The sequence below is a fragment of the Burkholderia sp. IT-111MI5 genome, from assembly GCF_949752865.1.
Classification (GTDB): Bacteria; Pseudomonadota; Gammaproteobacteria; order Burkholderiales; family Burkholderiaceae; genus Burkholderia; species Burkholderia pyrrocinia_C.
Genome location: NZ_CATKIF010000003.1, coordinates 113,352 through 168,812, shown reverse-complemented (window position 1 = coordinate 168,812; position 55,461 = coordinate 113,352). Strand labels below are relative to the sequence as shown.

Here is a 55,461-nt window from a genome sequence, read left to right as displayed (position 1 = left end):
GCCCGTCGGGTTGCCCGGCGAGCACACGTACAGCAGCTGCGTGCGCGCCCAGACGTCGTCGGGCACGGCCGCGTAGTCGCACGCGAAGTTGCGGGCCGGGTCGCTGTTCGCGAAATAGGGTTCGGCACCGGCCAGCAGCGCCGCGCCTTCGTAAATTTGATAGAAGGGATTCGGACAGAGTACGATCGCCTTCTCGCCGTGCCCGGACGGGCGCGCGTCGATCACGGTCTGCGCGAGCGAGAACAGCGCCTCGCGCGACCCCGACACGGGCAGCACCTGCGTGGCCGGATCGATCGCCGGCAGCCCGTAGCGGCGCTCGAGCCAGTGCGCGATCGACGTGCGCAGCGCGTCCGAGCCGGCCGTGGCCGGGTACGACGCGAGGCCGTCGAGCGCGGCCACCACGGCGTCGCGGATCAGCGCCGGGGTCGGGTGCTTGGGCTCGCCGATGCCGAAGCTGATCGGTTTGAGGGCGCCGGAGGGCGTCACGTCCTTGAACAGGGCGCGCAGCTTTTCGAAGGGATAGGGCTGGAGCGAGTCGAGTCGAGGGTTCACGGGCGAAGCGGCCATCGCGGCCGGTTGGAGCGAAAGAAGCGGCGGGCGTGCCGCGCGGCTGCGAACGGGCGCCGACGGCGCGCGGGTCGCAACGGACGATTATAGCGTGACGGAATGCGGTCACGGCCCGCCGGAACGGCGGCCGGGCCGGTCGAATAAAGGGTATCGAACCAAATGAATAACGCGGTACGCGGCAGCCTGCCGACGCTGGCCATCCTGATCGGCGCGTCGGTATGGGGCCTGATCTGGTATCCGTTGCGGATCCTCGCATCGCTCGGCGTGACGGGCACGCTGGCGAGCGCGCTGACGAGCGTCGTCGCGTTCCTGTTCGTGATCGTCACGCGGCACCGTACGATCGCGACACTGCGCTGGCACTGGGTGCTGCCGGGCATCGCGGTCACGGCCGGCGTGACGAACCTCGGTTTCGTGTGGGGCACGATCCACGGCGAGGTGCTCCGCGTGATGCTGCTCTTCTACCTGACCCCCGCATGGACCGCGATTTACGCGCACTTCCTGCTGCGCGAGCGGCTGACCTGGGCAGGAGCGGGGCTGGCGGCGCTGTCGATCGGCGGCGCGATGCTGATGCTGTGGTCGCCGAAGCTCGGCTTGCCGCTGCCGGCGAACCCGGCCGAATGGGCCGGTCTCGCGGCCGGGCTGAGTTTCGCGATGAGCAACGTGCTCGTGATCAAGGCGAGCCGCGAGCTGCCCGGGATGCGCGCGGAGATGCGCACCGCGACGCTGTTCGGCGGCGCGGCGGTATTCGGCGCGATCGCGTCGCTGTTCGAAGGGTTGCCGGCCGTGCCGGCGGGCGGCCAGCTCGGCGTCGCCGCGCTGATCGTCGCCGCGATCGGCGTGACGATGGCGGCGAACAACCTGCTCGTGCAATACGGCCTCGCGCGCGTGCCGGCGAACCGTGCGTCGATCATCATGCTGTTCGAGATCGTGATCACCGCGCTGTCGGCGTGGGTGTTCGCGAACGAGCTGCCGAGCGCGCGCGAGTGGGCGGGCGGCGTGTGCATCGTGCTGGCGACGCTGCTGTCGAGCAGGGTCCATCGTGCCGCGCCGGCACCGGGCAAACCCGGCGACGGTCGGGACGGCGCACGCGCGATGGTATGATGGAAGCCGTTTGCGGGGCCCAACGCTGTATGCGCGCGGCCCCGCTTTTGAATTCCGGGGCGCGTCGCGCGCATGGGCCGTCCGGCCCCGCGCAGCACGGCCCCGTCCGTTTCACACCTTCTTCACATCCGATACCGCCGTGCGTCTGAGCTCGATCAAACTCGCTGGCTTCAAATCCTTCGTCGATCCCACGCATTTCCAGGTTCCGGGCCAGCTTGTCGGCGTGGTGGGCCCGAACGGGTGCGGCAAGTCCAACATCATCGACGCCGTGCGCTGGGTGCTCGGCGAGTCGCGCGCCTCCGAGCTGCGCGGCGAATCGATGCAGGACGTGATCTTCAACGGCTCGACCGCCCGCAAGCCCGGCAGCCGGGCCAGCGTCGAGCTGATCTTCGACAACTCCGACGGCCGCGCGGCCGGGCAGTGGGGCCAGTACGGCGAAATCGCCGTGAAGCGCGTGCTGACGCGCGACGGCACGTCGAGCTACTACATCAACAACCTGCCGGCCCGCCGCCGCGACATCCAGGACATCTTCCTCGGCACCGGCCTCGGGCCGCGTGCGTACGCGATCATCGGGCAGGGCATGATCGCGCGGATCATCGAGGCGAAGCCGGAAGAGCTGCGCGTGTTCCTCGAGGAAGCCGCGGGCGTGTCGAAGTACAAGGAACGCCGCCGCGAAACCGAGAACCGCCTGCACGACACGCGCGAGAACCTGACGCGCGTCGAGGACATCGTCCGCGAACTCGGCGCGAACCTCGAGAAGCTCGAGGCGCAGGCGGTCGTCGCGACCAAGTACAAGGAACTCGTCGCCGACGGCGAGGAGAAGCAGCGCCTGTTGTGGCTGCTGCGCAAGAACGAGGCCGCCGGCGAGCAGCAGAAGCAGCAGCGTGCGATCGAACAGGCGCAGATCGACCTCGAGGCGCAGACGGCCAGGTTGCGCGAGGTCGAGTCGCAGCTCGAGACGCTGCGCGTCGCGCATTACTCGGCGAGCGATGCGATGCAGGGCGCGCAGGGCGCGCTTTACGAAGCGAATGCCGAGGTGAGCCGCCTCGAAGCCGAGATCAAGTTCATCGTCGAATCGCGCAATCGCGTGCAGGCGCAGATCGCCGCGCTGAACGCGCAGCGCGAGCAATGGCGCGCGCAGGCCGAGAAGTCGCAGGACGATCTCGAGGAAGCCGAAGAGGCGCGTGCGATGGCCGACGAGAAGGCCGCGCTCGCCGAGGACAACGCAGCCGCGAAGCACGACGCGCTGCCGGCGCTCGAGGCGAAGTGGCGCGACGCGCAGGCGCAGCTCAACGACGAGCGCGCGCGGATCGCGCAGACCGAACAGTCGCTGAAGCTCGAAGCCGCGCACCAGCGCAACGCCGACCAGCAGCTCCAGCAGCTTCAGCAGCGTCATGAGCGCCTGAAGAGCGAAGCGGGCGGGCTCGATGCGCCGGACGAGGCGCAGCTCGAAGAGCTGCGCATGCAGCTCGCCGAGCAGGAGGAAATCCTCGCCGAAGCGCAGGCGCGTCTCGCCGACGCGCAGGAAACGGTGCCGCGCCTCGACGGCGAACGCCGTGCCGCGCAGGAGCGCGTGCAGGCCGAAGGCGCGCAGATCCACCAGCTCGAGGCACGCCTCGCCGCGCTGAAGCAGCTTCAGGAAAACGTGCAGACCGAAGGCAAGGTGCAGCCGTGGCTCGACAAGCACGAGCTCGGCGCGCTGCCGCGCCTGTGGAAGAAGCTGCACGTCGAGGCTGGCTGGGAAGCGGCGCTCGAAGCCGTGCTGCGCGAGCGCCTCGCCGCGCTCGAAGTGTCGAATCTCGACTGGGTGAAGGCGTTCGCGACCGATGCACCGCCCGCGAAGCTCGCGTTCTACGCGCCGCCCGCGGCCGGCGAACCGCCCGCGGCGGTGGCCGGGCTGCGTCCGGTGCTGTCGCTCGTGCGCATCGACGACGCGGGCATTCGCGCGGTGCTGAACGACTGGCTCGGCAACGTCTATGTCGCCGACGATGTCGCGCAGGCGCTGGCGACGCGCACGCAGCTGCCGGCAGGCGGTGCATTCGTCGTCAAGGCCGGCCATATCGTCACGCGCGTCGGCGTGCAGTTGTACGCGGCCGATTCGGAGCAGGCCGGGATGCTGGCCCGCCAGCAGGAAATCGAGAACCTGACGCGCCAGGTGCGTGCGCAGGCACTGCTCGCCGACGAGGCGCGCACGGCCGCCGTGCGCGCGGAAGCCGCGCATACGCAGGCCACGCAGGCGCTCGGCGACGTGCGCGCGCAGGCCGAGCGTGCGACGCAGCGTGTGCATGCGCTGCAGATGGACGTACTGAAGCTCGCGCAGGCACACGAGCGCTATACGCAGCGCAGCACGCAGATCCGCGAGGAACTCGAGGAAATCGGTGCGCAGATCGAAGAACAGCGCGCGCTGCGCGCGGAGTCGGAAGCGAATTTCGAACGCTTCGACGGCGAACTCGCGGAGCTGCAGGCACGCTTCGAAGATAACCAGCTCGCGTTCGAATCGCTCGACGAATCGCTGACGCAGGCGCGTCAGGAAGCGCGTGACCTGGAGCGAGGCGCGAACGATGCGCGCTTCGCCGCACGCAACGCGGTGACCCGGATCGACGAGCTCAAGCGCAGCATCCAGGTTGCGCACGAGCAGAGCGAGCGCGTCGCCGCATCGCTGGAAGACGCGCGCGCCGAGCTCGAGACGATCAACGAGCAGACCGCGCACACGGGCCTGCAGGACGCACTCGAGATTCGTGCGGTGAAGGAGGAAGCGCTGCAGGCCGCGCGGATCGAGCTCGACGACCTGACCGCGAAGCTGCGCGCGTCGGACGAGCAGCGCCTCGTCGCCGAGCGTTCGCTGCAGCCGCTGCGCGACCGCATCACCGAGCTGCAGCTGAAGGAGCAGGCCGCGCGCCTGTCCGTCGAGCAGTTCGCCGAGCAGCTCGCGACGGCCGAGGTCGACGAGGCCGCGCTGAGCGAGAAGCTGACGCCGGATCTGAAACCGTCGTACCTGCAGGGCGAGGTCACCCGGCTCAACAATGCGATCAACGCGCTCGGCCCGGTGAACATGGCCGCGCTCGACGAGCTGAAGGCCGCGAGCGAGCGCAAGGTGTTCCTCGACGCGCAGTCGGCCGACCTGATCGACGCGATCACGACGCTCGAGGACGCGATCCACAAGATCGACCAGGAAACCCGCACGCTGCTGCAGGGTACCTTCGACGAGGTCAACCGCCACTTCAGCGACCTGTTCCCGCGCCTGTTCGGCGGCGGCCAGGCGAAGCTGATCATGACGGGCGACGAGATCCTCGATGCCGGCGTGCAGGTGATGGCGCAGCCGCCCGGCAAGAAGAACGCGACGATTCACCTGCTGTCGGGCGGCGAGAAAGCGCTGACCGCGACCGCGCTGGTGTTCGCGATGTTCCAGTTGAACCCGGCGCCGTTCTGTCTGCTCGACGAGGTCGACGCGCCGCTCGACGACGCGAACACCGAACGTTTCGCGAATCTCGTGCGCGCGATGTCCGACAAGACGCAGTTCCTGTTCATCTCGCACAACAAGATCGCGATGGAGATGGCGCAGCAGCTGATCGGCGTGACGATGCAGGAGCAGGGCGTGTCGCGGATCGTGGCGGTGGACATGGAAACCGCAGCGGGTTTTGCCCAGAATTGACGTTTGACGAAACCGGATCGCGTTCGCGCGGCGCATGGGCGCCCGTTCGCGATCCCGACGAAAAAGAATTGCTGATGGAGCGTGCATGGACGAGTTGACACTCGGTTTGATCGGCGCGGGCGCCGTCGTGGTGGGCGGCGTCGTGGTCTACAACGCATGGCAGGGCGCGAAGGTGCGGCGCAGGATGCCGCGCCCGATGCCGGAGGAAGCGGCCGAGGCGATGAACCGCCCCGAGCGCGACGAAGAGTTGCCGTTCATCGAGCCGGTGCGTCAGCCGGTGCGCCGCGAGCCTGCGGCACCGGTCGCGGCGGCCGCCGCGCCGGCCGAAGCCGCGCGCGTCGAGCCGACGTTCGGAGGCGCGGCGCCTGCGGACATGCCGGCCGATCTGCAGGCCGAGGCGACCGGCGCCGACCTGCCGTCCGAGTCGGCCGAACCGGCCGCCGGTGAAGCAGCGGTGCCTGCCGTCGTGCAGGAAGGGGCCGCCGAGCCGGCCGAGTCGTCCGAACCCGTGCTGCCGGCCGCGACGACGATCTCGTCGGCGCCGCCCGCGATCGTCGACCGCCGGATCGACTGCATCGTGCCGATCCGCCTCGCCGGGCCGCTGCCGGGCGACAAGATCCTGCCGGCCGCGCAGCGGCTGCGCCGCGCGGGCAGCAAGCCCGTGCACATCGAAGGCAAGCCGGAAGGCGGCCAGTGGGAGCTGCTGCAGAACGGCGTGCGCTACGAAGAGTTGCGCGCGGCCGCGCAACTCGCGAACCGCAGCGGCGCGCTGAACGAGCTCGAATTCTCCGAATTCGTGACGGGCGTCCAGCAGTTCGCCGACACGATCGACGGCGCACCGGAATTCCCGGACATGATGGAGACGGTGGCGATGGCGCGCGAACTCGACGCGTTTGCCGCGCAGTGCGACGCGCAACTGTCGATCAACGTGATGTCGGACGGCGCGCCGTGGTCGGCGAACTACGTGCAGGCGGTCGCATCGCAGGACGGGTTGCTGCTGTCGCGCGACGGCACGCGTTTCGTGAAGCTCGACGCGAAGCAGAACCCCGTGTTCATGCTGCAGTTCGGCGACACGAACTTCCTGCGCGACGACCTCACGTACAAGGGCGGCAACATGATCACGCTGGTGCTCGACGTGCCGGTCGCCGAAGAGGACATCCTGCCGTTCCGGCTGATGTGCGATTACGCGAAATCGCTGTCCGAGCGGATCGGCGCGCGGGTCGTCGACGATTCGCGCCGGCCGCTGCCGGAGTCGACGCTGCTCGCGATCGAGCAGCAGTTGATGAAGCTGTACGCGAAGCTCGAGGAAGCCGGCATCCCGGCCGGTTCGCCGGTCACGCGCCGACTCTTCAGCCAGTAACGCGATGGCGCGGACGGCGGGCCTCGGCACCGTCGTTCGCCGTTGCGGCGCACGCCTTTTCGTGTGCGCTGCAGCACGCTGATCCGGCGCGCATTGCACGCCCCGCCGCGGCGTCAAACTGAGATAATCGGGCATCCGATTTTCTCAGAACGAATCTGCCGCCAGCATGGCCCGAACCCAAGCCGAACCGCCAGCCAGCCAGCCCGACGCGCGCGCCGCGTGGCTGCGCGACCAACTCGAGCGGGCGAACTACGCCTATTACGTACTCGACCAGCCGGATCTGCCCGACGCCGAATACGATCGGCTGTTCCGCGAGCTGCAGCAGCTCGAAACCGACCATCCCGAACTCGTGACGCCCGATTCGCCGACGCAGCGCGTCGGCGGCGAAGCGGCCGGCGGCTTCACGCCGGTCGTCCACGACGCGCCGATGCTGTCGCTGAACAACGGCTTCGCCGACGAGGACATCGTCGCGTTCGACAAGCGCGTCGCCGACGCGCTCGACAAGACGACCGATCTCGCCGGCTCGGTGACGGAGCCCGTCGAATACGCGTGCGAACTGAAGTTCGACGGCCTCGCGATCTCGCTGCGCTACGAGCGCGGCGTGTTCGTGCAGGCGTCGACGCGCGGCGACGGCACGACGGGCGAGGACGTGACCGAAAACGTGCGCACGATCCGCTCGATCCCGCTGAAGCTGAAGGGCAAGAACGTGCCGGCCGTGCTCGACGTGCGCGGCGAGGTGCTGATGTTCAAGCGCGATTTCGCACGCCTGAACGAACGCCAGCGCGCGGCCGAGCAGCGCGAATTCGCGAACCCGCGCAATGCGGCGGCCGGCAGCCTGCGCCAGCTCGACTCGAAGATCACCGCGCAGCGTCCGCTGTCGTTCTTCTCGTACGGAATCGGCGTGCTCGACGGGATGCCGATGCCCGACACGCACAGCGCGCTGCTCGACTGGTACGAAACGCTCGGCCTGCCGGTGAACCGCGAGCGCGCGGTCGTGCACGGCGCCGACGGATTGCTCGGCTTCTTCCGCAAGGTCGGCGAGAAGCGCGAGTCGCTGCCGTACGACATCGACGGCGTCGTCTACAAGGTCAACCGGCGCGACGAGCAGGAGCGCCTCGGCTTCGTGTCGCGCGCGCCGCGCTTCGCGCTCGCGCACAAGTTTCCCGCACAGGAAGCGCTGACGAAGCTCGTCGCGATCGACGTGCAGGTCGGCCGCACGGGCGCGATCACGCCGGTCGCGCGCCTGGAGCCCGTGTTCGTCGGCGGTGCGACCGTGACCAACGCGACGCTGCACAACGAGGACGAGGTGCGCCGCAAGGACATCCGGATCGGCGATACCGTGATCGTGCGACGCGCGGGCGACGTGATCCCCGAAGTGGTCGGCGCGCTGCTCGACCGGCGTCCGGACGATGCGGCCGAATTCGTGATGCCGACCGAATGCCCGGTGTGCGGCTCGAAGATCGAGCGCCTGCCGGACGAAGCGATCGCGCGCTGCACGGGCGGCCTGTTCTGCCCGGCGCAGCGCAAGCAGGCGCTGTGGCACTTCGCGCAGCGCCGCGCGCTCGACATCGACGGGCTCGGCGAGAAGATCATCGACCAGCTCGTCGAGCTGAATCTCGTGCGCACGCCGGCCGACCTGTTCAATCTCGGTTTCGCGACACTCGCCGAGCTCGACCGGTTCGCCGAGAAGTCTGCACAGAATCTGCTCGACTCGCTCGAGAAGGCGAAGCACACGACGCTCGCGCGCTTCATCTACGGGCTCGGCATCCGCCATGTCGGCGAATCGACCGCGAAGGATCTCGCGAAGCATTTCGGCTCGCTGACGCCGATCATGGATGCATCGATCGACGAACTGCTCGAAGTCAACGACGTCGGGCCGATCGTCGCCGAGTCGCTCCACCAGTTCTTCGCAGAAGAGCACAACCGGACCGTGATCGAGCAGTTGCGCGCGCCGGGCAAGGTCACGTGGCCCGAAGGGCCGCCCGCGCCGAAGGCGCCGCAGGGCGTGCTGGCCGGCAAGACCGTCGTGCTGACGGGCACGCTGCCGACGCTCACGCGCGATGCCGCGAAGGAGATGCTCGAAGCGGCTGGCGCGAAAGTTGCGGGCTCGGTATCGAAGAAGACGGATTACGTGGTCGCGGGCGCCGAAGCCGGCAGCAAGCTCGCGAAAGCCGAGGAACTCGGCATCCCCGTGCTGGACGAAGACGGACTGCACCAACTCCTGGAGGGCAATACGCCATGATTCGCGAGATCCTGAAGATGGGCGATCCGCGCCTGCTCGAAATCGCCAAACCGGTCGAGCGGTTCGATACACCCGAGCTGCACGAGATCGTCGCGGACATGTTCGAGACGATGCACCATGCGAACGGCGCCGGGCTGGCTGCGCCGCAGATCGGCATCGGGCTGCAGATCATCATCTTCGGCTTCGGCAACAACAACCGCTACCCGGATGCGCCGCCGGTGCCCGAGACCGTGCTGATCAACCCGAAGATCGAATACATGCCGCCGGACATGGAAGAGGGCTGGGAAGGCTGCCTGTCGGTGCCGGGCATGCGCGGCGTCGTCAGCCGCTACGCGAAGGTGCGCTACAGCGGCTTCGACCAGTTCGGCGCGAAGATCGATCGCGTTGCCGACGGTTTTCACGCGCGCGTGGTCCAGCATGAATACGACCACCTGATCGGCAAGCTGTATCCGATGCGGATCACCGACTTCACGCGCTTCGGCTTCACCGAGGTGCTGTTCCCGGGGCTCGATCCGGCGGAAGACGACTGAGCGGCACGCGTCCCGTTTCGCGTCGTCCGCCGGAAACAAAAAAGCCCGCGCAAGCGGGCTTTTGCATTGCGTGGCGCACGTCGCGTGCCCGCGGTCAGAACGTCTCGTCGGCCGACAGATAGCGCCATTGCCCCTGCGGCAGCGCGCCGAGCATCACGCGGCCCATCCGCACGCGCTTGAGGCCGACTACGTCGAGACCGACCAGTTCGCACATGCGGCGGATCTGGCGCTTCTTGCCTTCGCGCAGCACGAAGCGCAGTTGCTCGCCGTTCTGCCAGCTCACCATCGCGGGCTTCAGCGCGACGCCGTCGAGCTCGAGGCCGTGGCGCAGCTTCGCGAGCGATTCCGCGGGGAAGTGCTGGTCGATGTCGATGAGCCGTTCGCCGAAGCGCACGCGCACCAGGTACTCCTTGTCGATGTCCGACTGCTCGCCGATCAGTTGCTTCGCGATCCGGCCGTTTTGCGTCAGCACGAGAAGGCCAGTGGAATCGATGTCGAGCCGGCCGGCCGGCGCGAGTGCGTGCAGGTGCTGCGGCGAGAAGCGCAGCGGCGAATGGTCGCCGCTCCAGTGGTTCCCGCGCGTGATCAGCACGGCCGCAGGCTCGTAGCCGTCTTCCGCCTGACCCGATACATAGCCGACCGGCTTGTGCAGCAGGATCGTCACCTGCGCGGCCTGCGCGGCACTTGCGCGCTCGTCGATCTCGATTTTCTGGTCGGCGCGCACCTTGGTGCCGAGCGTGTCGATGCGTTCGCCGTCGACGAGCACCCAGCCCTTTTCGATCCATTCGTCGGCTTCGCGGCGCGAGCACATGCCGAGCTCGGACATCCGCTTCGACAGGCGCATCAGGCCCGTTTCGTCACCGTAATCGGTGTCGGTAGCCTGGCGCTTGACGGGTTGCGCGGTCTTCAGGCCCGCGCCGGACGTGCGGCGCTCGCCGTCGCGTGCGGGGCGAGCCGGGCGGTCGCCGAAGCTGCGCTTCGCGCCTTCGCCGGCTGCCTTGTCGCGATAGGGCGTGCGCTTGGCGTCGTCGGCGCCTGCGCGGCGCGGACGTGCATCGTCGTCGCTGCGGCGGGCCGGGCGATCGGATGACGTACGGCGGTCGCCGAAGCTGCGCTTCGCGCCTTCGCCGGCTGCCTTGTCGCGATAGGGCGTGCGCTTGGCGTCGTCGGCGCCTGCGCGGCGCGGCCGTGCATCGTCGTCGCTGCGACGGGGCGGGCGGTCGGACGACGTACGGCGGTCGCCGAAGCTGCGCTTCGCGCCTTCGCCGGCCGCCTTGTCGCGATAAGGTGCACGCGCGCCACCTTCGGCACCTGCGCGGCGCGGTCGTGCATCGTCGTCGCTGCGACGGGGCGGGCGGTCGGACGACGTACGGCGGTCATCGAAGCTGCGCTTCGCGCCTTCGCCGGCCGCCTTGTCGCGATAAGGTGCACGCGCGCCACCTTCGGCACCTGCGCGGCGCGGTCGTGCATCGTCGTCGCTGCGACGGGCCGGGCGGTCCGAAGGCGGACGGCGGTCGCCGAAGCTGCGCTTCGCGCCTTCGCCAGCCGCCTTGTCGCGATAGGGCGTGCGCTTGGCGTCGTCAGCGCCTGCGCGGCGCGGCCGTGCATCATCGTCGCTGCGACGGGGCGGGCGATCGGACGACGAGCGACGGTCGTCGAAACTGCGCTTCGCGCCTGCGCCGGTTGCGTTGTCACGATAGGGCGCGCGCGCGCCGCCTTCGGCACCCGCGCGGCGAGGCCGCGCATCGGCGTCGCTGCGCCGGGGCGGGCGCGAGTCGGGCTTGCCGTCAGCGCTGCGATAGCCGCGTTCGGCGCCGCCGTCGCGCGGCGCACGCTTGGCCGTTGCGCGATCCGCGCCCGGGCGCTCGGCGCCCGCGGCACCGCGCGGCTTGAACGTGCGTTCGCCGGCGGCTGCCGGGCCCGACGCCTTCTTCGGGCGGGCCGGCTTGTCTGCCGCGGGCGGCGCAGCGGGACGCACCGCCTTGCGGGCGACGAGGCTGCCGGAGCGGACAGGTGCGCGGGTCGGCGACGCCGGCCGCGGATTCTTGACGGTCAATTTGGTGCGCATAAACGCTGGGATTCATTCAGACTGCGATCGCACGCAGCAATTCGGTTTCGAGCTGGATCTGCAGGCGGTTGTCGGACAAGCCGGCGCCCGCGAGCAGGAAGATGTCCTCGACGCGTTCGCCGAGCGTATTGATCCGCGCCGCATGGACGCCGATCCGATGCTCGGCGAGTACGCGCGCGATCGAATAGAGAAGGCCCGGCCGGTCGTTGGCGGACACGGACAGGATGTAGTACTGACCGCGCTCGTCGGCCCGCAGGTCGACGCGCGGCGTGATCGGAAAGGTTCGGGACAGCCTCGACAGGCGGCCCTTGGACGGTTCCGGCAGCGGTGCGGTTTCGGTGAGCCGCGCCGCGAGCTGCTGTTCGACGAGATTCGCGATGTCGCGGTACCGCACGTCGCGTTCGGTCTGCGTGACGATGAAGTTGTCGAGCGCGTAGCCGTGCCGCGTCGTGCTGACGCGCGCGTCGAGCACCGACAGCCCGTTGCGGTCGAAATACGCGCAGATGCCCGCGAACAGGTCGGGGCGGTCCTTCACGTACACGAGCACCTGCAGCGCGTCGCCGATCGGCGACGGCCGCGCGCGGACGATCGCGGTTTCGGCGTTCACGTGCCGGTACAGCACACGCGTCTGCCATGCGATGTCGGCCGCATCGTGACGCAGGAAGAAGCCGACGTCGAGCTGATCCCACAGCGCGCGGTGCGCGTCGTCGGGCACGGTCTCGAGGCGCAGCAGCGCGAGCGCCTGTTCCTGCCGCGACTTCAGCTCCGAGTGTGCATCGGGGTTCGCGCCGCCGAGCACCGCGAGCGTGACGCGGTACAGATCCTCGAGCAGCTTGCCCTTCCACGTGTTCCACACCTTCGGGCTCGTGCCGCGGATATCGGCGACGGTCAGCAGGTAGAGCGCGGTGAGGCGCCGTTCGTTGCCGACGAGTTCGGCGAAGCGCTTGATGACTTCGGGGTCGCTCGTGTCCTGCTTCTGCGCGACCTGGCTCATCGTCAGGTGATGCTGGACGAGCCACACGATCAGCGCTGCGTCGTCGCCGGCGATCCCGTGTTCGCGGCAGAAGCGCCGCGCATCGGCCATCCCGAGCGTCGAGTGGTCGCCGCCGCGGCCCTTCGCGATGTCGTGGAACAGCGCCGCGACATACAGCACCCACGGACGGTCGAAGTTGCCGATCAGCTGGCTGCAGAACGGGTATTCGTGCGCATGCTCGGCGACCGCGAAGCGGCGGATGTTGCGCAACACCATCAGGATGTGCTGGTCGACCGTGTACACGTGGTACAGGTCGTGCTGCATCTGGCCGACGATGCGGCGGAAGTTCAGCAGATAGCGGCCGAGCACGCTCGTCTGGTTCATCAGCCGGAACGCGTGCGTGATTCCTTCGGGCTGCTGCAGGATTCGCATGAACGTGTCGCGGTTCTGCGGATCGCGGCGCCACGCGTTGTTCATGATTTCGCGCGAGTTGTACAGCGCGCGCAGCGTGCGCGCGGACAGGCCCTTCACGCCGCGGGTCGTTTCGTACAGCAGGAACGCTTCGAGGATCGCATCGGGATGGCGTTCGAACACGCCGTCGTCGACGATCTCGAGCATCCCCTGCTTCTCGACGAAGTGGTCGGGCGACAGCACGCGCGTGATGCCGCTCGTCGCGGGGAAGAGCTGCGCCTCGATGTTCTGGATCAGGATCGTCGCGAGCTGCGTGACGGCTTTCGCGGCCCAGTAATAGCGGCGCATCAGCTGCTCGCTCGCGCGCTTGGCCTGCGTCGGCTGGTAGCCGAAGCTCTCGGCGGCCTGCGTCTGCAGGTCGAACACGAGCATGTCCTGGCGGCGGCCGGCGATCACGTGCAGCCGTGCGCGCAGCGTCTTCAGGAAACCCTCGTTGCGGCGCAGCTCGCGCGCTTCGCGATCGGTGATGAGGCCGCGCGTGTCGAGCTCGCGCCAGCTGCTGCCGAAACCCGCCGCGCGCGCGATCCACAGGATCGTCTGCAGGTCGCGCAGCCCGCCGGGGCTTTCCTTCACGTTCGGTTCGAGGCTGTACGGCGTGTCCTGGAACTTCGCGTGGCGCTGGCGCATCTCGAGCACCTTCGCGGTGAAGAACGCGCGGGCGTCGAGCGCCTCGTGGTAGCGCACCGTGAAGCGCTCGAACAGCGCGGTGCTGCCGACGATGCGGCGCGCTTCCAGCAGCGAGGTTTGCACCGTGACGTCCTGCGATGCCTCCTCGATGCATTGCGCGACCGTGCGCACGCTGCTGCCGATCTCGAGGCCGAGATCCCATGCCATCCCGATGAAACGCTCGATGCGCGGGTCGAGCGCCGGGTCGTGCGCATCGGGCAGCAGCACGAGGATGTCGACGTCGGAATAAGGGGCGAGCTCGCCGCGCCCGTAGCCGCCGACGGCGACGAGCGCGAGCGTCGCCGGCAGCCCGCAATCGTCCCACACGCGCTTCAGTGCGTCGTCGGTGAGTTTCGACTGCGCGTGCATCAGCGACGCGACGTTCGTCGCGCGACGAAAGCGCTCGAGCATGTCGGCCTTGGCGGCCTTGAATTCGGCGCGCCGCGACAGCGCGTCGGGCGAGGGGGCGGCGTGAGCGCTCATGGGCGGCCGTTCAGGTGGGGGCGGGGCGGGCTGGCGCGACGGCGCTCAGACTGCGGCGGCCGGTTGCGCGAACACGGGGCGCGCCGGCGTGCCGGCCGACACGGTCAGCACTTCGTAGCCGGTTTCGGTGACGAGCACCGTGTGCTCCCACTGCGCGGACAGGCTGCGGTCGCGCGTCTTGACCGTCCACTGGTCGGGCATCGTGCGGATGTCGCGCTTGCCGGCGTTGATCATCGGCTCGATCGTGAAGATCATCCCGGGCTTCAGCTCGATGCCCGTGCCCGGACGGCCGTAGTGGACGACCTGCGGATCTTCGTGGAACACCGTGCCGATGCCGTGGCCGCAATATTCGCGCACGACGCTGTAGCCCTGCGCTTCCGCATGCTTCTGGATCGCGTGGCCGATGTCGCCGAGGTGCGCGCCGGGCTTGACCTGGTCGATGCCGAGCCACATGCATTCGTAGGTGGTCTGCACGAGGCGCTTCGCGAGGATCGAGCCCTCGCCGACGATGAACATCCGGCTCGTGTCGCCGAAGTAGCCGTTCTTGATCACGGTGATGTCGATGTTCAGCGCGTCGCCGTTCTTGATCACCTTCTCGCCGGGAATGCCGTGGCAGATCACGTCGTTGACCGAAATGCAGGTGGCCTTCGGGTACGGCGGATAGCCGGGCGGCTGGTAGTTCAGCGGCGCGGGGATCGTGCCCTGTTCGTTGAGCATGAACTCGTGGCAGAGGCGATCGAGTTCGGCGGTCGTGATGCCCGCGACGACGTGCGGCGTGATGAAGTCGAGCACTTCGCTCGCGAGACGGCAGGCGACGCGCATCTCGGCGATATCGTGTTCGTTTTTGAGCGTAATAGTCATCGAGGTATGCCTGGAATGCGGTGAATTGATGGATTATCGCACCTTATGGCGGGCGTCGCAGCCCCTGCCGGCCGTGCCGATGCGGGTTTTCGCGGATTGTCCGGCCGGCTGCCGCACGGCAAGCGAAAGTGGTGAGCGACTTGAGAGCCGACAACTCGGCGTGCTATACTCTTTGGCTAAGTCGATATCCAAATGCCGAGTTTGCCCCATGTTGGGGCGGCATCGCGGTGACAGGCTTACGGCACGGGCGTTTTGCACGTGCCGAATCGCAAGCCGGCGCAACCAGGGTGCCGGCCGCGCGGAATTCTCTGCCTTCGGGGCAGGTTCGCGCGGCGGTACGGCGGCCGGCTTAAGACCCAACCCTCGTGGAGAATTCACATGGCAGTTACGATGCGCCAAATGCTGGAAGCGGGTGTCCACTTCGGTCACCAGACGCGCTTCTGGAACCCGAAGATGGCACCGTTCATTTTCGGTCACCGCAACAAGATTCACATCATCAACCTCGAAAAGACGCTGCCGATGTTCACGGACGCACAGAAGTACGTGCGCCAGCTGGCAGCGAACCGCGGCACGATCCTGTTCGTCGGCACGAAGCGCCAGTCGCGCGACACGATCGCCCAGGAAGCGCAGCGCGCGGGCATGCCGTACGTCAATGCACGCTGGCTCGGCGGCATGATGACCAACTTCAAGACGCTGAAGGTGTCGATCAAGCGCCTGAAGGACATGGAAGCGGCCGTCGAATCGGGCGAAACCGAGAAGATGAGCAAGAAGGAAGCGCTGCTGTTCGAACGTGAAATCGCTAAGCTGCAGAAGTCGATCGGCGGCGTGAAGGACATGGGCGGCATTCCGGACGCAATCTTCGTCGTCGACGTCGGCTACCACAAGATTGCCGTCACCGAAGCGAACAAGCTGGGCGTGCCGGTCATCGCCGTGGTCGATACGAACCACTCGCCGGAAGGCGTGGACTACGTGATCCCGGGCAACGACGACTCGAGCAAGGCAGTCGCGCTGTACGCGGAAGGCGTGGCCGACGCGATCCTGGAAGGCCGTGCGAACGCGGTCAACGAAGTGGTCCAGGCAGCGCGCGGCGACGACGAGTACGTCGAGGAAAACGCGTAACTGGCCCCGAGCCGGCGCAAAAAGGGGGCTCTCAACAGGCCCCCTTTTTTTAAGCTTGTGCGCCGGACCTGATCGCGCCGAATCGGCGCGGGTCCGGAAACGAATCTCGGCCGTTCGCGTCCAAGCGGGCGGCGTTGTGAATACAGACTCAAGGAGCGAATGATGGCGGCAATTACCGCAAGCATGGTGGCAGAACTGCGCGCGAAGACCGACGCACCGATGATGGAGTGCAAGAAGGCGCTGACGGAAGCCGACGGCGATCTGGCCAAGGCTGAAGAGCTGCTGCGCGTCAAGCTCGGCAACAAGGCGAGCAAGGCGGCATCGCGCGTGACGGCCGAAGGCGTCGTCGCATCGTTCGTCGGCGGCAACGCAGGCGCGCTGGTCGAACTGAACTGCGAAACCGACTTCGTCGCGAAGAACGACGACTTCCTCGCATTCTCGAAGACGGTCGCCGAACTCGTCGCGACGCAGAACCCGGCCGACGTGGCCGCGCTGTCGGCGCTGCCGCTCGAAGGCTCGACGGTCGACGCAGTGCGCCTGGCACTGATCGGCAAGATCGGCGAGAACGTGTCGATCCGCCGTTTCGTCCGCTTCGAAACCGCGAACAAGATCGCAACGTACCTGCACGGCGCGCGCATCGGCGTGATCGTCGAGTACACGGGTGCGGAAGAGCAGGTCGGCAAGGACGTCGCGATGCACATCGCGGCAATGAAGCCGGTCGCGCTGTCGTCGGCCGACGTGCCGGCCGAGCTGATCGAGACGGAACGCCGCGTGGCGGAGCAGAAGGCCGCGGAATCGGGCAAGCCGGCCGAGATCGTCGCGAAGATGGTCGACGGTAGCGTCCAGAAGTACCTGAAGGAAGTGTCGCTGCTGAACCAGACGTTCGTGAAGAACGACAAGCAGACGATCGAGCAGATGCTGAAGGCAGCGGATTCCGCGGTGCAGAAGTTCGCGCTGTTCGTCGTCGGCGAAGGCATCGAGAAGCGCCAGGACGACTTCGCCGCCGAAGTGGCCGCGCAAGTCGCAGCAGCAAAGCAGCAGTAAGCAGTCAGGCAGTACCCGCGGCGGGCGTCCGCTCCGCCGCGGCCGGCGGCGCCGCCGGCCGGCCGGGAACCCCGGTCCGACCGTCGGCGCTTGCCCGAATCAGTATTTCGCCCCTACAGTTCGTGGTTGTCATCCTCTCGTCGCTCGGAAGCCCCTATGTCCAATGCCTATAAACGCGTCCTCCTCAAACTCTCCGGCGAAGCGCTGATGGGCGACGATGCCTTCGGCATCAATCGCGCGACGATCGAACGGATGGTGGCCGATATCGCCGAAGTCGTGCGTCTCGGTACGCAGCTGGCGGTCGTGATCGGTGGCGGTAATATTTTCCGCGGCGTCGCGGGCGGCGCGGCCGGCATGGACCGCGCGACTGCCGACTACATGGGGATGCTCGCGACGATGATGAACGCGCTGGCGCTGCAGGACGCGATGCGCCACGCCGGCATCGAGGCGCGCGTGCAATCCGCGCTGCGGATGGACCAGGTCGTCGAGCCGTACATCCGGCCCCGCGCGATCCGCCAGCTCGAGGAAGGCCGCGTCGTGATCTTCGCGGCCGGCACCGGCAACCCGTTCTTCACGACGGACACCGCCGCGGCACTGCGCGGCTCGGAAGTGGGCGCCGAGGTCGTACTGAAGGCGACCAAGGTCGATGGCGTATATTCTGCCGATCCGAAGAAGGATCCGTCGGCCACGCGCTACACGACGATCAGCTTCGACGAGGCGATCAGCCGCAACCTGCAGGTGATGGACGCGACGGCGTTTGCGCTGTGCCGCGACCAGAAGCTGCCGATTCGCGTGTTTTCGATCAACAAGCCGGGCGCGCTCAAGCGCATCGTGCTGGGCGAGGACGAAGGTACGCTCGTCCACGTGTAAACTCCCGCGGATGCGGGTCATTGGCCGTGGCGCGCAGGATGCGCCGGGCAGGACCCGCGTTCTTTGAAGGTTTGAAGGTTCGGAGGTTGAAATGAGTGTCGCTGATACCAAGAAGGGCGTCGAGCAGAAGATGCAGCGCTCGATCGAAGCGTTCAAGAATGATCTGGCAAAGATCCGTACGGGCCGTGCACACACCGGTCTGCTCGATCACGTGCAGGTCGACTACTACGGGTCGATGGTGCCGATCTCGCAGGTCGCGAACCTGACGCTGGTCGACGCGCGCACGATCGGCGTGCAGCCGTGGGAAAAAAACATGGTCGCGAAGGTCGAGAAGGCCATTCGTGAAGCCGATCTGGGCCTGAACCCGGCAACGGCCGGCGACCTGATCCGCGTGCCGATGCCCGCGCTGACGGAAGAGCGCCGCCGCGAGCTGACCAAGGTCGTCAAGAGCGAAGGCGAAACGGCCAAGGTCGCGATCCGCAACCTGCGCCGCGACGCGAACGAAGCGCTCAAGAAGCTCGTGAAGGACAAGGAAATCTCGGAAGACGACGAGCGCCGCGCGAGCGACGACGTGCAGAAGCTGACCGACAAGCACGTTGCCGAAATCGACAAGCTCGTGCAGACCAAGGAAGCCGAGATCATGACGGTCTGACGACCGTCCTCGCGCGCCGCCTTCTTCCCGCATTACTGTCTCAACGGCCATGACCTATACCAGCTCTACCGTTCGCGTGCCTGACGTCGGCGTCGTGCCGCGTCACATCGCGATCATCATGGACGGCAACGGCCGTTGGGCAACCGAACGCCGCTTGCCGCGCGTCGCGGGGCATACCCGCGGCGTCGATGCCGTGCGGGCGGTGGTCGAAGGCTGCGCGCGCGCCGGCGTCGAATACCTGACGCTGTTCGCGTTCAGTTCGGAAAACTGGCGCCGGCCGAACGACGAAGTGTCGTTCCTGATGCGGCTCTTCATCACCGCGCTCGAGCGCGAGGTGGGCAAGCTGCATGCGAACGGGATCCGCCTGCGTGTCGTCGGCGATCTCGACCGCTTCGAGCCGCGCATCCGCGAACTGATTCGCCGCGCCGAGACCAAGACGGCGCGCAACACCCGTCTTACGCTCACCATCGCTGCCAACTACGGCGGCCGGTGGGACATCCTGCAGGCGACGAAGAAGCTCGTCGAGCAGGCCGTGCGCGAGGGTCGCGAGGTCGAAGTGACCGAGGACGCATTCGCGCCGCACCTGGCGATGGCCTATGCGCCGGAGCCCGATCTCTTCATCCGCACCGGCGGCGAGCAGCGCGTCAGCAACTTCCTGCTGTGGCAGCTCGCGTACGCCGAATTCTATTTCACCGACAAATACTGGCCGGATTTCGACGGCGCGGCACTGGCCGACGCGATGGCGTCGTATACCGAGCGTGAGCGCCGTTTCGGGCGCACGAGCGCGCAGCTCGAACCGCAATCGCAGAACGCCGACTCCCTTTCATGCTGAAAACCCGTGTGATCACGGCGATCGCGATGCTGGCAGTGCTGCTGCCGGTGACGCTGTTCGCGCCGCTCGCCGCGTTCGGCGCGCTGATCGGCGTCGTGCTCGTGTTCGCCGCATGGGAATGGGCGCGCCTGCTGAAGCTCGGCGGTGCCGCCCCGGTCGTCTATGCGGTCGTCGCGGCGCTCGCGCTGGCGGCCACCACGCCGCTCGGCATCGATGCGACTGCGTCCCGTCCCCTTTTCATGGCGGCCGGCGTGTTCTGGCTGCTGGTCGGCCCGTTCGCGCTGCGGCGCAAGCCCGAACTTGCGGGCGGCGTCTGGCGGCCGTTCCTGCTGGCGGCCGGGTTGATCGTGTTCGCGGCCTGCTGGCATGCGCTCGTCGCGGCGCGCGCGCAGGGCGTGCCGTTCGTGCTGTCGCTGCTTCTGGTCGTCTGGCTGGCCGATATCGGCGCATACTTCGCGGGCAAGGCTTTCGGAAAGCGTAAACTGGCCATTACGATCAGTCCCGGCAAGAGCTGGGAAGGCGCGATCGGCGGCTGGCTTGCGGTGATGGTCGTCGCCGGTGTCGCGACGGCCGCGCATGCTTTCGAGCCGACCCTGTTTTCTGCATTCGCCGTGCGCTACGGAATGCCCGGTGCGTGGGCCGCGCTGACGCTGCTGGTCGCGTACAGCGTGATCGGCGACCTGTTCGAGTCGTTGCTGAAGCGGCAGGCCGGTGTGAAGGATTCGAGCGGACTGCTGCCTGGCCATGGCGGCGTGCTCGACCGTGTCGACGCGCTGCTGCCGGTGCTGCCGCTCGCGATGCTGCTGCTTGGTTAAACCATTATCTCTGTTATGCAAAAACGTCTGACATTGCTCGGTTCCACGGGCTCGATCGGAGACAGCACGCTCGACGTGGTCGCGCGCCATCCCGAGCGCTTCTCGGTCTACGCGCTGACCGCGCACCGCAACGGCGACAAGCTCGTCGAGCAGTGCCTGCGCTTCGCGCCTGAAGTGGCGGTGGTCGGCGATGCCGCGACGGCCGCACACGTCGAAGCGAAACTGCGCGCGGCGGGCAGCAAGACGACCGTGCTGCACGGGCCGCAGGCGCTCGTCGACGTGTCGAGGAGCGACGGCTGCGACACGGTGGTCGCGGCGATCGTCGGCGCGGCAGGCCTCGTGCCGAGCCTCGCGGCCGCGCGTGCCGGCAAGCGGATCCTGCTCGCGAACAAGGAAGCGCTCGTGATGTCGGGCGCGATCTTCATGGACGCCGTGCGCGACCATGGCGCGATCCTGCTGCCGGTCGACAGCGAACACAACGCGATCTTCCAGTGCATGCCGCGCGATGCGGGCGAGCACGGCGGGATCTCGAAGATCATCCTGACCGCGTCGGGCGGCCCGTTCCGCACGCGCGAGCCGGCCACGCTCGTCGACGTGACGCCGGACGAGGCGTGCAAGCACCCGAACTGGGTGATGGGCCGCAAGATCTCGGTCGATTCCGCGACGATGATGAACAAGGGTCTCGAGGTGATCGAGGCGCACTGGATCTTCGGGCTGCCGGGCGACCGGATCGACGTGCTGATCCATCCGCAGAGCGTGATCCATTCGCTCGTGTCGTACCGCGACGGCTCGGTGCTCGCGCAGCTCGGCAACCCCGACATGCGCACGCCGATCGCGCATGCGCTCGCGTTTCCCGATCGCGTCGATGCGGGCGTCGACCAGCTCGACCTCGCGCAGATCGCGCAGCTGTCGTTCGAGAAGCCCGATTACGCGCGCTTCCCGTGCCTCGCGCTCGCGCTGAAGGCGCTTGAGGAAGGCGGCATCGCGAGCGCCGCATTGAACGCGGCGAACGAAGTTGCGGTCGAAGCGTTTCTCGAGCGCCGGATCGGCTTCATGGCGATCGCGGCGACGGTCGATGCAGTGCTCAACGCGCTGCCGAACCGCGCGCCCGACGGGCTCGACGACGTCCTGGCGGCGGATGCCGAGGCACGCCGCCTCGCCGCCGCGATCATTGCAAAAGCGCCTGCGCCCCGCGTGGAGCGTACTGTCTGAATGGAGTGCTCATGAACGTGCTGGTCGAACTGATCGCGTTTGCGGTGGCGATCGGGGTGCTGGTCGTCGTGCATGAGTACGGACATTATCGCGTCGCGCGCTGGTGCGGCGTGAAGGTGCTGCGTTTCTCGATCGGCTTCGGCCAGCCCGTCGCGCGCTGGGTCAGCCGCAGGACGGGCACCGAGTGGACGCTGTCCGCGCTGCCGCTCGGTGGCTACGTGAAGATGCTCGACGAGCGCGATCCGGGCCCCGGCATCAAGCCCGAGGAGCTCGGCCAGGCGTTCAACCGCCAGTCGGTCTACAAGCGCATCGCGATCGTCGCGGCCGGGCCGATTGCGAACTTCCTGTTGGCAATCGTGCTGTTTTCCGTCGTATTTGCGTCCGGCGTGACCGAGCCGGCCGCGATCGTCGCGCCGCCGGCCGCCGGCACGGTGGCGGCCCGCGCAGGCTTCGACGGCAGCGAGACGATCGTGTCGATCCGCAACGCGCGCGTAGGCGATGCGCAGGGCGGCGAGTCGGAGCCGGTGCGGTCGTGGTCGGACCTGCGCTGGAAGCTGCTGGCGGCCGCGTTCGATCATCGCGAGATCGTGCTCGGCGCGCGAGACGGCGGCGCGACGTTCGATTTCCGCGTCGACCTCCGCAATGTTCCCGAAAGTCAGCTCGATGACGATTTCATGACGCACCTGGGCTTCGAGGCCGGCGGCGGCACGTTGTCGGTCGCGTCGGTGCAGCCCGGCAGCGCGGCGGAGCAGGCGGGCCTGAAGGCCGGCGACAAGCTGGTCGCGCTAGACGGCAAGCCGATCGGCGGCGCATCGCGCTTCATCGATTCCGTCAAGCACCATGCGGGCAAGGCGCTCGACCTGCGGATCGAGCGCGACGGCGCCGCGCAGACGGTATCGATCGTGCCGCAGATGCAGCGCGACGACGAATCGGGGCAGCAGGTCGGCCGGATCGGCGCGGCGCTGTCGATGCACGCGCCGTCCGTCGACGTGCGCTACGGGCCGATCGAGAGCCTGCGGCTCGGCGTGCGCCGCACGTGGGACATCTCCGTGTATTCGCTGCGGATGTTCGGGCGGATGATCACGGGCAACGCGTCGCTGAAGAACCTGTCCGGCCCCGTGACGATCGCCGACTACGCGGGCAAGAGCGCACGGCTCGGTCCGTCGGCGTTCCTGTCGTTCCTCGCCCTTGTCAGCATTAGCCTTGGCGTCCTGAACTTGTTGCCGATTCCCGTTTTGGACGGGGGGCATCTGTTATATTATGCGGTTGAAGCCGCGACCGGGAAAGCCGTCTCGGAGCGCTGGCAACTGATTCTGCAAAGAGCCGGGTTGATCTGCATCGTCGCGTTGTCGGCGATCGCGCTGTTCAACGATCTGGCTCGGCTAATCCATTTCTGAAGCGTCAGGCGGCCGCCGCTGGGCAGTCGCCCGATTTGATGCAGCTTAAATATTGGGGATGCATGTTGTTCAAACCTCATCGCTTTGTACCTAAGACAGTTGCAGCGGCCGCGCTCGCCGCGCACGGCCTCGCGGCGCATGCAGCGGCACCGTTCGTGGTGCAAGACATCAAGATCGAGGGGCTGCAGCGCGTCGAAGCGGGTTCGGTGTTCGCCTATCTGCCGATCAAGCAGGGCGATACCTTCACGGACGACAAGGCATCCGAAGCAATCCGCGCGCTGTACGCGACGGGCTTTTTCAACGACGTGCGCATCGCCACGCAGGGCAACGTCGTGATCGTGCAGGTGCAGGAGCGTCCGGCGATCGCGTCGATCGACTTCACCGGCACGAAGGAATTCGACAAGGACAACCTGACGAAGGCGCTGCGCGCCGTCGGTCTCGCCGACGGCCGCTACTATGACAAGGCGCTCGTCGACAAGGCGGAGCAGGAGCTCAAGCGCCAGTACCTGACGCGCGGCTTCTACGCGGCCGAAGTCGAGACGACGGTCACGCCGGTCGACGCGAACCGCGTGTCGATCCTGTTCGCGGTGGCCGAAGGCCCGAGCGCGAAGATCCGCCAGATCAACTTCATCGGCAACAAGGCGTTCAAGACGAGCACGCTGCGCGACGAGATGCAGCTGTCGACGCCGAACTGGTTCTCCTGGTACACGAAGAACGACCTGTACTCGAAGGAAAAGCTGACCGGCGACCTCGAGGCCGTGCGCTCGTACTACCTGAACCGCGGCTACCTCGAGTTCAACATCGAGTCGACCCAGGTGTCGATCTCGCCCGACAAGAAGGACATGTACCTGACGGTCACGCTGCACGAAGGCGAGCCGTACACGGTGTCGGGCATCAAGCTGTCGGGCAACCTGCTCGATCGCGAGGCCGAACTCAACAAGCTGATCAAGATCAAGCCGGGCGATCGCTTCTCGGCCGAAAAGCTGCAGCAGACCACAAAGTCGATCGTCGACAAGCTCGGTGAATACGGCTACGCATTCGCGGCCGTCAACGCGCAGCCGGACATCGACCAGGCGAACCACAAGGTGAACCTGAACCTCGTGGTCGATCCGAGCCGCCGCGTGTACGTGCGCCGCATCAACGTCGTCGGCAACACGCGTACGCGCGACGAAGTGGTGCGCCGCGAAATGCGCCAGCTCGAAAGCTCGTGGTTCGATTCGAACCGCCTCGCGCTGTCGAAGGACCGCGTGAACCGTCTCGGCTACTTCACCAACGTCGACGTGACGACGGTGCCGGTCGAAGGCACGAACGACCAGGTCGACGTGAACGTGAAGGTCGACGAAAAGCCGACCGGCGCGATCACGCTGGGCGCGGGCTTCTCGTCGACGGACAAGGTCGTGCTGTCGGCCGGCGTGTCGCAGGACAACGTGTTCGGTTCGGGTACCAGCCTGTCGGTGAACGTCAACACCGCGAAGAGCTACCGCACGCTGACCGTCACGCAGGTCGACCCGTACTTCACGGTCGACGGCATCAAGCGGATCACGGACGTCTACTACCGTACGTACCAGCCGCTCTACTATTCGACGAGCTCGAGCTTCCGGATCATCAGCGCGGGCGGCAACCTGAAGTTCGGCATCCCGTTCTCGGAAGTCGACACCGTCTACTTCGGCGCGGGCTTCGAGCAGAACCGCCTCGAGGTCGATTCGAACACGCCGCAGAGCTACCAGGATTACGTGAAACAGTTCGGCCGCGTGTCGAACACGGTGCCGCTGACCATCGCATGGTCGCGCGACGCGCGCGACAGCGCGCTGATCCCGAGCCGCGGCTACTTCACGCAGGCGAATATGGAGTACGGCGTGCCGGTCGGCAAGATCCAGTACTACAAGGCCGACCTGCAGGCGCAGTACTACTATTCGTTCTCGCGCGGCTTCATCCTGGGCATGAACCTGCAGGGCGGCTACGGTAACGGTATCGGCAACCCGTACCCGATCTTCAAGAACTACTACGCGGGCGGTATCGGCTCCGTGCGTGGCTACGAGCCGAGCTCGCTGGGCCCGCGCGACACGAAGACGAACGATCCGATCGGCGGTTCGAAGATGCTGGTCGGCAACATCGAGCTGACGTTCCCGCTGCCGGGCACCGGTTACGACCGCACGCTGCGCGTGTTCACGTTCCTCGACGGCGGTAACGTGTGGGGCAATGCGCCGGGCGGCACGAGTACGGGCGCCAACGGCCTGCGTTACGGCTACGGTGTGGGTCTCGCATGGATCTCGCCGATCGGCCCGCTGAAGCTGAGCCTCGGCTTCCCGCTGCAGAAGCACGAAGGCGACCAGTACCAGAAATTCCAGTTCCAGATCGGGACGGCGTTCTGACCGAACGCATGACAACAGCAACGAGAGGGTAATTTTGCTAACCGGTAAGTTTTCGAAACGAGTGATGTGCGCGCTGACCGTTGCGCTGGCCCTGGGCGCGGCGACGGTGCACGCACAGGACGTCGCCCGCATCGCGGCGGTCAATTCGGATCGGATCCTGCGCGAGTCGGCGCCCGCGAAGGCGGCGCAGACGAAGCTCGAAGCCGAGTTCGCGAAGCGCGACAAGGATCTGCAGGATCTGGCGGCGCGTCTGAAGTCGATGTCCGATTCGCTCGACAAGGGCGGCACGTCGCTGTCGGCGGCCGATCGCGCGCAGAAGCAGCGCGATCTCGCTCAGCTCGATACCGATTTCCAGCGCAAGCAGCGCGAGTTCCGCGAGGACCTGAACCAGCGTCGCAACGAGGAGCTGGCGGCCGTGCTGGAGCGGGCGAACAAGGTCATCAAGCAGATCGCCGAGCAGCAGAACTACGACCTGATCGTGCAGGAAGCCGTGTACGTCAGCCCGCGCATCGACATCACCGACAAGGTGCTCAAGGCGCTCGCGTCCGGCTCGGCGAACTGAACGGAGCAGACGACGAATGGCATTGACGCTTGAGGAACTCGTAAAGCGGTTCGGCGGCGAGATCGCCGGCGACGCACAGTGCAAGGTGGGCGGGCTCGCACCGCTCGACCAGGCAGGCCCTCAGCAACTCGCGTTCCTCGCGAATCCGAAGTACCTGTCGCAGGTCGAGTCGACCCGCGCAGGCGCGGTGCTGATCGCACCGAAGGATCTGGAAAAGCTGGGCGCGGCCGCTAGCGGTCGCAATTTCATCGTGACGCCGAATCCGTACGCGTACTTCGCACGCGTCGCGCAGATGTTCATCGACCTGGCCGCGCCGCCGCGCGCCGCCGGCGTGCATCCGAGCGCGACGATCGATCCGGCCGCGAAGGTCGCCGCGAGCGCGGTGATCGGCCCGCACGTGACGGTCGAGGCCGGCGCGGTGATCGAGGATGGCGTCCAGCTCGACGCGAACGTATTCGTCGGCCGCGGCACGACGATCGGCGCAGGCTCGCATCTTTATCCCAACGCATCGGTGTACCACGGCTGCAAGGTCGGCCCGCGCGCGATCGTCCATTCGGGCGCGGTGATCGGCTCCGACGGCTTCGGCTTCGCGCCGGATTTCGTCGGCGACGGCGACGCCCGCACCGGCAACTGGGTCAAGATCCCGCAGGTCGGCGGCGTATCGATCGGCCCGGACGTCGAGATCGGCGCGAACACGACGATCGATCGCGGCGCGATGGCGGACACCGTCATCGAGGAATGCGTGAAGATCGACAACCAGGTGCAGATCGGTCACAACTGCCGGATCGGCGCCTATACCGTGATCGCCGGCAGCGCCGGCATCGCGGGCAGCACGACGATCGGCCGCCACTGCATGATCGGCGGCGCGGCCGGGATTGCCGGCCATGTGACGCTCGGCGACTACGTGATCATCACCGCGAAGTCGGGCGTATCGAAGTCGCTGCCGAAGGCCGGCATCTACACCAGCGCGTTCCCGGCCGTCGACCACGGCGAATGGAACAAGAGCGCCGCGCTCGTGCGCAACCTCGACAAGCTGCGCGACCGCATCAAGGCGCTCGAAGCCGCGCTCGCCGCCCAGGGCGGCACGGACGCCTGAGCGCGCCATGCGAGACCACCAACCGGGCACGGCCAGCGCAACCGGCCCGGTTTGTCAGACTGGGCCGCATGGCGGCCCGCTTCAGCCTTTGCATCACCACCGCGCAGCCTCTGCGTGAGACGAACCATCATGAGCACTGAAAAAATCAATCTCGACATCCACAAGATCCTCACGCTGCTGCCGCATCGCTACCCGATTCTGCTCGTCGATCGCGTGCTCGAACTCGAGCCGCACAAAGGGATCAAAGCGCTGAAGAACGTGTCGATCAACGAGCCGTTCTTCCAGGGGCACTTCCCGAAGCGGCCGGTGATGCCGGGCGTGCTGATCCTCGAGGCGCTCGCGCAGGCCGCGGCGCTGCTGACCTTCGCGGAAGAGCAGCCGAAGGATCCGGAGAACACGCTGTATTACTTCGTCGGAATCGACGGCGCGCGCTTCAAGCGCGTGGTCGAACCGGGCGACCAACTGATTCTGAACGTGACGTTCGAACGCTACATCCGCGGCATCTGGAAGTTCAAGGCGGTGGCGGAAGTGGACGGCAAGGTGGCGGCGGAAGCCGAACTGATGTGCACGGTCAAGACGGCCGACGCGGCGCCCTGAGCGACGCGGCACGCATGGGCAACGCAACGCGACACATCACATCGAGAGGCAACGGCGCATGACCAGGATTCATCCCACCGCGATTGTCGAAGCGGGCGCGCAGATCGACGAATCGGTCGAGATCGGCCCGTACGCGATCGTCGGCCCGAACGTCACGATCGGCGCGCGCACGACGATCGGCTCGCACAGCGTGATCGAAGGTCACACGACGATCGGCGAGGACAATCGCATCGGCCATTACGCATCGGTCGGCGGCTGTCCGCAGGACATGAAGTACAAGGACGAGCCGACGAAGCTCGTGATCGGCAACCGCAACACGATCCGCGAATTCACGACGATCCACACGGGCACCGTGCAGGACGTCGGCGTGACGACGCTCGGCGACGACAACTGGATCATGGCCTATGTGCACATCGGCCATGACTGCAGCGTCGGCAGCCACGTGATCCTGTCGAGCAACGCGCAGATGGCCGGCCACGTCGAGATCGGCGACTGGGCGATCGTCGGCGGGATGTCGGGCGTTCACCAGTTCGTGCGCATCGGTGCGCACTCGATGCTGGGCGGCGCGTCGGCGCTCGTGCAGGACATTCCGCCGTTCGTGATCGCGGCAGGCAACAAGGCCGAGCCGCACGGGATCAACATCGAAGGGCTGCGCCGGCGCGGTTTCTCGCCCGACGCGATTTCGGCGCTGCGCAGCGCGTACCGCCTGCTGTACAAGAACGGCCTGTCGCTCGAGGAAGCGAAGGTGCAGTTGCGCGAGCTGGCGGAGGCGGGCGGCGACGGCGATGCGCCGGTGAAGGCGCTCGTCGAGTTCATCGACGCGTCGCAACGCGGCATCATCCGCTAAGCGATGCCGTTTCCGACCAATCAGCTTCGGCTCGCGATGGTGGCAGGCGAGCCATCGGGCGACCTGCTCGCGGCGTCGCTGCTCGGCGGGCTGCGCGAGCGGCTGCCCGAATCGGCCCAGTACTACGGGATCGGCGGGCCGCGGATGATCGCGCAGGGCTTCGATTCGCACTGGCAGATGGACAAGCTGACCGTGCGCGGTTATGTCGAGGCGCTGGGCCAGATTCCCGAGATCCTGCGGATTCGCGGCGAGCTGAAGCGCCAGCTGCTCGCGGAGCGGCCGGCCGCGTTCATCGGCATCGACGCGCCGGATTTCAACTTCAGTGTCGAACAGGCCGTGCGCGACGCGGGCATCCCGTCGATCCACTTCGTGTGCCCGTCGCTCTGGGCATGGCGCGGCGGCCGGATCAAGAAGATCGCCAAGTCCGTCGATCACATGCTGTGCCTGTTCCCGTTCGAGCCGGCGATTCTCGACAAGGCCGGCGTCGCGTCGACCTACGTCGGCCATCCGCTGGCCGACGAGATCCCGCTCGAGCCCGACACGCACGGCGCGCGCATCGCGCTCGGCCTGCCCGCGGACGGTCCCGTGATCGCGGTGCTGCCGGGCAGCCGGCGCTCGGAGATCGCGCTGATCGGCCCGACGTTTTTCGCGGCGATGGCACTGATGCAGCAGCGCGAGCCCGGCGTGCGGTTCGTGATGCCGGCGGCGACGCCCGCGCTGCGCGAACTGCTGCAGCCGCTCGTCGACGCGCATCCGCAGCTCGCGCTGACGATCACCGATGGCCGCTCGCAGGTCGCGATGACGGCCGCCGACGCGATCCTCGTGAAGAGCGGCACCGTCACGCTGGAAGCCGCGCTGCTGAAGAAGCCGATGGTGATCTCGTACAAGGTGCCCTGGCTGACCGGGCAGATCATGCGCCGGCAGGGCTACCTGCCGTATGTCGGCTTGCCGAACATCCTGGCGGGGCGCTTCGTCGTGCCCGAGCTGCTGCAGCATTTCGCGACGCCCGAGGCGCTCGCCGATGCGACGCTCACGCAGTTGCGCGACGACGCGAACCGCCGCACGCTGACCGACGTGTTTACCGAAATGCATCTTTCGCTGCGGCAGAACACGGCTGCGAAGGCGGCCGAAGCGGTCGTGCGCGTGCTCGAACAACGCAAGGGGCGCGCATGACGGCAGTACGTGCACCGCGTCGCCGCGCGTCGAGCGACGTGCAGGGCGGCTTCGACTTCAGCCGGCCCGACGAGATCGTCTGCGGTGTCGACGAAGCCGGCCGCGGCCCGCTCGCGGGGCCGGTGGTGGCCGCCGCGGTGATTCTCGATCCGGCGCAGCCGATCGACGGGCTCGACGATTCGAAGGCGCTGTCCGCGAAGAAGCGCGACGTGCTGTACGACCTGATCGTCGCGCGTTCGCGCGCGTATTGCGTTGCGTCGGCAAGCGTCGACGAAATCGATACGCTGAACATCCTGCACGCGACGATGCTTGCGATGAAGCGGGCCGTCGAGGGCCTGTCGGTCCTGCCGACGCTTGCGCAGATCGACGGCAACCGCTGCCCGACGCTGACGGTGCGTGCCGAGGCGATCGTCAGCGGCGATGCGCTCGTACCGAGCATCTCGGCCGCATCGATCCTCGCGAAGGTCACGCGCGACCGCATGCTCGTCGACCTGCACGAACGCTTCCCGGTATACGGTTTCAACGTGCATGCGGGTTACGGCACCGCGAAACACCTTGCCGCGCTGCGCGAGCACGGCCCGTGCGAAGCGCATCGGCGCTCGTTCGCGCCGGTCCGCGCGGCACTCGACCTGATTCGATGAAAAGCATTACTTCCCGCGACAACCCGCTGTACAAGCGCCTGAAGGCGCTCGCGGGTTCGACGCACCATCAGCGCCGCAGCGGCCAGGCGCTGCTCGAAGGATTCCATCTCGCGAGCGCGTACCTCGATACGGGTGCGACGCCCGAGCTGTGCGTGGCGACCGAAGGCGCGCTCGGCCACGCCGAGGCGCAGGCGATCGTCGCGCGCGTCGACGCGCAGCGTGTCGTCACGCTGCCCGATGCGCTGTTCGGGCAGTTGTCGAACGTCGTCAACGGCGTCGGGTTCCTGCTGCTCGTCGACCGGCCGGCGCAACCGCTGCCTGAGCGCGTGACGCACACGTCGGTCGTGCTCGACGGCGTGCAGGACGCCGGCAACGTCGGCTCGATCCTGCGCAGCGCCGCGGCCGCCGGCGTGCGCCACGTGTTCTGTGCGCCGGGCACGGCCTACGCGTGGTCGTCGAAGGTGCTGCGCTCGGGCATGGGTGCGCATTTCCTGCTGTCGATCCATGAGGATGTTGACGCCGCGGCGCTCGCCGAACGCCTCGACGTGCCGGTCGCGCTGACCGATTCGCATGGCGCGCAGGCGCTCTACGGCTGCGACCTGTCGGGGCCTGTCGCATGGGTGTTCGGCAACGAGGGCGCCGGCGTATCGGCGTTCTGGCGCGATGCGGCCACGCATCGCGTGACGATTCCGCAGCCGGGCGGGATGGAGTCGCTGAATGTCGCGGCAGCAGCGGCGGTCTGCCTGTTCGAGCAGGTGCGACAGCAGCGGCCTGCGTGACGCCCCACGCCAGCATTCGCCGCACCACGAAAAAGGCCGCGTTCGACGCGGCCTTTTTGTTTTTCCGGCGGCGGCCGAGCGGCCGCAAGTGCGCCGGCGCTCAGTACGACTGCCGGTCGAGGCGGATTTCCTGCAGGATCGTCGTCGCGATTTCCTCGATCGACTTGTGCGTCGACGACAGCCACTTGATCCCTTCGCGACGCATCATCGCTTCTGCCTCGTTGATCTCGAAGCGGCAGTTCTCGGGCGCAGCGTACTTGCTGCCCGGCCGCCGCTCGTTGCGGATCTCGGACAGGCGCTGCGGGTCGATCGACAGCCCGAACAGCTTTTCACGGTGCGCGGAGAGCGCCGACGGCAGCTTGCCGCGTTCGAAGTCTTCCGGAATCAGCGGATAGTTCGCGGCCTTCACGCCGTACTGCATCGCGAGATACAGGCTCGTCGGCGTCTTGCCGCTGCGCGACACGCCGACGAGGATCACGTCGGCCTCCGACAGGTTGCGGTTCGACTGGCCGTCGTCGTGCGCGAGCGAGAAGTTGATCGCCTCGATCCGCGTCTTGTATTCCTCGGTGTCCGCGTTTTGGTGGCCGCGGCCCATCGCGTGGCTCGACTTGAGCTCCAGTTCCTGCTCGAGCGGCTCGACGAAGCGCTGGAACATGTCGAGCACGAGCGCGTTCGAGCGCTTGACGATGTCGTTCGACTCGCTGTCGACGAGCGTCGTGAACACGATCGCGCGGCGGCCGTCGTGCACGGCGGCCTCGTTGATCTTCTCGACGGTCGCATAGGCCTTGTCGAGCGAGTCGACGAACGGCACGCGCACGAGACGGAATTTCTGGTCGAACTGGGAGAGGATCGAATGCGCGAAGGTTTCGGCAGTGATCCCGGTGCCGTCGGAGACGATGAAAACGGTAGGCAGCATGAATCTGGGCGTCGAACGTGAAGGGCGGTTGCACGGGGCGGCTGGAGGTTCGCCTCCAGACACAGTGACAAGGTCGCGCCACATCCGGCAGCCGGCACGGTAGAATAGCGGCAACCTGTTGGATAAGCAATTGCGGGGGCAGGGCGCGAACGGCGCTCGTGGCCCGGCCGCGCGATTCCAAAATTCCCGGCAAGTTTGGCGATTTGTCTGAAAATATCGCCGTTCTGCCGGGATTTTTGCAAATCGGGTCGGAAGGTTTTCCGCCGCTGCGATTGTTTATCTAACAGGTTGCGCAAGACGCGCCGCGCCTTTTTGCAAGCGCCCGCGTCCAAGCCCACTTGCGCGATCGAGCATTTTTTTCACACTTAGGGGCTTGTATGACTAACGCAGCAAACGTCGCAAAGGACCAGGCGTATGTAATTCCGTTCGAGCAGTTGCGGATGACCGATGTGGAGATCGTCGGCGGCAAGAATGCGTCGCTCGGCGAGATGATCAGCCAGCTTTCCGAAGCTGGCGTTCGCGTGCCCACCGGTTTCGCCACGACCGCGCTCGCTTTCCGCGATTTCCTCACGCACAACGACCTTACCGACCGCATCGCCAAGCGTCTCGAGTCGCTCGACATCGACGACGTGAAGGCGCTCGCCGAAGCCGGTGCCGAAATCCGCAAGTGGATCGTCGACGCGCCGATGCAGGCGCGCCTCGAGCAGGAAATCCGCGCGCAGTTCGAAGTCCTGAAGAACGGCTCGCCGGGCGAGCTGTCGTTCGCCGTGCGCTCGTCCGCGACCGCGGAAGACCTGCCCGACGCATCGTTCGCCGGCCAGCAGGAGTCGTACCTGAACGTCGTCGGCATCGAAGACGTGCTCGACCGCATGAAGCACGTGTTCGCGTCGCTGTATAACGACCGCGCGATCTCGTACCGCGTGCACAAGGGCTTCACGCACGCCGAGGTGGCTCTGTCGGCCGGCGTGCAGCGCATGGTCCGCTCGGACGTCGGCGCTGCCGGCGTGATGTTCACGATCGACACCGAATCGGGCTTCAAGGACGCCGTGTTCATCACGTCGAGCTACGGCCTGGGCGAAACCGTCGTGCAGGGCGCGGTGAACCCGGACGAGTTCTATGTGTTCAAGACGACGCTCGCACAGGACAAATACCCGATCATCCGCCGCTCGATCGGCTCGAAGCTGATCAAGATGGAATTCACGCAGCCGGGCGAGCCGGGCCGCGTGAAGACGGTCGACGTGTCGCACGAGCAGCGCAACCGCTACTCGATCACCGACGAGGACGTGATCGAGCTGGCGAAGTACGCGGTCATCATCGAGAAGCACTACCAGCGTCCGATGGACATCGAGTGGGGCAAGGACGGCCGCGACGGCAAGATCTTCATCCTGCAGGCGCGCCCGGAAACGGTGAAGAGCCAGGCGAGCGGCAAGGCCGAGCAGCGCTTCAAGCTGAAGGGCCAGTCGCAGGTTCTCGCGACGGGCCGCGCGATCGGCCAGAAGATCGGCGCGGGCCGCGTGCGCGTGATCCAGGATCCGTCGGAAATGGAACGCGTGCAGCCGGGCGACGTGCTGGTTGCCGACATGACCGACCCGAACTGGGAGCCGGTGATGAAGCGTGCAGCCGCGATCGTCACGAACCGTGGCGGCCGGACCTGCCATGCGGCGATCATCGCGCGTGAGCTCGGCGTGCCGGCGGTCGTCGGCTGCGGCGACGCAACCGACGTGCTGAAGGACGGCGCGCTCGTCACCGTGTCGTGCGCGGAAGGCGACGAAGGCAAGATCTACGACGGCCTGCTCGAGACGGAAGTCACGGAAGTGCAGCGCGGCGAACTGCCGGAAATCCCGGTCAAGATCATGATGAACGTCGGCAATCCGCAGCTCGCGTTCGACTTCTCGCAGCTGCCGAACGGCGGCGTGGGCCTCGCGCGTCTCGAGTTCATCATCAACAACAACATCGGCGTTCACCCGAAGGCGATTCTCGAGTACCCGAACATCGACCAGGACCTGAAGAAGGCCGTCGAGAGCGTCGCGCGCGGCCACGCGTCGCCGCGTCAGTTCTACGTCGACAAGCTGACGGAAGGTGTCGCGACGATCGCCGCGGCGTTCTATCCGAAGCCCGTGATCGTGCGCTTGTCCGACTTCAAGTCGAACGAGTACAAGAAGCTGATCGGCGGTTCGCGTTACGAGCCGGACGAGGAAAACCCGATGCTGGGCTTCCGCGGCGCGTCGCGCTACATCGCGGAAGACTTCGCGCCGGCGTTCGAGATGGAGTGCCGTGCACTGAAGCGCGTGCGCGACGAGATGGGCCTGACCAACGTCGAGATCATGGTGCCGTTCGTGCGTACCGTGAAGCAGGCGGAGCGTGTCGTCGGCCTGCTCGAGAAGTTCGGCCTGAAGCGCGGTGAAAACGGCCTGCGCCTCGTGATGATGTGCGAAGTCCCGACCAACGCGATCCTCGCCGAAGACTTCCTGCAGCACTTCGACGGTTTCTCGATCGGCTCGAACGACCTCACGCAGCTCACGCTCGGCCTCGACCGCGACTCGGGCATGGAACTGCTGGCAGTCGACTTCGACGAACGCGATCCGGCCGTCAAGTTCCTGCTGAAGCGTGCGATCGACACCTGCCGCAAGATGGGCAAGTACGTCGGCATCTGCGGCCAGGGCCCGTCCGATCACCCGGACTTCGCGCAATGGCTGGCCGACGAAGGCATCGTGTCGATCTCGCTGAACCCGGACACGATCATCGATACGTGGCAGGCGCTCGCCAACCGGAAGTAACGGCCGGTAATGCACCTTCGGCGAAAGCGCGGGTCCGCTGCGCTTTCGTTGAAGGCAAAATGCAAGGTTCATGCTATAAACACCCCGGTAGGCGCCGGGGTGTTTTTGTTTGTCGGTACGCGCCGGGCCGCCCCAAGCGTGCCAAGTGAGCGTGGGGGATGTTTTCTGGAGACCACAATGATGTCGGGGCATCTGTTCTGGTGGGTCGCGGTGGGTGTGCTGGTCGTGGCCGAGTTGCTGACGGGCACGTTCTATCTGCTGATGATCGCGCTCGGCTTTCTCGCGGGCGGCTTGCTGCAACTGGCTGGTTTCGCGCCGCACGTGCAGTTCGGCGCGGCGGCCGTGGTCGCGATCGTCGCAATGATCGTGCTGCGTCGTTCGGGGCTCGGCCGCAAGCAGAAGCGCGACACGTCGACGAATCCCGACGTCAATCTCGATATCGGCGCGACCGTCACGGTCGACGCGTGGCGTGACGGCCGTGCGCGCGTGCAGTATCGCGGAGCCGACTGGGACGTCGAGCTGGCGAACGGCGAGCGCGACGATGCGCACGTGTATCAGGTAAGCGCCGTGCGCGGCAACTGTCTCGTGGTCGTGGCGAAACCCGCGGGCTGATTGTCCGCCGATACAACAAGGAGGGAATATTTCATGGATTCGCTGATCATCTGGGTTGTCCTGCTCGTCATCGCGATCGTGATCGTGTCGAAGACGGTGAAGATCGTGCCGCAGCAGCATGCGTGGGTGCTCGAGCGCTTCGGTCGTTATCACGCGACGCTGTCGCCGGGGCTGAACATCGTGCTGCCGTTCGTCGATCGCATCGCGTACCGGCACGTGCTGAAGGAAATTCCGCTCGACGTGCCGAGCCAGATCTGCATCACGCGCGACAACACGCAGCTTCAGGTCGACGGCGTGCTGTATTTCCAGGTGATGGATCCGATGAAGGCGTCGTACGGGTCGAGCAACTTTGTGCTCGCGATCACGCAGTTGTCGCAAACGATGCTGCGCTCGGTGATCGGCAAGCTGGAGCTCGACAAGACCTTCGAGGAGCGCGACTTCATCAACCACAGCATCGTGTCGGCGCTCGACGAGGCCGCGGCGAACTGGGGCGTGAAAGTGCTGCGCTACGAGATCAAGGACCTGACGCCGCCGAAGGAGATCCTGCACGCGATGCAGGCGCAGATCACCGCCGAGCGCGAGAAGCGCGCGCTGATCGCCGCGTCCGAAGGCCGCAAGCAGGAACAGATCAACCTCGCGTCGGGTGCGCGCGAGGCGGCGATCCAGAAGTCCGAAGGCGAGCGGCAGGCCGCGATCAATCAGGCGCAGGGCGAGGCCGCCGCGATTCTTGCCGTGGCCGAGGCAAACGCGCAGGCGATCCAGAAGATCGCGAACGCGATGCAGTCGCAGGGCGGGATGGACGCGGTGAACCTGAAGGTCGCCGAGCAGTATGTCGGCGCGTTCTCGAATCTCGCGAAGCAGGGCAATACGCTGATCGTGCCGTCGAATCTGTCGGATCTCGGCAGTGCGATCGCGTCGGCGATGTCGATCGTCAAGAACGCGTCGCCGGCCGCGGGCGGGAAGGGCTGAGCCGGAATTGCCCGATGCGCAGGCGGTTGCCGCGTGCGGTCAGCATGCGGCCAATCGTCGCGCAGCCGGGCCGGTTCGGGTAAAGCTTGCGGGATGCCGCCGGCGCGTATCTTCAGCCGAAACAAGCGGCGTTGCGTGTGGAATCCAGCCGGCAGGCTCCGTCGATCGACCGGTATCGACGATTCATGTAGTTCAAAGCGACACGGCCCGCTTCGAGCGGGCCGTGTCGTTTGCGATACGCGTCGCGCGTGTCAGGCGCCGGCGCGCATGATGCGTGCCTTCTCGCGTTCCCAGTCGCGCTTCTTCTCGGTTTCGCGCTTGTCGTGCAGCTTCTTGCCCTTCGCGAGCGCGATGTCGCACTTCACGCGGCCGCCCTTGTAGTGGAAGTTCAGCGGCACGAGCGTGTAGCCGCGCTGCTCGACCTTGCCGATCAGTTTCTTGATTTCCTCACGGTGCAGCAGCAGCTTGCGCGTGCGAACCGGGTCGGGCTTGATGTGCGTCGAAGCCTCGGGCAGCGGGCTGATATGGGTGCCGATCAGGAAGATCTCCGCGTTCTTCACCACGACGTAGCCTTCCTTGATCTGGCCGCGCCCGGCGCGCAGCGCCTTGACTTCCCAGCCCTCCAGCACGAGCCCCGCCTCGTAGCGTTCCTCGATGTGATAATCGAAGTGCGCCTTCCTGTTGTCGATGATGCTCATGAATGGATTGGGCCAACTCGTTTAAAATCACGATTTTAGCAAAGCGGGGCGAGAATCGCCCGGCTTGCTTTCCCACCTTCAGCGATGCCGCGCGATTTATGGCAGATGTCCAGAAAACCGTATTGATCCGTCATTCGGCGGAACAGATGTTCGACCTCGTCACCGACGTGGCCGATTACCCCAATTTCCTGCCCTGGTGCGGCGGCGTCGAGATTCGCCGTCAGGACGACAGCGGGATGGAAGCGCGCATCGATATCAACTTCAAGGGCATCAAGCAGCATTTCGCGACGCGCAACACGCAGCAGCGTCCGACGCGGATCGACATGGAGTTCACGGACGGCCCGTTCAAGAAGTTCACGGGCTCGTGGCGCTTCACCGCGCTGCGCGCCGATGCGTGCAAGATCGAATTCGCGCTGCACTACGAGTTTTCGAGCATCCTGCTCGAGAAAATCATCGGGCCGGTGTTCAGCCACATCGCGAACACGTTCGTCGATTCGTTCGTGAAGCGCGCGGACCAGCGCTACGGGAAGGGGTGACGCGATGCTGTCGATCGAAGTCTGCTATGCACTGCCGGACCGCCAGACGCTGATTCGGGTGTCGCTGCCCGAAGGCGCGACCGTTCGCTCGGCGATCGACGCGAGCGGCGTGCTCGCGCTGCACCCGGAGATCGACCTCGCGCAAGCGAAGACGGGTGTGTACGGCAAGCTCGCACCGCTCGACGCGCCGCTCGCCGACCACGACCGCGTCGAGATCTACCGCCCGCTGATCGTCGATCCGAAACTGGCGCGCCAGCGGCGCGTCGACAAGTCCCGCCGCGCCGGCTCCATCGAGGGCCGCAAGTGGATGCACAAGGACGCGCGCTGACGCGCGCGGTTCCGCTTCTTTCGCTCCTTCCGCTCCGATTCGTCCGATCAAACGCCGCGGCGCTCAGTGAGCCGCGGCGTTCGCGTTGACCGACGCGCTGCTCGGCGTGTCGCCGCCGGCGGGCGTATCGCCGTGCTGTCGCACCGAGCCGTACACGCCAGCGAGCAGCAGCACGAGCGCGGCGATCTCGAGCGCGTGCGGCATCCGCTGGTCGTACACGAACGCGTAGAGCATCGCGAACACGGTTTCGAACACGATCAACTGGCCCGACAGCGTGAGCGGCAACCGCTTCGACGCCGCATTCCACAGCCCGTTGCCGAGCCACGACGCGCCGATCGCGAGTACGAGGTTCAGCAGCCAGAACAGTTGCCAGCGCGACGCCGGGACGGCCGCCTGCACCGTGCCGGCCGGCAGCGCGAGGATCGCGATCCAGCAGAGTGCGCCGATCAGGCCCGTCACGACACCCCACAGCACCGACCATTCGTTGCCGCCGAAATGATGATGGCGCTGCAGGTAGCGCGTGTTCGCGACCGCGTACCAGGTCCAGCTCCCGAGCGCGCCGGCCGCGCAAGCGATGCCTGCGAGCTTCTGGCCGAGCGTCGTCGCGTGCGCTGCCTCGGACGTGAACAGGTCGACGTTGATGCAGACGATGCCCGCGATCACCAGTGCGAGCGGGACGGCAAGCCGCCGCAGCGGCACGGCGCCGTGGTCGCCGAGGCCCGCGAGCGTGACGGTGACGGGCAGCACGCCGACGATCAGCGAACTGGGCGCGATGCCGATCAGGTGCACGGCGCCGGACAGCAGCATGTAGTACGCGACGTTGCCGACGACCGCGAGCTTCACGAGCGCGACGAGATCCTCGCGGGTCAGCCGCGCGAGCAGCGAGCGGGCGGCCGGCAGCGCGGCCGCGAGCGACACGAGGCCATACATTGCATAGCGGCCGACGCTCAGCAGCAGCGGCGAGAAGTCGGTCAGCAGCCGCGGAACGAGAAACACCATGCCCCACAGGGCACCTGCCAGGACACCATAGACCACACCGCGCCGCATCGACCGCTCCGAACACATGACTGACGAGCGCGCATCTTAGCGACGCCGATTCGGCGGCGTCTTGTTCATTCCTGCACTCGGGGTGTGGCGGGGCTTCGACGTGCCGTGCGACGGAGCGGCCGCGATCCGTTCCTGGTTATCGAGGGTTCGCGGCCGCGGTACGGTGCGAATCAGCCGTCGGCCGGGTCGGGCGTCGCACCGGCGCCGTCGCCCGACGCCCGCACGTGCGCAGGGCGCCGCACGGCGCGCAGCTTGCCGCTGTTGCCGCCGCCGCAGTAGAAAAGATCGTGGCCGTCGGATTCGAGCCCCGACACGCCGACGCCGGACGGCATGTCGACTTGCTCGAGCACCTGGCCCGTACGCGGATCGACGTGCCGCAAATCGCTCTGGTCGGCTTCCCAGGTGCCGTGCCACAGCTCGCCGTCGACCCACGTCACGCCGGTGACGAAGCGGTTCGATTCGATCGTGCGCAGCACGGCGCCCGATTCCGGATCGATCTGATGAATCTTGCGTTCGCGGTACTGGCCGACCCACAGCGTGCCCTCGGCCCACGCGAGCCCCGAGTCGGCGCCGCCGCCGGGTGCCGGGATCGTCGCGAGCACGCGGCCCGATTCCGGATCGATCTTCTCGATGCGATCCTCGACGATCTGGAACAGGTGGCGGCCGTCGAACGCCGTGCCCGCGTGCGCGGCGACATCGAGCGAGCGGACGGTCGTGCCGTGTTCAGGATCGAGCGCATTCAGCTTGTCGCCGGACGCGTACCACACGTGCTGCCCGTCGAACGTGACGCCGTGCACGCCGTCGACGCCCGGAAACGGGCCGTATTCGCGAATGATGTCTGCATTGGAGCGTTTCATGTTCGTCACCTCGTCGTTCGGTGAGGCCATCCTAATCTCCCGGCAGCGCGGCAGGGAGTAACAAGGTCGTCGCGAATCCGGGCAGCGGCGGCGTCATCCAGCGGCGCGCGCGGCCGCAGCCGAGCGCCTGCACCTTGGCCGCTTCGGCGAGCGCGTCGAGCGCGCGCTGCACGGTGCGCTGGCTCGCGCCGAGCGCGAGCGCCAGCGCGGAGCTCGACCACGCCTCGCCGTCGGCGAGGAGCGCGAGCACGGCCGCGTGGCGATCGTCGACCGGGCGCGCGAGTACGACGGTCTCGCGCACGCCGAGCGGTTCGAGCGCGAAGCCGCGCGGCGTCGCGGTGACGTTCGCGAGCGGCCGCAGCACCGCTCGGAGCCGGCCGATCTCGACGCGCAGGCGCGCGCGATGCGATTCGTCCGCATGTTTCGCGCGGAACGCGGCGGCCACGAGCGCGTTTCTCGACACGTCGGCCGGCCACGCCTCGCCGAGTGCGCGGGCGAGCACGAACAGCACCGGGCGGCGCGCGAGCGACACGGTCGTGCGCGCGTCGCGCACCGTGTGGCGGCACGCGTCGACGACGAGCGCATTCGACGCGAACAGCGTCTCGACTTCGTCGAGCCGAACGAGCCGCGACGTGCCGCGCGTGACGAGTCGCGCGGCAGGCGCATCGAGCACGCGCGCAGCGGTGTCGACTTCGGCCGTCAGCGCGGCGATGCCGGCGTCGCGGGCAGCCGCGCGTGCACGGGCGAGCGCCGCGCGGGCCGCATGCGTGCGGATGCGGCGCATCGCGATGCCTGCGACGATCAGTTCATGGGCGGCGCGCGACGCGGCCGGCAGCGGCGCGGGATCGAGCGTCGCGAGCATCCGTTCGGCATCGTCGATCTGACCGATCAGCAGCAGCCGGCGCACGCCGAGATAACGCGCATGCGCGGCGTTCGCGCGGTCGCCGTGCGCGTCGAGCGTCGCGCACGCGGCATCGAGCGCGCGCGTCGGCCAGCGGAGGTCTCGCGACGCGAGCGCGATCTCGGCTTCGGCGACGACGCAGCGCGCACGCGCCACGGCTTCCTTCGCGCCGAACGCGCGCGCGGCGCCGCGCACGAGTGCCCGCGCGCGTTTGAAATCGCCGAGCTGCGCCATCGCGATGCCGCGCAGCGCGAGCGCCGGCGCGTCGTCGCGCAGCGCGACGCGGTTCAGCGCACCGAGCGCGTCACCGGCCGCGAGCGCGCGCGCGGCCGCGGTGATCAACGAATCCATTCGAATCCCGACACACTTGTCACTCCCTCCGGCCCGATGCCGAGCACTAATCTAGCACCACGCACACGGCGCCGTACGCCGTGCCCGGATACCCATCGGAAGGAGGAACCCGCAATGACGACCCATCTCACCGGAACGCGCGACGAATGGCTGGCCGAGCGCAGGGCGCTGCTCGAAGCAGAAAAGGCGCTGACGCGGCAAAGCGACGAACTCGCGCGGCTGCGCCAGGCACTGCCTTGGGTGCGCGTCGACAAGACCTACCGGTTCGACACGGAAGAGGGGCAGGCGACGCTCGACGACCTGTTTCGCGGCCGTTCGCAACTGCTCGTCTATCACTTCATGTTCGGCCCCGACTACAAGGCCGGTTGCCCGTCGTGCTCGGCGCTTGCGGACGGTTTCGACGGTTTTGCCGTACACCTGGCGAACCACGACGTAACGCTCGCGGCCGTGTCGCGCGCGCCGCTCGCGAAGCTGCTCGCGTACCGGCAGCGGATGGGGTGGACCTTCCCGTGGGCGTCGTCGGTCGGCAGCGATTTCAACTTCGACTTCAACGTGTCGTTCACCGAAACGCAGCAGCGCACGGGCGACGTCGAATACAACTACGCGCGGGCGGGGCACGCGATGGACATGGATCCGCCACCGGCGCCCGTCGTGCAGTTCGCGGCGACGTGCGGCACCGACGCGGTCACGTATTCGCTGGACCGGCCGGGGATGAGCGCGTTCGTGCGCGAGGACGGTGCCGTCTATCACACGTACTCGACCTATGCGCGCGGGCTCGACGGGCTGTGGGGGATGTACCAGTGGCTCGATCGCGCGCCGCGCGGGCGCAACGAGGCAGGCCCGTGGTGGCGCCGCCACGATGAATACGCGCGCGGTTGAGCGCGGGCCGGCGACGGGCGGGATGAGCGTGCGATGACACGGCCGGCAATCGGCGACAGGGGCCGCGATCGCGCATTCGGCACGGCGCTCGTCGCGGTGTTCGCCGCCGCGGCGATGGTCACACTGGCGCAGCACGCGTCGATGGACGCGATGGGCGACGAGCCGATGCCCGGCGGCTGGACGCTGTCGTCGGCGTGGCTGCGGCCATGCGGATGGGGCGCCGGCCGCGCGTTCGCGGCGTTCGCCGGCATGTGGGGCGCGATGACGGTGACGATGATGCTGCCCGTGCTGGCGCCGACGCTCTGGCGGTACCGGCAGAGCGTCGGCCCGCTGGGCGCGGCGCGCTCGACCGGGCTGGTCGTCGTCGCGGGCGCCGGCTATTTCGCGGTATGGATGGCGCTCGGCGCGGTGACGTTTGCGCTCGGCGGGACGCTGACGGCCGCCGCCGCACGGCTGCCGGCGCTCGCCCGTGCGATGCCGTTCACGGCCGGCGCAGTCGTGCTCGGCGCGGGCGTGTTGCAGTTCTCGGCGTGGAAGGCGCGCCGGCTGGCGTGCTGCCGGCACGCGGCGGCGGGCCCGCACCGGTCGCGGGCGGCCGCCGGTGCGGCCTGGCGGCACGGCGTGCGAACCGCGATGCGTTGCGGCGCCTGTTGCGGGAACCTGATGGCGATCGCGCTGGCGGCCGGCATGATGGATCTGCGCGTGACGACCGCCGTGACGGTCTCGATCGCCGCCGAGCGGCTGGCGCCGGCCGGCGAGCGTGTTGCGCGGCTGGTCGGCGGTATCGCGATCGGGGGCGGCCTCGCGATGATCGCGCGCGCGGCCGGGCTGGTATAAGGCCGGGGAGGCGAGCCGATCCGGCGCGTTGCCGGGCCGCGGGCGACCGGTGCCGCGGCTAGCGTGTGGCTCGGCCGCGACAGCCGCAGCTGCCGCGGCGCAGCCCGTTGCGCGAATGGCTCGATGCGGCGGTGAAACGAAAGGCGATCGAAAACGAACCGAACGGCGATCCGAACGATTCGGCCCCCGAACACACGAAAACGGCTAAGCCGTTGTTCGTGTTGTGAAAATTCGCAGCGCTTCGCGTATAATTCGCTTTTGCGCCCATAGGATTTGCCATGCGTCTGATCCAAAAAGCACTCACTTTCGATGACGTGCTCCTCGTACCCGCCTTCTCCGACGTTCTCCCGCGCGACACCAGCCTCAAGACCAAGCTGACCCGCAACATCTCCCTGAACATGCCGCTCGTGTCCGCCGCCATGGACACGGTCACCGAAGGTCGTCTCGCGATCGCGATGGCGCAGCAGGGTGGCGTCGGTATCGTCCACAAGAACCTCACGCCGGCCGAACAGGCCCGCGAGGTCGCGAAGGTCAAGCGTTTCGAGTCGGGTGTCGTCCGTGACCCGATCACGGTGCCGCCGCAAATGAAGGTGCGCGATGTAATCGCGCTGTCGCGCCAGCATGGCATCTCGGGTTTCCCGGTCGTCGAAGGCCCGCAGCTCGTCGGCATCGTCACGAACCGCGACCTGCGTTTCGAAACGCGCCTCGACGAGCCGGTCAAGTCGATCATGACGCCGCGCGAGCGCCTCGTCACGGTCAAGGAAGGCACGCCGCTCGCCGAAGCGAAGGCGCTGATGCACAGCCACCGCCTCGAGCGCGTGCTGGTCGTCAACGACGCGTTCGAACTGCGCGGCCTGATGACCGTCAAGGACATCACGAAGCAGACCGAGCACCCGGACGCGTGCAAGGACGAACACGGCAAGCTGCGCGCAGGCGCGGCGGTCGGCGTCGGTCCGGACAACGAGGAACGCGTCGAGCTGCTGGTGCAGGCCGGCGTCGACGTGATCGTCGTCGATACCGCGCACGGTCACAGCAAGGGCGTGCTCGAGCGCGTCCGCTGGGTCAAGCAGAATTTCCCGCACGTCGAAGTGATCGGCGGCAACATCGCGACGGCCGCCGCCGCGAAGGCGCTCGTCGAATACGGCGCGGACGCGGTCAAGGTCGGTATCGGCCCCGGCTCGATCTGCACGACGCGGATCGTCGCGGGCGTCGGCGTGCCGCAGATCAGCGCGATCGCGAACGTCGCAGAAGCGCTGAAGGGCACCGGCGTGCCGTGCATCGCCGACGGCGGCGTGCGCTTCTCGGGCGACGTGTCGAAGGCCCTCGCGGCCGGCGCGAACGCGGTGATGATGGGCAGCATGCTGGCGGGCACCGAAGAGTCGCCGGGCGACGTGTTCCTGTACCAGGGCCGCCAGTACAAGGCGTACCGCGGCATGGGTTCGGTCGGTGCGATGAAGGACGGCGCGGCAGACCGCTACTTCCAGGACAACTCGGCGAACATCGACAAGCTCGTGCCGGAAGGCATCGAAGGCCGCGTCGCATACAAGGGTTCGGTCAACGCGATCCTGTTCCAGCTGGTCGGCGGCGTGCGCGCCAGCATGGGCTACTGCGGCTGCCGGACGATCGACGAGCTGCACGACAAGGCCGAATTCGTCCAGATCACCGCTGCGGGCATGCGCGAGTCGCACGTGCACGACGTGCAGATCACGAAGGAAGCGCCGAACTACCACGTGGACTGACCGCCGATGAAACCGCTGCTGCGAGCCGTGCTGATCATCGATGCCGTGCTGCTGCTGGCGTTCGGCGTGCTGTTCGTGCTGACGCCCTGGCAGTCGCTCTTCAACGCGCTGCAGCTTGCGAACATCCAGCCGGCGATGCTCGGCCAGGCGTTCGGCATCGCGTTGCTCGGGCTCGCGTGGCTCGCGTTTCATGCGGCGTTCAACGGCGATCTCACGGCGCCCGTCGCGCGGTCGGTCGGCCACGTGTACTGGCTGACCGGCGCGCTGACGATCGTCTGGTCGATCGGCACCGGCAGCGGTCCCGCGCTCGCGGCCGCCGGCCGGGTGCTGTCGGCCGTGGCCGGGGTCGCGCTGATCGTGCTCGGCCTCGGCGGCGTGCGGCTCGCATCGGCCGTGCGCCGGCGCGAGAAGGCGCAGGCGCTCGACGCGCGCGCTCCGGCGCAGCGTCCGGCCGAGCCGGCGATGGCGCCGGCGTCGTCGCCCGCACCGCAGCGCGTCGAACCTGTCGTCAGCCGTCCAGCGGCGCCTGCTGCACCTTCGTCGGCCGCATCCAGCCAATCATCGTCGGGCGGTGTCGCACTCGACGAGCGCCCGCCGATGCAGGATTGACCGGCCATGCGTCGCGCGTGCCGCCTGCCGCCCGACGCCGCTGTCCATGCTATTGACGCAGCGCTTGATGCGCTGCTTTTCTTATTCTCTTCATCCCGTCCGCAGCCATGCACGACAAAATCCTGATTCTCGACTTCGGTTCGCAAGTCACCCAACTGATTGCGCGACGCGTGCGTGAAGCGCACGTCTACTGCGAAATTCATCCGAACGATGTGTCCGACGACTTCGTCCGCGAGTTCGCGCCGAAGGCGGTGATCCTGTCGGGCAGTCACGCGAGCACGTACGAAGACCACCAGCTGCGCGCGCCGCAGGCCGTGTGGGATCTCGGCGTGCCGGTGCTCGGCATTTGCTACGGCATGCAGACGATGGCCGTGCAGCTCGGCGGCAAGGTCGAGTGGAGCGACCATCGCGAATTCGGCTATGCGGAAATGCGCGCGCACGGCCATACGCGCCTGCTCGACGGCATCGAGGATTTCACGACGGCCGAAGGCCACGGGATGCTGAAGGTCTGGATGAGCCACGGCGACAAGGTCGCCGAGCTGCCGCCGGGCTTCGCGCTGATGGCGTCGACGCCGAGCTGCCCGATCGCCGGCATGGCCGACGAGGCGCGCGGCTACTACGCGGTGCAGTTCCACCCGGAAGTCACGCACACGGTGAAGGGCCGCCAGATCATCGAGCGCTTCGTGCTGCAGATCGCCGGCGCGAAGCCCGACTGGATCATGCGCAACCACATCGAGGAAGCCGTCGCGAAGATCCGCGAGCAGGTCGGTGACGAGGAAGTGATTCTCGGCCTGTCGGGCGGCGTCGATTCGAGCGTCGCGGCCGCGCTGATCCATCGCGCGATCGGCGACCAGCTCACCTGCGTGTTCGTCGACCACGGCCTGCTGCGCCTGAACGAAGGCAAGATGGTGCTCGACATGTTCGAGGGCCGCCTGCACGCGAAGGTCGTGCACGTCGACGCGTCCGACCAGTTCCTCGGCCACCTGGCCGGCGTGACCGATCCGGAAGCGAAACGCAAGATCATCGGCCGCGAGTTCGTCGAGGTGTTCCAGGCCGAGGCGAAGAATCTGTCGAAGGCGAAGTGGCTTGCGCAGGGCACGATCTATCCGGACGTGGTCGAATCGGGCGGCACGAAGACGAAGAAGGCGACGACGATCAAGAGCCACCACAACGTCGGCGGCCTGCCGGAAACGCTCGGCCTGAAGCTGCTCGAGCCGCTGCGCGACCTGTTCAAGGACGAAGTGCGCGAGCTGGGCGTCGCGCTCGGCCTGCCGCCGGAGATGGTGTACCGCCATCCGTTCCCGGGCCCGGGCCTCGGCGTGCGGATCCTCGGCGAAGTGAAGCGCGAATACGCGGACCTGCTGCGCCGCGCGGACGCGATCTTCATCGAAGAGCTGCGCAACACGACCGCGACCGCGCAGGATGCGGCTGCGGGCCTGTGCGGCGAGGCCGATGTCGGCAAGAGCTGGTACGACCTGACGAGCCAGGCGTTCGCGGTGTTCCTGCCGGTGAAGTCGGTCGGCGTGATGGGCGATGGCCGCACGTACGACTACGTGACGTCCCTGCGCGCGGTGCAGACGACCGACTTCATGACCGCACACTGGGCGCACCTGCCGTACGCGCTGCTCGGCCGCGCGTCGAACCGGATCATCAACGAGGTGCGCGGGATCAACCGGGTGGTGTACGACATCTCGGGGAAGCCGCCGGCGACAATCGAGTGGGAGTGATTCGGCGTCCGGCATGTACCGGACGACCTGATAGCAGAACACATCAAAGCCCGCTTCACAGCGGGCTTTTTTGTTTTTTGGCTCGGCCGGCGCCACAGCCCGATTCGTGCATCGCGCGGATTTCGTGTTTCGTCGACAAGAACGGCCGAGAACACGCGTGCGCCATGAGGCGTCATGGCTGCCTTGATTTCCGCTCGCGTTTGACCAGCGGCTTCGCTCATCGACTGCGCCATGCCGTACTCAATCGGTATCTGCAACAAGTTGCAGCGCATAAGGCGCGGATTTGAAACAGCGTCCACGTGCTCGCGTAGCGAGACCACTTGACAGAGAGGTCGGCAAGCGACGTGCCGCGACCCCTCCCAATTTGCCGCGACTGTAATCGAGTGTAATTGATTGCGCTGCGCCCGCGGCCTATTTTCTTCCCGGCAGGTGCGCTTCGCGGATGACTGGCTCAAGCCACCGCGGAGGTTGTGATGAACGTTATCGATGCGTGACTCGTACAAGCCAGATTCGGGCTATACGACCCTGGTTTTCGGTTTTTCAACTCATAGCAGGAGAAATTGTCATGTCGAACGAAAAATTCAGCGAAATGCAGAAGCTTGCGGAGAAGGCGGACGGTTGGAAACGCGTAGACGTTGAGTCAATCCAGCTGGGCTATTTTGACAAGCAGAATACCCTTCCTTTCATGCTCAATAACGAGGGGGCGAATTCGTTTGCAGTGGATGCAACGAACACGGCGTTGCTGATCCAGATTGGAGGCGCGCTCACCGCGCTTGGACAGAAGAAGAAGGTCGTGGCCTATCTGGGAAACCTCAACCACGGTGGTACCCTCGAAATGCTTCTTGTTGACCTCAAGTAGTACAAAAAACAAGTCGCGACTCGGTTAGTCAGCGTCGTGGGCGGCCATAAAATGGCCGTCCTGCCGTTTCCTTGTATTCGGTGTTGACTGGAAGACCGTTGCGACGGGAAAACGGCTTGGCAGGTTGCCAACCCGCCTTTCGTTATCCGATTGCGCAAGTCAGAACCATCGCGCCCCGGATCCTCACACGCGCGCGCGCGCGAGCGAACGCAAGTACATCGGCACCTTCGCCTTCGCCGTTGCCTGGACACGTGTCATGAGCGCGTGATCGATACGATCCAGCCCGTAGGTCCGGGCAATGTCCTGCTGCAGCCTGCACCACAGATGGCTGGCCATTTCTGCATCGACCATCGCCCGGTGCGCGCGTCCTGATTTCGGCAACCGCAGCATGTCCGCGAGGCTCGACAGGCGATGACTCAGCGCGTCCGGGTAGATGCGTCGCGCCACGAGCATCGTGCAGGCAAAGGCATGCTCGGTCGTCATGCCGAGCAGCCCGAGCTCCGCCTGCCAGAACCGTTTGTCGAAACCGGCGTTGTGAGCCACGACCGCATGTTTGCCGACGAACGCAGCCGCTTCCTTCATGACTTTCGATGCCGGCGGAGCCGATGCGATCATTTCGTTCGTAATGCCGGTCAGCGCGACGACATCCGACGGTATGTGCCTGCCTGCATTCATCAGACTCTGGAAACGGTCGACGACTTGTCCGTCCCGGAGGAGGATGACGGCGATTTCGGTCGCACGATCACCCAGGTTCGGCGAAAGTCCGGTTGTTTCGAAGTCCAGTACCGCAACGGTTTGCATGGTCGAATCCTGTTGCTTCACGCGGTGTCGTTCAGAGAGGCCGAGAGGTTAGCATCTCCCGGCCCACGACAGACTCGTCCAGCCCGAGAAACGATCATCCGTGCGACGCATGCCGACCCGATCGATGCCTCGGGCCGCGCGCGAATGCGTCTTGATCCGTCGTTGACCAGGCAGGACACACGACGCTGCATCAGAGGGCTGGCTACCGGCAGACCCGCGCATCATGCCCCAAGCCCGTTTCCGCCTTCGACGATCCGGATCGGGCCCGTGGCGTGTCCCGCACTCTGCCCGAGACTGAACTCGATCAGCGCTTCGTAAAGCTCCCGTTGCCCGGCTGGCAGCACGGGCAGCAGCGTCTCGCGCCGCTTGTCCGCATCGAACATCGATTCCACCAGCCATCCCGTCAGATAGAGCGACGCAAGGCATCCGCCCGCGGTCGCGACGTTGCCGTGGCACACCAGCGGCTGGTCCATCGCTTGCAGCTCGAGTGCCTGCAAATCCGCGCGCGCGTCGGGGTGCGTCGTGGCGCGGCGCTGGGGCAGCAGCCCGAGCCGTTCGAGAATGAAGGCGCCGGCGCAGATCGACCCGACAAGCTGGCGTTCGGGATCGAAATCGAACGACGGCAGAAAATCGGGATCGGCGAGCGCGGCCGGTACGCCTTCCTTGCCGCTCGAAAACAGGACGGCGTCGGCGCAATTGGCGTCGGCGAGCGGGCCGTGCGTCGGGATGGCCAGACCCTGGGCGGAATGCAGCACCGGCTGCGCACCCAGGATCCGGACGCGCCAGTCCTTGCTGTTGCGACCGAGAATGTCCCACATCAGGAACAGGTCGATATCGGTGAACCGGTCGAATGCGACGAGCGCGATGTCTTTCAAGGCGGACTCCATGCGTAGTGGCGCGCTGCCGGAAGCGGCGGCGGCCGTGATAGAGTTCGCAGCCTATCTGTCCATGCCGCACCATACACAGCCTGTATGGCGATGACGATGAGCACACTGACGCGAAACGACTGGATTGCCGCAGGCTTCGACGCCCTCGACGGGGAAGGGTATGCGGGCATTTCTGCCGAGAGCCTCGCACGACGGCTGAACGTGACGCGCGGATCGTTCTATCACCACTTTCGCCATCGCGAAGACTTCGTCAGGACGTTGCTAACCGCGTGGGAGGACGACTACACCGCGCGCATGCTTGCGTATGCGGCGGAGGGCCACGGTGCCGGCGACACGCTGGCGCGTTACCTTCGCATTGCCGCCGAGAAACGGCCGGGGCGTGAAATCGCGATTCGCGCATGGGCATTGCACGATCCGCTGGTCGCGGAATTCCTGCAGCGCGTCGACGCGGCGCGGCTCGCGTTTGCGATCGAGACGTCGCGCCGGCTGGTGCGCACGCCGGGTGAGGCCGAGATCGTCGGGCAGGCCGTGCACTTGTGCCTGATCGGCGGACAACAGGCGGGGCTGCGGCGCGATGCCGACCGGTTCAACAGTTTCATGCAGCGCGCTGTTTCAATGGTCGAACGTGTGTTGCCGATGCGTCGTGCATGACGCGCGACGTGGCAGCGTACCGGCAGCGCGTGCTGCATGAATGGAGCGAACCTGGTATCAGTTAGGCGCGTTCGCGTGCCCGGTGCGTATGACGTGGAGGGCGGCGCGATATCCCGCGCCGGCCACGGTCATGCGTGCTGCGGCGAGGCGGGCGGTGCCGCGCGATAGCGCAGGTGAATCAGCGGATAGGCTCGCCCTTGTCCATCGAGCGCCGATCGCCCGCAGCGCTCGAAGCCGAGCCGTTCATAGAATCCCGCTGCCGATTCGTTCTGCTCGTTGACGTCGGTCGACAGGTCGGAATGACGCCTGAGCGCATCTTCCACGAGCAGCCGCCCGACACCTGCGCCATGGTGAGCGGGATCGACGAACAGGGCTTCCATGTGACTGCCGTCGAGCAGCATGAAGCCGATCGGGCGGTCGTCCTCGTCGACGGCGAGATCAAGCGGCGCACCGGGCAGGAACGCGACAACGTCGGATTCGATCGCACGACGGTCGTCGTCGCTTAGGAAGTGATGCGTGGCGTCGACTGCGTTGCGCCAGATATCCAGCACGCGTGCGCCGTCGGCCTCGGTGGACCGGCGAATTCTGATCATGGGTTGACCTGTTTTGATTTGTCATTTGAAGGTCGGCGGGTAACCGACCCCGTCACGGCCCCGATCGGGCTGATCGCAAGGGAAGCGGGAAAGACGGCGTTGTTTCAGGTAATGGCCGGATGCCGTGCGTCGCCAAGGGCCGCCGCGCGCTCGATCACTCGTCGCGCGACGTCGCGAACGCCCGCGCTCGTCGGCAGATCATCGCGGTCGAGCTCGGCGTGCTCGGCCACGCGCGCGCCGGCGTCGCGCAGCGCATCGTCGCTGCCGTGCGACCGGCTCCATACGACGAGCGGCGTGCCGGCCCGCGCGAGATTGAGCGCCATCGGCGTGCCCATTACGCCGAGGCCGATGAATCCGGTTTCGGTTTGCATGTTCTGGCTGCCACTGTGGGTGGAGACAATCGTGGGCGTCAGTATCGCAGCGTTTCCGCACGACTGCCATGTCGTCGGCGCACCCGCGGGAGCCACGTCACGGCCGCGCCGTCATATCCGCCAGATACGGCCACGGATAGATGCCGCGCGCATGGCCGTCGCCGAACAGGGCGCGGATGCCGTAGCCGGCCGCTTCGAGGCTGTCCAGCGTCAGGTCGGGCTGCGCATCGACACGACCACCGTCGAGCCGGATCCTTCGGCATTCCGCACACGGGCACTCACCGCGCAACCGCGCATAGCCGATACGTTGCGTGCGGCCGTCCGGCCAGCGGAGTGTCAACGTGCGTGCCTGGTGATCGAATGCGATTTCGATCGGCGAGATCATCGCGACGCCTCGTCGATTTGCCGGATCGCGATTCGCACCGCCTTGCGTACTTCCGGATCGTGATCGTCCAGCGCGTGCGTGAGCGCGGGCAACGTCGCGCGGTCGCGCAATTCGCCGAGTGCAAGCGCGGCTTCCTTGCGCAGATTGCTGATCGCGTGCGAGAGCAGCGCGACGACGGCCGGCGCTGCGGCAGCATCGCGCAACTGCCCGAGCGCACGCGCGGCACGCAAGCGCACTTGCCAGTAGTCGTCGTCAAGCGCGGCGACGAGTGGTTCGCGGGCGGCCGTGATGCGCAACTTGCCGAGCGTCGTGGCGGCCTCCTCGCGCACCTGCCATACCGTGTCCCGCAGTGCCGCAAGCAACGCAGCGACGACGGTCGTGTTGCCGGGTGTCGCGAACCCGATCGCGCCGACCGCAACACGCCGCACGTCCGCATCGGCATCGGTCGTCGCGACGCGCGCGAGCGGCGACAACGCGCGTATATCCCTGAGCCAGCCGAGCACGGCGACGGCCTCGGCACGCACGGCGGTGGCGTCGGCGTCGAGCGCGCGTAACGCAGGCGCGAACGCATCGGGGGCGCGCAACTCGCGCAGCCCGCGCAGCACTGCGCTGCGCACGTACGGCTCGGGCCGGTCGGCCCAGCTGCAAAGCACGGCGCCCGATGCCGCGTCCTTCAGTTCGGACAGGCTCTGCGCAGCGGTCGCGCGCACACCGTCGTCCTGATCGAGCAGCGCGCGGCACAGCGCATCGACGACGTCGGGCTGTTCCCATGCGCCGAGTACACGGGCCGCCTCGCTGCGCACGTCGGCCGACGGGTCGTCGCGCAGCGCCGCGACGAACGCGGGGATGAAGCCGGATTCCTCGAGATCGGCGAGTTCGAGCAGCGCGATGCGGCGCACGGATGCGTCGGGTGCAGCGAGGCGGGCGACGAGCGCGGCACGATCCGGATCGTGTGTGCCGGGCAGCGAGGAGGTGGAAGAGAAAGCGGTCATGGGAAGAAGGTCGGTTCGATGAAAGAGCGGCTGCTCGCGGAGCGCGGTGCATGGGCGGCGCGGTATGGCGACGCGAATCTGGCGAACGCCGGCCCGGCCGTCACGTCGTCGATGCACGGCTCCCGCGAGCAGCACGACGACGATCGGCGTGCGCCCGGTCAGCGCAGCAGGTAAGGGATCTCGACCTTGACCGCACCGGTCGGGCAATCGCGCTCGCACGGCATGCAGTACCAGCATTCGTCGAACTGCATGTAGGCCTTGCCCTTGGTCACGTCGATCGCGAGCAGGTCGAGCGGGCACACGTCGACGCAGACGGTGCAGCCCTTGTCTGCGATGCACAGCGTCTCGTCGATCGTGACGGGCGCGCTGCTGCGCTGGAAGATGTCGTGCGGGGTATGGGGCATGGTAAGGCTCCTCAGAGAGCGGCCGCGAGCGCGGCCGGTTCACGGATGCGCAGATGCGCGTAGGCGCCGCGTTCGTCGTCGGCCAGCGGCACGATGTAAGGCTCGATCGGCCGCTTCTCGCTGCGCATCGCGCCGTAGGCATCCTTGCGCAGCCACGTATGGCAGAACCATTCGGCGTCGTTGCGGTGCGGATAGTCGACGCGATGGTGGTACAGCCCCCAGCGGCTCTCGGTGCGGAACAACGACGCGCGCGCGGCCATTTCCGCGCAGTCGCGGATCGCCCGCACTTCGGCCGCGCGCATCAGTTCGTGAGGGTGGCTCGCCTTTATTTCTTCGATATCCTCAGTAATCTCGTCAAAACGCTGCAGCCCGATTTCCATCTTGCGCGTCACCTTCGGCGGTTGCAGATAGTCGTTCACCATGCGGCGCAGCTTGTATTCCACCTGCGCCGGCGCCAGGCCGCGCTCGCGTAACAGCGGGGCGAACACGCGTGTACGTTCGGCGTCGACCTGTTCGTCGTCCACCGGTGCATGGTCGCGGCCGGCCACGTAGTCGGCCGCGTTCTGCCCGGCGAACCAGCCGTACGTGAAAGCGCCGAGCATGTAGTTGTGCGGGACGGCGGCCATGTCGCCGGCGGCGTAGAGCCCGGGCACGGTCGTCTCCGCGCGTGCGTTCACGTAGACGCCCGACGCGCTGTGGCCGCTGCAGAAGCCGATCTCGGAGATGTGCATTTCGACCATCTGGCTGCGGTAGTCGGTCCCGCGCCCCGCATGGAAGCGGCCGCGGCTCGGCCGCTCGTTCGTATGCAGGATCTGCTCGATGGTTCGGATCGTTTCTTCCGCGAGGTGGTCGAGCTTCAGGAACACGGGGCCGTTGCCGCTTTGCAGTTCCTGATAAAACTCCCACATCATCTGGCCGCTCCAGTAGTCGCACTCGATGAAGCGCTCGCCCTTGCCGTTCGCGGTGAAGCCGCCGAGCGGGCCCGTCACGTACGCGCATGCAGGGCCGTTGTAGTCCTTGATCAGCGGATTGATCTGGAAGCATTCGAGGTTCGCGAGCGCGGCGCCCGCGTGATAAGCCATCGCGTAGCCGTCGCCCGCGTTGGTCGGGTTCTCGTACGTACCCATCAGGTAGCCCGACGCCGGCAACCCGAGCCGGCCGGCCGCGCCGCAGCAGAGAATCACGGCCTTCGCGCGGATCACGTGGAACTCCGCGGTGCGGCAGTCGAAACCGAGTACGCCGCTCGCGCGGCCGTGCGCGTCGGTCAGCACGCGCGTCGCGACGATCCGGTTCGTGATCGCGATGCGTGCGCGCTTCAGTTGTCGGTACAGCACCTTCTTGATGTCGTGTCCTTCCGGCATCGGCAGCACGTACGAGCCCATGTGATGGACCTTCTTCACTGCATAGTCGCCGGTGCCGTCCTTCTCGAACTTCACGCCCCAGCGGTCGAGCTGTTCGATCGTCGCGAAGCTGTGCGTCGCATACGCGTACACGGCTTCCTGGTCGACGATGCCGTCGTTGGCGATCGTGATCTCGCGCGTGTACTGCTCGGGCGTCGCATGCCCGGGGATGACTGCGTTGTTCAGCCCGTCCATCCCCATCGAGATCGCGCCGCTGCGCTTCACGTTGGCCTTTTCGAGCAGCAGCACGCGCAGGGACGGGTCGCGTTCCTTCGCCTTGATCGCCGCCATCGGGCCGGCCGTGCCGCCGCCGACCACGACGACGTCGTATTCGTGCAGATGGGTATTCATTTCGGGTTCCTTGCAGGTTTGCGGGCCTTCTGCCGGTCGATGCGCAACCGGTACTGGAAGGCGTCGCCGCGGAAGTAGAGGTATTCGTAGTCGATCGGTGCGCCCGATGCGTCGTGCGTGAGGCGCTCGATGCGCAGCACGGGGCTGCTTTCCTCGACGTGCAGCGCGTCGACGATCTCGTCGTCGGCGAGGATCGCGTCGATCGACACGTCGGCATGACCGAGCGGGATGCCGCAGTCGTTTTCCAGGATCAGGAAGACGTCGCGGGTCGCGAGATCGGTGCCCGCAAGACGCTTGCCGAGCGCTTCGGGCACCCAGGTCTGTTCGAGCGACACGGGCTCGCGGTTCAGCAGCCGCACGCGATGGATCTCGACGAGCGGCGCGCCTTCCGGCACGTTCAGCTTCGTCGCGAGATGGCGATCGGCCTTCACGGTGCGAAAGCTGCGCAACTGGTTGACGATCTCGTAGCCCATCGACGACATCGCCTCGGCGAACCCCTGCAGCGACGTCACGTTCTGGAACGCCTTCGGCTTCGACACGAACGTGCCCTTGCCGTGCAGCTTGAACAGCAGGCCTTCCTTCTGCAGGTCGCCGAGCGCCTGGCGCACCGTGATGCGGCTGACGTCGAACATCGCGCAGAGTTCGTGCTCGGACGGCATCCTGCTGTGCGGCGCATGGGTGCCGTCGAGAATGCGCGCGCGCAGCGTGTCCTTGATCTGCACGTAGAGCGGGGCCGCCGACAGCGGGACGACGTTGGTTGGAGGCATCGGTCAACTTGTTATGACAAGATGGTCCGAGTGTAGCCAGCGCGATCGTGCGTCCAAACCAACCATTTCTGATTTCGACTTTCCGAAATCGGAAAAGCGGGGCGGCGGGCCGGAGGGGCGCTCCTGCGTTCGGTGTTCGAACGATCCGCCCGTTGCCAGCCGCGCGGATCGGCTGACAATCCAAAAAATCGCCGGCGCGTGCGCCGCACATGTCGATTTCCCGATGCGTCGCTCG

General features: G+C 66.9%; 51 protein-coding genes and 1 pseudogene (1 of these 52 cut by a window edge). 34 read left to right on the top strand and 18 right to left on the bottom strand.

All coding sequences use genetic code 11. The features are described from left to right. A protein-coding gene (gene dapC / locus ACM6JT_RS02765; RefSeq protein ID WP_217589398.1) for a succinyldiaminopimelate transaminase crosses the window boundary here: on the bottom strand, positions 1-567 show its start. It extends 666 nt beyond the left edge of the window; the window shows 567 of its 1,233 coding nt (coding positions 1-567); its start codon is at positions 565-567; its stop codon lies beyond the left edge, outside the window. A gap of 159 nt (positions 568-726) precedes the next feature. On the opposite strand from dapC, the gene ACM6JT_RS02760 reads away from it, so the two are divergent. The 5 genes from ACM6JT_RS02760 to def all read left to right on the top strand — a co-directional run bounded on the left by ACM6JT_RS02760 (position 727) and on the right by def (position 9,452). Beyond that, on the top strand, positions 727-1,668 hold the full coding sequence (locus ACM6JT_RS02760; protein WP_034184736.1) for a DMT family transporter: 942 nt from the start codon (positions 727-729) through the stop codon (positions 1,666-1,668). Positions 1,669-1,807: 139 nt separating this feature from the next. Then, positions 1,808-5,320 carry a chromosome segregation protein SMC gene (gene smc, locus ACM6JT_RS02755; protein ID WP_407970689.1) on the top strand — a complete coding sequence of 1,171 codons (3,513 nt, stop codon included), beginning with the start codon at positions 1,808-1,810 and terminating at the stop codon, positions 5,318-5,320. 85 nt (positions 5,321-5,405) lie between these two features. After that, the gene (locus ACM6JT_RS02750; protein ID WP_175749921.1) at positions 5,406-6,680 is read left to right on the top strand and encodes a cell division protein ZipA C-terminal FtsZ-binding domain-containing protein; all 1,275 of its coding nucleotides are present in this window, start codon (positions 5,406-5,408) and stop codon (positions 6,678-6,680) included. Between the two features lie 166 nt (positions 6,681-6,846). Beyond that, positions 6,847-8,922, top strand: a complete 2,076-nt coding sequence (ligA, locus tag ACM6JT_RS02745) for an NAD-dependent DNA ligase LigA (protein ID WP_131947358.1) — start codon at positions 6,847-6,849, stop codon at positions 8,920-8,922. After that, entirely contained in the window at positions 8,919-9,452 is a 534-nt protein-coding gene (gene def, locus ACM6JT_RS02740; RefSeq protein WP_034184740.1) for a peptide deformylase, read from the top strand. Before ligA ends, def begins: the two co-directional genes overlap by 4 nt. Before the next feature lie 94 nt (positions 9,453-9,546). Here the strand turns inward: def and ACM6JT_RS02735 are convergent, their stop codons facing one another. The 3 genes from ACM6JT_RS02735 to map are packed head-to-tail and all read right to left on the bottom strand — an operon-like array spanning position 9,547 to position 14,974. Beyond that, positions 9,547-11,520 carry a pseudouridine synthase gene (locus tag ACM6JT_RS02735; protein ID WP_414855942.1) on the bottom strand — a complete coding sequence of 658 codons (1,974 nt, stop codon included), beginning with the start codon at positions 11,518-11,520 and terminating at the stop codon, positions 9,547-9,549. Positions 11,521-11,536: 16 nt separating this feature from the next. Beyond that, positions 11,537-14,113: a [protein-PII] uridylyltransferase gene (locus tag ACM6JT_RS02730; RefSeq protein WP_414855941.1), complete on the bottom strand. Its 2,577-nt coding sequence runs from the start codon at positions 14,111-14,113 to the stop codon at positions 11,537-11,539. Between the two features lie 45 nt (positions 14,114-14,158). Beyond that, positions 14,159-14,974: a type I methionyl aminopeptidase gene (gene map, locus ACM6JT_RS02725; RefSeq protein ID WP_034184742.1), complete on the bottom strand. Its 816-nt coding sequence runs from the start codon at positions 14,972-14,974 to the stop codon at positions 14,159-14,161. 378 nt (positions 14,975-15,352) lie between these two features. Between map and rpsB the strand changes: the two genes are divergently transcribed. The 16 genes from rpsB (at position 15,353) to ACM6JT_RS02645 (ending at position 30,982) form a co-directional block, all read left to right on the top strand. Further along, the gene (gene rpsB, locus ACM6JT_RS02720; RefSeq protein ID WP_011352461.1) at positions 15,353-16,093 is read left to right on the top strand and encodes a 30S ribosomal protein S2; all 741 of its coding nucleotides are present in this window, start codon (positions 15,353-15,355) and stop codon (positions 16,091-16,093) included. Between the two features lie 162 nt (positions 16,094-16,255). Then, a complete protein-coding gene (gene tsf / locus ACM6JT_RS02715) occupies positions 16,256-17,137 on the top strand; it encodes a translation elongation factor Ts (protein WP_034184758.1) in 882 nt (293 codons plus the stop codon). A gap of 156 nt (positions 17,138-17,293) precedes the next feature. Next, positions 17,294-18,007: a UMP kinase gene (pyrH, locus tag ACM6JT_RS02710; RefSeq protein WP_006402648.1), complete on the top strand. Its 714-nt coding sequence runs from the start codon at positions 17,294-17,296 to the stop codon at positions 18,005-18,007. Positions 18,008-18,098: 91 nt separating this feature from the next. Continuing rightward, positions 18,099-18,659, top strand: a complete 561-nt coding sequence (frr, locus tag ACM6JT_RS02705) for a ribosome recycling factor (RefSeq protein WP_021159105.1) — start codon at positions 18,099-18,101, stop codon at positions 18,657-18,659. Between the two features lie 49 nt (positions 18,660-18,708). Further along, on the top strand, positions 18,709-19,491 hold the full coding sequence (gene uppS / locus ACM6JT_RS02700; RefSeq protein ID WP_006478494.1) for a polyprenyl diphosphate synthase: 783 nt from the start codon (positions 18,709-18,711) through the stop codon (positions 19,489-19,491). Further along, complete coding sequence (locus ACM6JT_RS02695) at positions 19,485-20,306, top strand: phosphatidate cytidylyltransferase (protein ID WP_034184743.1); 822 nt, start codon at positions 19,485-19,487, stop codon at positions 20,304-20,306. Before uppS ends, ACM6JT_RS02695 begins: the two co-directional genes overlap by 7 nt. A 15-nt stretch (positions 20,307-20,321) precedes the next feature. After that, entirely contained in the window at positions 20,322-21,518 is a 1,197-nt protein-coding gene (locus tag ACM6JT_RS02690; protein ID WP_034184744.1) for a 1-deoxy-D-xylulose-5-phosphate reductoisomerase, read from the top strand. 11 nt (positions 21,519-21,529) lie between these two features. After that, entirely contained in the window at positions 21,530-22,915 is a 1,386-nt protein-coding gene (rseP, locus tag ACM6JT_RS02685) for an RIP metalloprotease RseP (protein ID WP_175749924.1), read from the top strand. Between the two features lie 62 nt (positions 22,916-22,977). After that, the gene (gene bamA, locus ACM6JT_RS02680; protein ID WP_414855940.1) at positions 22,978-25,287 is read left to right on the top strand and encodes an outer membrane protein assembly factor BamA; all 2,310 of its coding nucleotides are present in this window, start codon (positions 22,978-22,980) and stop codon (positions 25,285-25,287) included. Positions 25,288-25,351: 64 nt separating this feature from the next. Beyond that, on the top strand, positions 25,352-25,849 hold the full coding sequence (locus ACM6JT_RS02675; RefSeq protein WP_034184747.1) for an OmpH family outer membrane protein: 498 nt from the start codon (positions 25,352-25,354) through the stop codon (positions 25,847-25,849). A 16-nt stretch (positions 25,850-25,865) separates the two neighbouring features. Then, a complete protein-coding gene (gene lpxD, locus ACM6JT_RS02670; protein ID WP_414855939.1) occupies positions 25,866-26,945 on the top strand; it encodes a UDP-3-O-(3-hydroxymyristoyl)glucosamine N-acyltransferase in 1,080 nt (359 codons plus the stop codon). Positions 26,946-27,074: 129 nt separating this feature from the next. Beyond that, complete coding sequence (gene fabZ / locus ACM6JT_RS02665) at positions 27,075-27,542, top strand: 3-hydroxyacyl-ACP dehydratase FabZ (RefSeq protein WP_006495559.1); 468 nt, start codon at positions 27,075-27,077, stop codon at positions 27,540-27,542. Between the two features lie 58 nt (positions 27,543-27,600). Then, the gene (gene lpxA, locus ACM6JT_RS02660; RefSeq protein WP_414855938.1) at positions 27,601-28,389 is read left to right on the top strand and encodes an acyl-ACP--UDP-N-acetylglucosamine O-acyltransferase; all 789 of its coding nucleotides are present in this window, start codon (positions 27,601-27,603) and stop codon (positions 28,387-28,389) included. A gap of 3 nt (positions 28,390-28,392) precedes the next feature. Beyond that, positions 28,393-29,562 carry a lipid-A-disaccharide synthase gene (lpxB, locus tag ACM6JT_RS02655; RefSeq protein ID WP_414855937.1) on the top strand — a complete coding sequence of 390 codons (1,170 nt, stop codon included), beginning with the start codon at positions 28,393-28,395 and terminating at the stop codon, positions 29,560-29,562. Next, positions 29,559-30,203: a ribonuclease HII gene (gene rnhB / locus ACM6JT_RS02650; RefSeq protein WP_034184751.1), complete on the top strand. Its 645-nt coding sequence runs from the start codon at positions 29,559-29,561 to the stop codon at positions 30,201-30,203. The genes lpxB and rnhB overlap by 4 nt, the downstream gene beginning before the upstream one ends. Next, the gene (locus tag ACM6JT_RS02645; RefSeq protein WP_414855936.1) at positions 30,200-30,982 is read left to right on the top strand and encodes a TrmH family RNA methyltransferase; all 783 of its coding nucleotides are present in this window, start codon (positions 30,200-30,202) and stop codon (positions 30,980-30,982) included. The genes rnhB and ACM6JT_RS02645 overlap by 4 nt, the downstream gene beginning before the upstream one ends. 100 nt (positions 30,983-31,082) lie before the next feature. Here ACM6JT_RS02645 and ACM6JT_RS02640 read toward each other — a convergent pair whose 3' ends face one another. Then, positions 31,083-31,898, bottom strand: a complete 816-nt coding sequence (locus ACM6JT_RS02640; RefSeq protein WP_034181125.1) for a pyruvate, water dikinase regulatory protein — start codon at positions 31,896-31,898, stop codon at positions 31,083-31,085. Positions 31,899-32,275: 377 nt separating this feature from the next. On the opposite strand from ACM6JT_RS02640, the gene ppsA reads away from it, so the two are divergent. The 3 genes from ppsA (at position 32,276) to ACM6JT_RS02625 (ending at position 36,256) form a co-directional block, all read left to right on the top strand. Beyond that, a complete protein-coding gene (ppsA, locus tag ACM6JT_RS02635; protein WP_034181126.1) occupies positions 32,276-34,675 on the top strand; it encodes a phosphoenolpyruvate synthase in 2,400 nt (799 codons plus the stop codon). Positions 34,676-34,852: 177 nt separating this feature from the next. Next, the gene (locus ACM6JT_RS02630) at positions 34,853-35,287 is read left to right on the top strand and encodes an NfeD family protein (protein WP_034181127.1); all 435 of its coding nucleotides are present in this window, start codon (positions 34,853-34,855) and stop codon (positions 35,285-35,287) included. A gap of 33 nt (positions 35,288-35,320) precedes the next feature. Next, positions 35,321-36,256: an SPFH domain-containing protein gene (locus ACM6JT_RS02625; protein WP_034181128.1), complete on the top strand. Its 936-nt coding sequence runs from the start codon at positions 35,321-35,323 to the stop codon at positions 36,254-36,256. Positions 36,257-36,507: 251 nt separating this feature from the next. Here ACM6JT_RS02625 and smpB read toward each other — a convergent pair whose 3' ends face one another. Beyond that, on the bottom strand, positions 36,508-36,954 hold the full coding sequence (gene smpB, locus ACM6JT_RS02620) for an SsrA-binding protein SmpB (protein WP_034181129.1): 447 nt from the start codon (positions 36,952-36,954) through the stop codon (positions 36,508-36,510). A 98-nt stretch (positions 36,955-37,052) separates the two neighbouring features. Here smpB and ACM6JT_RS02615 point away from each other — a divergent pair, with 98 nt between their 5' ends. Both ACM6JT_RS02615 and ACM6JT_RS02610 read left to right on the top strand, forming a co-directional pair. Next, positions 37,053-37,490 carry a type II toxin-antitoxin system RatA family toxin gene (locus ACM6JT_RS02615; RefSeq protein ID WP_034181130.1) on the top strand — a complete coding sequence of 146 codons (438 nt, stop codon included), beginning with the start codon at positions 37,053-37,055 and terminating at the stop codon, positions 37,488-37,490. A 4-nt stretch (positions 37,491-37,494) separates the two neighbouring features. Then, positions 37,495-37,818 (top strand): RnfH family protein, encoded by a 324-nt coding sequence (locus ACM6JT_RS02610; protein ID WP_034181131.1) that lies wholly within the window; start codon positions 37,495-37,497, stop codon positions 37,816-37,818. A gap of 63 nt (positions 37,819-37,881) precedes the next feature. On the opposite strand, the gene ACM6JT_RS02605 is transcribed toward ACM6JT_RS02610, so the two are convergent. From ACM6JT_RS02605 to ACM6JT_RS02595, 3 genes are all read right to left on the bottom strand, one after another. Further along, entirely contained in the window at positions 37,882-38,865 is a 984-nt protein-coding gene (locus tag ACM6JT_RS02605) for a DMT family transporter (RefSeq protein ID WP_414855935.1), read from the bottom strand. Positions 38,866-39,035: 170 nt separating this feature from the next. Then, positions 39,036-39,722 carry a glutaminyl-peptide cyclotransferase gene (locus ACM6JT_RS02600; protein WP_414855934.1) on the bottom strand — a complete coding sequence of 229 codons (687 nt, stop codon included), beginning with the start codon at positions 39,720-39,722 and terminating at the stop codon, positions 39,036-39,038. Positions 39,723-39,753: 31 nt separating this feature from the next. After that, complete coding sequence (locus tag ACM6JT_RS02595) at positions 39,754-40,974, bottom strand: helix-turn-helix domain-containing protein (RefSeq protein ID WP_414855933.1); 1,221 nt, start codon at positions 40,972-40,974, stop codon at positions 39,754-39,756. A gap of 114 nt (positions 40,975-41,088) precedes the next feature. Between ACM6JT_RS02595 and ACM6JT_RS02590 the strand changes: the two genes are divergently transcribed. The 6 genes from ACM6JT_RS02590 (at position 41,089) to ACM6JT_RS02565 (ending at position 47,624) form a co-directional block, all read left to right on the top strand. Next, the gene (locus ACM6JT_RS02590; RefSeq protein ID WP_105390469.1) at positions 41,089-41,853 is read left to right on the top strand and encodes a DUF899 domain-containing protein; all 765 of its coding nucleotides are present in this window, start codon (positions 41,089-41,091) and stop codon (positions 41,851-41,853) included. Between the two features lie 33 nt (positions 41,854-41,886). Continuing rightward, on the top strand, positions 41,887-42,690 hold the full coding sequence (locus ACM6JT_RS02585; RefSeq protein WP_414855932.1) for a DUF2182 domain-containing protein: 804 nt from the start codon (positions 41,887-41,889) through the stop codon (positions 42,688-42,690). Between the two features lie 278 nt (positions 42,691-42,968). After that, positions 42,969-44,429 (top strand): IMP dehydrogenase, encoded by a 1,461-nt coding sequence (gene guaB / locus ACM6JT_RS02580; RefSeq protein ID WP_034181136.1) that lies wholly within the window; start codon positions 42,969-42,971, stop codon positions 44,427-44,429. Between the two features lie 6 nt (positions 44,430-44,435). Further along, a complete protein-coding gene (locus ACM6JT_RS02575) occupies positions 44,436-45,038 on the top strand; it encodes a hypothetical protein (RefSeq protein ID WP_034181137.1) in 603 nt (200 codons plus the stop codon). Between the two features lie 107 nt (positions 45,039-45,145). Continuing rightward, positions 45,146-46,765, top strand: a complete 1,620-nt coding sequence (gene guaA, locus ACM6JT_RS02570) for a glutamine-hydrolyzing GMP synthase (protein WP_131948660.1) — start codon at positions 45,146-45,148, stop codon at positions 46,763-46,765. Between the two features lie 565 nt (positions 46,766-47,330). After that, entirely contained in the window at positions 47,331-47,624 is a 294-nt protein-coding gene (locus ACM6JT_RS02565) for a hypothetical protein (RefSeq protein WP_034181139.1), read from the top strand. 183 nt (positions 47,625-47,807) lie between these two features. On the opposite strand, the gene ACM6JT_RS02560 is transcribed toward ACM6JT_RS02565, so the two are convergent. Next, positions 47,808-48,425, bottom strand: coding sequence for a PolC-type DNA polymerase III (locus ACM6JT_RS02560; protein WP_414855955.1), 618 nt, complete (start codon positions 48,423-48,425; stop codon positions 47,808-47,810). Between the two features lie 221 nt (positions 48,426-48,646). Beyond that, a complete protein-coding gene (locus tag ACM6JT_RS02555; protein WP_414855931.1) occupies positions 48,647-49,312 on the bottom strand; it encodes a DJ-1/PfpI family protein in 666 nt (221 codons plus the stop codon). 96 nt (positions 49,313-49,408) lie between these two features. Here ACM6JT_RS02555 and ACM6JT_RS02550 point away from each other — a divergent pair, with 96 nt between their 5' ends. Continuing rightward, complete coding sequence (locus ACM6JT_RS02550) at positions 49,409-49,963, top strand: TetR/AcrR family transcriptional regulator (protein ID WP_414855930.1); 555 nt, start codon at positions 49,409-49,411, stop codon at positions 49,961-49,963. 128 nt (positions 49,964-50,091) lie between these two features. Here the strand turns inward: ACM6JT_RS02550 and ACM6JT_RS02545 are convergent, their stop codons facing one another. From ACM6JT_RS02545 to ACM6JT_RS02530, 4 genes and pseudogenes are all read right to left on the bottom strand, one after another. Further along, positions 50,092-50,556, bottom strand: a complete 465-nt coding sequence (locus ACM6JT_RS02545; protein ID WP_217589420.1) for an acetyltransferase — start codon at positions 50,554-50,556, stop codon at positions 50,092-50,094. Between the two features lie 212 nt (positions 50,557-50,768). After that, positions 50,769-50,927: pseudogene (locus ACM6JT_RS02540) on the bottom strand (NAD(P)-binding domain-containing protein); the annotation flags it as partial. 97 nt (positions 50,928-51,024) lie between these two features. Further along, entirely contained in the window at positions 51,025-51,312 is a 288-nt protein-coding gene (locus ACM6JT_RS02535) for a gamma-butyrobetaine hydroxylase-like domain-containing protein (RefSeq protein ID WP_034181144.1), read from the bottom strand. Then, on the bottom strand, positions 51,309-52,304 hold the full coding sequence (locus ACM6JT_RS02530; RefSeq protein ID WP_414855929.1) for a HEAT repeat domain-containing protein: 996 nt from the start codon (positions 52,302-52,304) through the stop codon (positions 51,309-51,311). Before ACM6JT_RS02530 ends, ACM6JT_RS02535 begins: the two co-directional genes overlap by 4 nt. 18 nt (positions 52,305-52,322) lie before the next feature. Here ACM6JT_RS02530 and ACM6JT_RS02525 point away from each other — a divergent pair, with 18 nt between their 5' ends. Continuing rightward, positions 52,323-52,478, top strand: a complete 156-nt coding sequence (locus ACM6JT_RS02525; RefSeq protein WP_165948138.1) for a hypothetical protein — start codon at positions 52,323-52,325, stop codon at positions 52,476-52,478. Here the strand turns inward: ACM6JT_RS02525 and ACM6JT_RS02520 are convergent. Genes ACM6JT_RS02520 through ACM6JT_RS02510 form a run of 3 tightly spaced genes read right to left on the bottom strand, consistent with a single transcriptional unit; the run spans position 52,463 to position 55,226 of the window. Next, on the bottom strand, positions 52,463-52,708 hold the full coding sequence (locus tag ACM6JT_RS02520) for a ferredoxin family protein (protein ID WP_131948657.1): 246 nt from the start codon (positions 52,706-52,708) through the stop codon (positions 52,463-52,465). The genes ACM6JT_RS02525 and ACM6JT_RS02520 overlap by 16 nt on opposite strands. Positions 52,709-52,719: 11 nt before the next feature. Next, positions 52,720-54,459 carry a fumarate reductase/succinate dehydrogenase flavoprotein subunit gene (locus tag ACM6JT_RS02515; protein WP_414855928.1) on the bottom strand — a complete coding sequence of 580 codons (1,740 nt, stop codon included), beginning with the start codon at positions 54,457-54,459 and terminating at the stop codon, positions 52,720-52,722. Next, on the bottom strand, positions 54,456-55,226 hold the full coding sequence (locus ACM6JT_RS02510) for a GntR family transcriptional regulator (protein ID WP_414855927.1): 771 nt from the start codon (positions 55,224-55,226) through the stop codon (positions 54,456-54,458). Before ACM6JT_RS02510 ends, ACM6JT_RS02515 begins: the two co-directional genes overlap by 4 nt. Positions 55,227-55,461: the final 235 nt, after the last annotated feature.

Excerpts from the sequence above, each read along its gene's own strand:
- ACM6JT_RS02760 (WP_034184736.1), top strand. The coding sequence starts at position 727 with ATGAATAACGCGGTACGCGGCAGCCTGCCGACGCTGGCCATCCTGATC.
- ACM6JT_RS02750 (WP_175749921.1), top strand. The coding sequence starts at position 5,406 with ATGGACGAGTTGACACTCGGTTTGATCGGCGCGGGCGCCGTCGTGGTG.
- ligA (WP_131947358.1), top strand. The coding sequence starts at position 6,847 with ATGGCCCGAACCCAAGCCGAACCGCCAGCCAGCCAGCCCGACGCGCGC.
- def (WP_034184740.1), top strand. The coding sequence starts at position 8,919 with ATGATTCGCGAGATCCTGAAGATGGGCGATCCGCGCCTGCTCGAAATC.
- ACM6JT_RS02735 (WP_414855942.1), bottom strand. The coding sequence starts at position 11,520 with ATGCGCACCAAATTGACCGTCAAGAATCCGCGGCCGGCGTCGCCGACC.
- ACM6JT_RS02730 (WP_414855941.1), bottom strand. The coding sequence starts at position 14,113 with ATGAGCGCTCACGCCGCCCCCTCGCCCGACGCGCTGTCGCGGCGCGCC.
- map (WP_034184742.1), bottom strand. The coding sequence starts at position 14,974 with ATGACTATTACGCTCAAAAACGAACACGATATCGCCGAGATGCGCGTC.
- rpsB (WP_011352461.1), top strand. The coding sequence starts at position 15,353 with ATGGCAGTTACGATGCGCCAAATGCTGGAAGCGGGTGTCCACTTCGGT.
- tsf (WP_034184758.1), top strand. The coding sequence starts at position 16,256 with ATGGCGGCAATTACCGCAAGCATGGTGGCAGAACTGCGCGCGAAGACC.
- pyrH (WP_006402648.1), top strand. The coding sequence starts at position 17,294 with ATGTCCAATGCCTATAAACGCGTCCTCCTCAAACTCTCCGGCGAAGCG.
- frr (WP_021159105.1), top strand. The coding sequence starts at position 18,099 with ATGAGTGTCGCTGATACCAAGAAGGGCGTCGAGCAGAAGATGCAGCGC.
- uppS (WP_006478494.1), top strand. The coding sequence starts at position 18,709 with ATGACCTATACCAGCTCTACCGTTCGCGTGCCTGACGTCGGCGTCGTG.
- ACM6JT_RS02695 (WP_034184743.1), top strand. The coding sequence starts at position 19,485 with ATGCTGAAAACCCGTGTGATCACGGCGATCGCGATGCTGGCAGTGCTG.
- ACM6JT_RS02690 (WP_034184744.1), top strand. The coding sequence starts at position 20,322 with ATGCAAAAACGTCTGACATTGCTCGGTTCCACGGGCTCGATCGGAGAC.
- rseP (WP_175749924.1), top strand. The coding sequence starts at position 21,530 with ATGAACGTGCTGGTCGAACTGATCGCGTTTGCGGTGGCGATCGGGGTG.
- bamA (WP_414855940.1), top strand. The coding sequence starts at position 22,978 with ATGTTGTTCAAACCTCATCGCTTTGTACCTAAGACAGTTGCAGCGGCC.
- ACM6JT_RS02675 (WP_034184747.1), top strand. The coding sequence starts at position 25,352 with ATGTGCGCGCTGACCGTTGCGCTGGCCCTGGGCGCGGCGACGGTGCAC.
- lpxD (WP_414855939.1), top strand. The coding sequence starts at position 25,866 with ATGGCATTGACGCTTGAGGAACTCGTAAAGCGGTTCGGCGGCGAGATC.
- fabZ (WP_006495559.1), top strand. The coding sequence starts at position 27,075 with ATGAGCACTGAAAAAATCAATCTCGACATCCACAAGATCCTCACGCTG.
- lpxA (WP_414855938.1), top strand. The coding sequence starts at position 27,601 with ATGACCAGGATTCATCCCACCGCGATTGTCGAAGCGGGCGCGCAGATC.
- lpxB (WP_414855937.1), top strand. The coding sequence starts at position 28,393 with ATGCCGTTTCCGACCAATCAGCTTCGGCTCGCGATGGTGGCAGGCGAG.
- rnhB (WP_034184751.1), top strand. The coding sequence starts at position 29,559 with ATGACGGCAGTACGTGCACCGCGTCGCCGCGCGTCGAGCGACGTGCAG.
- ACM6JT_RS02645 (WP_414855936.1), top strand. The coding sequence starts at position 30,200 with ATGAAAAGCATTACTTCCCGCGACAACCCGCTGTACAAGCGCCTGAAG.
- ACM6JT_RS02640 (WP_034181125.1), bottom strand. The coding sequence starts at position 31,898 with ATGCTGCCTACCGTTTTCATCGTCTCCGACGGCACCGGGATCACTGCC.
- ppsA (WP_034181126.1), top strand. The coding sequence starts at position 32,276 with ATGACTAACGCAGCAAACGTCGCAAAGGACCAGGCGTATGTAATTCCG.
- ACM6JT_RS02630 (WP_034181127.1), top strand. The coding sequence starts at position 34,853 with ATGATGTCGGGGCATCTGTTCTGGTGGGTCGCGGTGGGTGTGCTGGTC.
- ACM6JT_RS02625 (WP_034181128.1), top strand. The coding sequence starts at position 35,321 with ATGGATTCGCTGATCATCTGGGTTGTCCTGCTCGTCATCGCGATCGTG.
- smpB (WP_034181129.1), bottom strand. The coding sequence starts at position 36,954 with ATGAGCATCATCGACAACAGGAAGGCGCACTTCGATTATCACATCGAG.
- ACM6JT_RS02615 (WP_034181130.1), top strand. The coding sequence starts at position 37,053 with ATGGCAGATGTCCAGAAAACCGTATTGATCCGTCATTCGGCGGAACAG.
- ACM6JT_RS02610 (WP_034181131.1), top strand. The coding sequence starts at position 37,495 with ATGCTGTCGATCGAAGTCTGCTATGCACTGCCGGACCGCCAGACGCTG.
- ACM6JT_RS02605 (WP_414855935.1), bottom strand. The coding sequence starts at position 38,865 with ATGCGGCGCGGTGTGGTCTATGGTGTCCTGGCAGGTGCCCTGTGGGGC.
- ACM6JT_RS02600 (WP_414855934.1), bottom strand. The coding sequence starts at position 39,722 with ATGAAACGCTCCAATGCAGACATCATTCGCGAATACGGCCCGTTTCCG.
- ACM6JT_RS02595 (WP_414855933.1), bottom strand. The coding sequence starts at position 40,974 with ATGGATTCGTTGATCACCGCGGCCGCGCGCGCGCTCGCGGCCGGTGAC.
- ACM6JT_RS02590 (WP_105390469.1), top strand. The coding sequence starts at position 41,089 with ATGACGACCCATCTCACCGGAACGCGCGACGAATGGCTGGCCGAGCGC.
- ACM6JT_RS02585 (WP_414855932.1), top strand. The coding sequence starts at position 41,887 with ATGACACGGCCGGCAATCGGCGACAGGGGCCGCGATCGCGCATTCGGC.
- guaB (WP_034181136.1), top strand. The coding sequence starts at position 42,969 with ATGCGTCTGATCCAAAAAGCACTCACTTTCGATGACGTGCTCCTCGTA.
- ACM6JT_RS02575 (WP_034181137.1), top strand. The coding sequence starts at position 44,436 with ATGAAACCGCTGCTGCGAGCCGTGCTGATCATCGATGCCGTGCTGCTG.
- guaA (WP_131948660.1), top strand. The coding sequence starts at position 45,146 with ATGCACGACAAAATCCTGATTCTCGACTTCGGTTCGCAAGTCACCCAA.
- ACM6JT_RS02565 (WP_034181139.1), top strand. The coding sequence starts at position 47,331 with ATGTCGAACGAAAAATTCAGCGAAATGCAGAAGCTTGCGGAGAAGGCG.
- ACM6JT_RS02560 (WP_414855955.1), bottom strand. The coding sequence starts at position 48,425 with ATGCAAACCGTTGCGGTACTGGACTTCGAAACAACCGGACTTTCGCCG.
- ACM6JT_RS02555 (WP_414855931.1), bottom strand. The coding sequence starts at position 49,312 with ATGGAGTCCGCCTTGAAAGACATCGCGCTCGTCGCATTCGACCGGTTC.
- ACM6JT_RS02550 (WP_414855930.1), top strand. The coding sequence starts at position 49,409 with ATGAGCACACTGACGCGAAACGACTGGATTGCCGCAGGCTTCGACGCC.
- ACM6JT_RS02545 (WP_217589420.1), bottom strand. The coding sequence starts at position 50,556 with ATGATCAGAATTCGCCGGTCCACCGAGGCCGACGGCGCACGCGTGCTG.
- ACM6JT_RS02535 (WP_034181144.1), bottom strand. The coding sequence starts at position 51,312 with ATGATCTCGCCGATCGAAATCGCATTCGATCACCAGGCACGCACGTTG.
- ACM6JT_RS02530 (WP_414855929.1), bottom strand. The coding sequence starts at position 52,304 with ATGACCGCTTTCTCTTCCACCTCCTCGCTGCCCGGCACACACGATCCG.
- ACM6JT_RS02525 (WP_165948138.1), top strand. The coding sequence starts at position 52,323 with ATGAAAGAGCGGCTGCTCGCGGAGCGCGGTGCATGGGCGGCGCGGTAT.
- ACM6JT_RS02520 (WP_131948657.1), bottom strand. The coding sequence starts at position 52,708 with ATGCCCCATACCCCGCACGACATCTTCCAGCGCAGCAGCGCGCCCGTC.
- ACM6JT_RS02515 (WP_414855928.1), bottom strand. The coding sequence starts at position 54,459 with ATGAATACCCATCTGCACGAATACGACGTCGTCGTGGTCGGCGGCGGC.
- ACM6JT_RS02510 (WP_414855927.1), bottom strand. The coding sequence starts at position 55,226 with ATGCCTCCAACCAACGTCGTCCCGCTGTCGGCGGCCCCGCTCTACGTG.